Annotated in this window: 60 protein-coding genes, 1 tRNA gene and 1 pseudogene (1 of these 62 only partly in view); 39 read left to right on the forward strand and 23 right to left on the reverse strand. The window is 65.4% G+C overall.

The annotated features are described in order from the left end of the window. Window positions 1-30 precede the first annotated feature (30 nt). The gene (locus ACQCVD_RS01850) at window positions 31-732 is read right to left on the reverse strand and encodes a TVP38/TMEM64 family protein (RefSeq protein WP_426822085.1); all 702 of its coding nucleotides are present in this window, start codon (window positions 730-732) and stop codon (window positions 31-33) included. A gap of 181 nt (window positions 733-913) precedes the next feature. Beyond that, a tRNA-Leu gene (locus ACQCVD_RS01855) sits at window positions 914-999 on the reverse strand. A gap of 295 nt (window positions 1000-1294) precedes the next feature. Between ACQCVD_RS01855 and ACQCVD_RS01860 the strand changes: the two genes are divergently transcribed. Further along, complete coding sequence (locus ACQCVD_RS01860) at window positions 1295-1834, forward strand: YbhB/YbcL family Raf kinase inhibitor-like protein (RefSeq protein WP_426821979.1); 540 nt, start codon at window positions 1295-1297, stop codon at window positions 1832-1834. 13 nt (window positions 1835-1847) lie between these two features. Further along, window positions 1848-2243, forward strand: a complete 396-nt coding sequence (locus ACQCVD_RS01865; protein WP_426821980.1) for a hypothetical protein — start codon at window positions 1848-1850, stop codon at window positions 2241-2243. A 130-nt stretch (window positions 2244-2373) separates the two neighbouring features. Here the strand turns inward: ACQCVD_RS01865 and ACQCVD_RS01870 are convergent, their stop codons facing one another. The 3 genes from ACQCVD_RS01870 to ACQCVD_RS01880 are packed head-to-tail and all read right to left on the reverse strand — an operon-like array spanning window position 2374 to window position 5489. Further along, complete coding sequence (locus ACQCVD_RS01870) at window positions 2374-3486, reverse strand: quinone-dependent dihydroorotate dehydrogenase (protein WP_426821981.1); 1113 nt, start codon at window positions 3484-3486, stop codon at window positions 2374-2376. Window positions 3487-3524: 38 nt separating this feature from the next. Continuing rightward, on the reverse strand, window positions 3525-4544 hold the full coding sequence (locus ACQCVD_RS01875; RefSeq protein WP_426821982.1) for a hypothetical protein: 1020 nt from the start codon (window positions 4542-4544) through the stop codon (window positions 3525-3527). A gap of 24 nt (window positions 4545-4568) precedes the next feature. Continuing rightward, window positions 4569-5489 carry an aldo/keto reductase gene (locus ACQCVD_RS01880; RefSeq protein ID WP_426822086.1) on the reverse strand — a complete coding sequence of 307 codons (921 nt, stop codon included), beginning with the start codon at window positions 5487-5489 and terminating at the stop codon, window positions 4569-4571. A 103-nt stretch (window positions 5490-5592) separates the two neighbouring features. On the opposite strand from ACQCVD_RS01880, the gene ACQCVD_RS01885 reads away from it, so the two are divergent. The 3 genes from ACQCVD_RS01885 (at window position 5593) to ACQCVD_RS01895 (ending at window position 8179) form a co-directional block, all read left to right on the forward strand. Further along, window positions 5593-6423, forward strand: a complete 831-nt coding sequence (locus ACQCVD_RS01885) for an undecaprenyl-diphosphate phosphatase (RefSeq protein ID WP_426822087.1) — start codon at window positions 5593-5595, stop codon at window positions 6421-6423. Window positions 6424-6458: 35 nt separating this feature from the next. Beyond that, a complete protein-coding gene (gene mshC / locus ACQCVD_RS01890) occupies window positions 6459-7703 on the forward strand; it encodes a cysteine--1-D-myo-inosityl 2-amino-2-deoxy-alpha-D-glucopyranoside ligase (protein ID WP_426821983.1) in 1245 nt (414 codons plus the stop codon). A 95-nt stretch (window positions 7704-7798) separates the two neighbouring features. After that, entirely contained in the window at window positions 7799-8179 is a 381-nt protein-coding gene (locus ACQCVD_RS01895; RefSeq protein WP_426821984.1) for a hypothetical protein, read from the forward strand. An 82-nt stretch (window positions 8180-8261) separates the two neighbouring features. On the opposite strand, the gene ACQCVD_RS01900 is transcribed toward ACQCVD_RS01895, so the two are convergent. Continuing rightward, window positions 8262-8681, reverse strand: a complete 420-nt coding sequence (locus tag ACQCVD_RS01900) for a nuclear transport factor 2 family protein (protein ID WP_426821985.1) — start codon at window positions 8679-8681, stop codon at window positions 8262-8264. 125 nt (window positions 8682-8806) lie between these two features. Between ACQCVD_RS01900 and ACQCVD_RS01905 the strand changes: the two genes are divergently transcribed. The 7 genes from ACQCVD_RS01905 (at window position 8807) to aspA (ending at window position 14441) form a co-directional block, all read left to right on the forward strand. After that, on the forward strand, window positions 8807-9490 hold the full coding sequence (locus tag ACQCVD_RS01905; protein WP_426821986.1) for an HAD family hydrolase: 684 nt from the start codon (window positions 8807-8809) through the stop codon (window positions 9488-9490). 15 nt (window positions 9491-9505) lie between these two features. Continuing rightward, entirely contained in the window at window positions 9506-9781 is a 276-nt protein-coding gene (locus ACQCVD_RS01910; RefSeq protein ID WP_426822088.1) for a phosphoribosyl-ATP diphosphatase, read from the forward strand. An 11-nt stretch (window positions 9782-9792) separates the two neighbouring features. Beyond that, window positions 9793-10638, forward strand: coding sequence for an ATP phosphoribosyltransferase (gene hisG / locus ACQCVD_RS01915; RefSeq protein WP_426821987.1), 846 nt, complete (start codon window positions 9793-9795; stop codon window positions 10636-10638). A 281-nt stretch (window positions 10639-10919) separates the two neighbouring features. Beyond that, entirely contained in the window at window positions 10920-11411 is a 492-nt protein-coding gene (locus tag ACQCVD_RS01920) for an RNA polymerase sigma factor (RefSeq protein WP_426821988.1), read from the forward strand. Beyond that, window positions 11408-12088: a methylated-DNA--[protein]-cysteine S-methyltransferase gene (locus ACQCVD_RS01925; RefSeq protein ID WP_426821989.1), complete on the forward strand. Its 681-nt coding sequence runs from the start codon at window positions 11408-11410 to the stop codon at window positions 12086-12088. The genes ACQCVD_RS01920 and ACQCVD_RS01925 overlap by 4 nt, the downstream gene beginning before the upstream one ends. Beyond that, a complete protein-coding gene (locus tag ACQCVD_RS01930; protein ID WP_426821990.1) occupies window positions 12085-12696 on the forward strand; it encodes a DNA-3-methyladenine glycosylase I in 612 nt (203 codons plus the stop codon). The genes ACQCVD_RS01925 and ACQCVD_RS01930 overlap by 4 nt, the downstream gene beginning before the upstream one ends. 116 nt (window positions 12697-12812) lie before the next feature. After that, entirely contained in the window at window positions 12813-14441 is a 1629-nt protein-coding gene (gene aspA / locus ACQCVD_RS01935; protein WP_426821991.1) for an aspartate ammonia-lyase, read from the forward strand. Window positions 14442-14466: 25 nt separating this feature from the next. On the opposite strand, the gene ACQCVD_RS01940 is transcribed toward aspA, so the two are convergent. Together ACQCVD_RS01940 and ACQCVD_RS01945 are read right to left on the reverse strand one after the other, a co-directional pair. Continuing rightward, window positions 14467-14814 carry a DUF202 domain-containing protein gene (locus ACQCVD_RS01940; RefSeq protein ID WP_426821992.1) on the reverse strand — a complete coding sequence of 116 codons (348 nt, stop codon included), beginning with the start codon at window positions 14812-14814 and terminating at the stop codon, window positions 14467-14469. Beyond that, a complete protein-coding gene (locus ACQCVD_RS01945) occupies window positions 14811-15188 on the reverse strand; it encodes a YidH family protein (protein WP_426821993.1) in 378 nt (125 codons plus the stop codon). Before ACQCVD_RS01945 ends, ACQCVD_RS01940 begins: the two co-directional genes overlap by 4 nt. 54 nt (window positions 15189-15242) lie before the next feature. Between ACQCVD_RS01945 and ACQCVD_RS01950 the strand changes: the two genes are divergently transcribed. Next, a complete protein-coding gene (locus tag ACQCVD_RS01950) occupies window positions 15243-16916 on the forward strand; it encodes a formate--tetrahydrofolate ligase (protein ID WP_426821994.1) in 1674 nt (557 codons plus the stop codon). A 60-nt stretch (window positions 16917-16976) separates the two neighbouring features. Here the strand turns inward: ACQCVD_RS01950 and ACQCVD_RS01955 are convergent, their stop codons facing one another. Further along, window positions 16977-17849, reverse strand: a complete 873-nt coding sequence (locus ACQCVD_RS01955) for a RecB family exonuclease (RefSeq protein WP_426821995.1) — start codon at window positions 17847-17849, stop codon at window positions 16977-16979. A 38-nt stretch (window positions 17850-17887) separates the two neighbouring features. Here ACQCVD_RS01955 and ACQCVD_RS01960 point away from each other — a divergent pair, with 38 nt between their 5' ends. The 12 genes from ACQCVD_RS01960 to ACQCVD_RS02015 all read left to right on the forward strand — a co-directional run bounded on the left by ACQCVD_RS01960 (window position 17888) and on the right by ACQCVD_RS02015 (window position 31402). Continuing rightward, the gene (locus tag ACQCVD_RS01960; RefSeq protein ID WP_426821996.1) at window positions 17888-18088 is read left to right on the forward strand and encodes a hypothetical protein; all 201 of its coding nucleotides are present in this window, start codon (window positions 17888-17890) and stop codon (window positions 18086-18088) included. 101 nt (window positions 18089-18189) lie between these two features. Continuing rightward, window positions 18190-19449 carry a M18 family aminopeptidase gene (locus ACQCVD_RS01965; protein WP_426821997.1) on the forward strand — a complete coding sequence of 420 codons (1260 nt, stop codon included), beginning with the start codon at window positions 18190-18192 and terminating at the stop codon, window positions 19447-19449. A gap of 20 nt (window positions 19450-19469) precedes the next feature. Continuing rightward, window positions 19470-20306, forward strand: coding sequence for a tRNA (adenine-N1)-methyltransferase (locus ACQCVD_RS01970; protein ID WP_426821998.1), 837 nt, complete (start codon window positions 19470-19472; stop codon window positions 20304-20306). A 19-nt stretch (window positions 20307-20325) separates the two neighbouring features. Further along, a complete protein-coding gene (gene arc / locus ACQCVD_RS01975) occupies window positions 20326-21849 on the forward strand; it encodes a proteasome ATPase (protein ID WP_426821999.1) in 1524 nt (507 codons plus the stop codon). A gap of 10 nt (window positions 21850-21859) precedes the next feature. After that, window positions 21860-23425 (forward strand): depupylase/deamidase Dop, encoded by a 1566-nt coding sequence (gene dop, locus ACQCVD_RS01980; RefSeq protein WP_426822000.1) that lies wholly within the window; start codon window positions 21860-21862, stop codon window positions 23423-23425. Between the two features lie 56 nt (window positions 23426-23481). Then, complete coding sequence (locus ACQCVD_RS01985; protein ID WP_426822001.1) at window positions 23482-23673, forward strand: ubiquitin-like protein Pup; 192 nt, start codon at window positions 23482-23484, stop codon at window positions 23671-23673. A gap of 5 nt (window positions 23674-23678) precedes the next feature. After that, window positions 23679-25106 (forward strand): Pup--protein ligase, encoded by a 1428-nt coding sequence (pafA, locus tag ACQCVD_RS01990; protein WP_426822002.1) that lies wholly within the window; start codon window positions 23679-23681, stop codon window positions 25104-25106. Window positions 25107-25120: 14 nt separating this feature from the next. After that, window positions 25121-26083, forward strand: a complete 963-nt coding sequence (locus ACQCVD_RS01995) for a helix-turn-helix transcriptional regulator (RefSeq protein WP_426822003.1) — start codon at window positions 25121-25123, stop codon at window positions 26081-26083. Continuing rightward, on the forward strand, window positions 26084-27076 hold the full coding sequence (locus ACQCVD_RS02000) for a WYL domain-containing protein (protein WP_426822004.1): 993 nt from the start codon (window positions 26084-26086) through the stop codon (window positions 27074-27076). It abuts the gene before it with no gap. Between the two features lie 30 nt (window positions 27077-27106). Continuing rightward, window positions 27107-27409, forward strand: coding sequence for a Sec-independent protein translocase subunit TatA (tatA, locus tag ACQCVD_RS02005; protein WP_426822005.1), 303 nt, complete (start codon window positions 27107-27109; stop codon window positions 27407-27409). A gap of 27 nt (window positions 27410-27436) precedes the next feature. Then, window positions 27437-28510, forward strand: a complete 1074-nt coding sequence (tatC, locus tag ACQCVD_RS02010) for a twin-arginine translocase subunit TatC (RefSeq protein WP_426822006.1) — start codon at window positions 27437-27439, stop codon at window positions 28508-28510. 117 nt (window positions 28511-28627) lie between these two features. After that, entirely contained in the window at window positions 28628-31402 is a 2775-nt protein-coding gene (locus ACQCVD_RS02015; RefSeq protein WP_426822007.1) for a DEAD/DEAH box helicase, read from the forward strand. A 48-nt stretch (window positions 31403-31450) separates the two neighbouring features. Here ACQCVD_RS02015 and ACQCVD_RS02020 read toward each other — a convergent pair whose 3' ends face one another. Then, window positions 31451-32050 (reverse strand): trypsin-like serine peptidase, encoded by a 600-nt coding sequence (locus ACQCVD_RS02020; protein ID WP_426822008.1) that lies wholly within the window; start codon window positions 32048-32050, stop codon window positions 31451-31453. Window positions 32051-32100: 50 nt separating this feature from the next. Here ACQCVD_RS02020 and ACQCVD_RS02025 point away from each other — a divergent pair, with 50 nt between their 5' ends. The 4 genes from ACQCVD_RS02025 to ACQCVD_RS02040 are packed head-to-tail and all read left to right on the forward strand — an operon-like array spanning window position 32101 to window position 35523. Then, complete coding sequence (locus ACQCVD_RS02025) at window positions 32101-33216, forward strand: M24 family metallopeptidase (protein ID WP_426822009.1); 1116 nt, start codon at window positions 32101-32103, stop codon at window positions 33214-33216. A 5-nt stretch (window positions 33217-33221) separates the two neighbouring features. Then, the gene (gene ygiD / locus ACQCVD_RS02030) at window positions 33222-34004 is read left to right on the forward strand and encodes a 4,5-DOPA dioxygenase extradiol (protein WP_426822010.1); all 783 of its coding nucleotides are present in this window, start codon (window positions 33222-33224) and stop codon (window positions 34002-34004) included. A gap of 3 nt (window positions 34005-34007) precedes the next feature. Beyond that, window positions 34008-34748: an SDR family oxidoreductase gene (locus ACQCVD_RS02035; RefSeq protein WP_426822011.1), complete on the forward strand. Its 741-nt coding sequence runs from the start codon at window positions 34008-34010 to the stop codon at window positions 34746-34748. 22 nt (window positions 34749-34770) lie between these two features. Then, window positions 34771-35523, forward strand: a complete 753-nt coding sequence (locus ACQCVD_RS02040; RefSeq protein WP_426822012.1) for a precorrin-6A/cobalt-precorrin-6A reductase — start codon at window positions 34771-34773, stop codon at window positions 35521-35523. A 107-nt stretch (window positions 35524-35630) separates the two neighbouring features. On the opposite strand, the gene ACQCVD_RS02045 is transcribed toward ACQCVD_RS02040, so the two are convergent. Further along, window positions 35631-36596 carry a precorrin-3B synthase gene (locus ACQCVD_RS02045; RefSeq protein ID WP_426822013.1) on the reverse strand — a complete coding sequence of 322 codons (966 nt, stop codon included), beginning with the start codon at window positions 36594-36596 and terminating at the stop codon, window positions 35631-35633. A 115-nt stretch (window positions 36597-36711) separates the two neighbouring features. Here ACQCVD_RS02045 and ACQCVD_RS02050 point away from each other — a divergent pair, with 115 nt between their 5' ends. Genes ACQCVD_RS02050 through ACQCVD_RS02060 form a run of 3 tightly spaced genes read left to right on the forward strand, consistent with a single transcriptional unit; the run spans window position 36712 to window position 39631 of the window. Continuing rightward, a complete protein-coding gene (locus tag ACQCVD_RS02050) occupies window positions 36712-37278 on the forward strand; it encodes an FxsA family protein (protein WP_426822014.1) in 567 nt (188 codons plus the stop codon). Then, window positions 37275-38777, forward strand: a complete 1503-nt coding sequence (gene lnt / locus ACQCVD_RS02055) for an apolipoprotein N-acyltransferase (protein ID WP_426822015.1) — start codon at window positions 37275-37277, stop codon at window positions 38775-38777. Before ACQCVD_RS02050 ends, lnt begins: the two co-directional genes overlap by 4 nt. A 50-nt stretch (window positions 38778-38827) precedes the next feature. Continuing rightward, window positions 38828-39631 (forward strand): polyprenol monophosphomannose synthase, encoded by an 804-nt coding sequence (locus ACQCVD_RS02060; RefSeq protein ID WP_426822016.1) that lies wholly within the window; start codon window positions 38828-38830, stop codon window positions 39629-39631. An 86-nt stretch (window positions 39632-39717) separates the two neighbouring features. Here the strand turns inward: ACQCVD_RS02060 and ACQCVD_RS02065 are convergent, their stop codons facing one another. After that, window positions 39718-40104, reverse strand: a complete 387-nt coding sequence (locus ACQCVD_RS02065) for an RNA polymerase-binding protein RbpA (protein ID WP_426822017.1) — start codon at window positions 40102-40104, stop codon at window positions 39718-39720. A 121-nt stretch (window positions 40105-40225) separates the two neighbouring features. On the opposite strand from ACQCVD_RS02065, the gene ACQCVD_RS02070 reads away from it, so the two are divergent. Genes ACQCVD_RS02070 through ACQCVD_RS02080 form a run of 3 tightly spaced genes read left to right on the forward strand, consistent with a single transcriptional unit; the run spans window position 40226 to window position 41445 of the window. Then, on the forward strand, window positions 40226-40561 hold the full coding sequence (locus tag ACQCVD_RS02070) for a hypothetical protein (RefSeq protein ID WP_426822018.1): 336 nt from the start codon (window positions 40226-40228) through the stop codon (window positions 40559-40561). Window positions 40562-40564: 3 nt separating this feature from the next. After that, window positions 40565-41260 (forward strand): YceI family protein, encoded by a 696-nt coding sequence (locus tag ACQCVD_RS02075; RefSeq protein WP_426822019.1) that lies wholly within the window; start codon window positions 40565-40567, stop codon window positions 41258-41260. A gap of 2 nt (window positions 41261-41262) precedes the next feature. Beyond that, window positions 41263-41445, forward strand: coding sequence for a hypothetical protein (locus ACQCVD_RS02080; RefSeq protein WP_426822020.1), 183 nt, complete (start codon window positions 41263-41265; stop codon window positions 41443-41445). Window positions 41446-42526: 1081 nt separating this feature from the next. Here ACQCVD_RS02080 and ACQCVD_RS02085 read toward each other — a convergent pair. The 6 genes from ACQCVD_RS02085 to ACQCVD_RS02110 all read right to left on the reverse strand — a co-directional run bounded on the left by ACQCVD_RS02085 (window position 42527) and on the right by ACQCVD_RS02110 (window position 48353). Then, entirely contained in the window at window positions 42527-43036 is a 510-nt protein-coding gene (locus ACQCVD_RS02085) for an SRPBCC domain-containing protein (RefSeq protein WP_426822021.1), read from the reverse strand. Window positions 43037-43513: 477 nt separating this feature from the next. Next, window positions 43514-44500, reverse strand: coding sequence for a serine hydrolase domain-containing protein (locus ACQCVD_RS02090; protein WP_426822022.1), 987 nt, complete (start codon window positions 44498-44500; stop codon window positions 43514-43516). Between the two features lie 567 nt (window positions 44501-45067). Beyond that, complete coding sequence (locus ACQCVD_RS02095; RefSeq protein ID WP_426822023.1) at window positions 45068-45535, reverse strand: hypothetical protein; 468 nt, start codon at window positions 45533-45535, stop codon at window positions 45068-45070. 273 nt (window positions 45536-45808) lie between these two features. Beyond that, on the reverse strand, window positions 45809-46015 hold the full coding sequence (locus tag ACQCVD_RS02100) for a hypothetical protein (protein WP_426822024.1): 207 nt from the start codon (window positions 46013-46015) through the stop codon (window positions 45809-45811). Between the two features lie 744 nt (window positions 46016-46759). Further along, a complete protein-coding gene (locus ACQCVD_RS02105; RefSeq protein WP_426822025.1) occupies window positions 46760-47011 on the reverse strand; it encodes a type II toxin-antitoxin system prevent-host-death family antitoxin in 252 nt (83 codons plus the stop codon). A gap of 250 nt (window positions 47012-47261) precedes the next feature. Continuing rightward, entirely contained in the window at window positions 47262-48353 is a 1092-nt protein-coding gene (locus ACQCVD_RS02110; RefSeq protein ID WP_426822026.1) for a hypothetical protein, read from the reverse strand. A gap of 350 nt (window positions 48354-48703) precedes the next feature. Between ACQCVD_RS02110 and ACQCVD_RS02115 the strand changes: the two are divergent. Then, window positions 48704-48862, forward strand: a pseudogene (locus tag ACQCVD_RS02115) (Rid family hydrolase); the annotation flags it as partial. Between the two features lie 97 nt (window positions 48863-48959). Here the strand turns inward: ACQCVD_RS02115 and ACQCVD_RS02120 are convergent. The 3 genes from ACQCVD_RS02120 to ACQCVD_RS02130 form a co-directional block, all read right to left on the reverse strand. After that, on the reverse strand, window positions 48960-49352 hold the full coding sequence (locus ACQCVD_RS02120) for a VOC family protein (protein ID WP_426822027.1): 393 nt from the start codon (window positions 49350-49352) through the stop codon (window positions 48960-48962). A 74-nt stretch (window positions 49353-49426) separates the two neighbouring features. After that, window positions 49427-50149, reverse strand: coding sequence for a YqeB family protein (locus ACQCVD_RS02125; RefSeq protein ID WP_426822028.1), 723 nt, complete (start codon window positions 50147-50149; stop codon window positions 49427-49429). Next, window positions 50142-50765 carry a TetR/AcrR family transcriptional regulator gene (locus tag ACQCVD_RS02130; protein WP_426822029.1) on the reverse strand — a complete coding sequence of 208 codons (624 nt, stop codon included), beginning with the start codon at window positions 50763-50765 and terminating at the stop codon, window positions 50142-50144. The genes ACQCVD_RS02125 and ACQCVD_RS02130 overlap by 8 nt, the downstream gene beginning before the upstream one ends. Before the next feature lie 633 nt (window positions 50766-51398). Between ACQCVD_RS02130 and ACQCVD_RS02135 the strand changes: the two genes are divergently transcribed. After that, window positions 51399-52760, forward strand: coding sequence for an MFS transporter (locus tag ACQCVD_RS02135; RefSeq protein ID WP_426822030.1), 1362 nt, complete (start codon window positions 51399-51401; stop codon window positions 52758-52760). A 292-nt stretch (window positions 52761-53052) separates the two neighbouring features. Then, window positions 53053-53442 (forward strand): hypothetical protein, encoded by a 390-nt coding sequence (locus ACQCVD_RS02140; protein WP_426822031.1) that lies wholly within the window; start codon window positions 53053-53055, stop codon window positions 53440-53442. 18 nt (window positions 53443-53460) lie between these two features. Here ACQCVD_RS02140 and ACQCVD_RS02145 read toward each other — a convergent pair whose 3' ends face one another. Next, window positions 53461-53871, reverse strand: coding sequence for a hypothetical protein (locus ACQCVD_RS02145; protein WP_426822032.1), 411 nt, complete (start codon window positions 53869-53871; stop codon window positions 53461-53463). Window positions 53872-53997: 126 nt separating this feature from the next. On the opposite strand from ACQCVD_RS02145, the gene ACQCVD_RS02150 reads away from it, so the two are divergent. Next, a complete protein-coding gene (locus tag ACQCVD_RS02150) occupies window positions 53998-54870 on the forward strand; it encodes a M23 family metallopeptidase (protein WP_426822033.1) in 873 nt (290 codons plus the stop codon). Between the two features lie 17 nt (window positions 54871-54887). On the opposite strand, the gene ACQCVD_RS02155 is transcribed toward ACQCVD_RS02150, so the two are convergent. Continuing rightward, window positions 54888-55367: the end of an NAD(P)/FAD-dependent oxidoreductase gene (locus tag ACQCVD_RS02155; RefSeq protein WP_426822034.1), read on the reverse strand. Its footprint extends 732 nt past the window's final position; the window shows 480 of its 1212 coding nt (coding positions 733-1212); its start codon lies beyond the right edge, outside the window; the stop codon is at window positions 54888-54890.

Consider the following 55367-nt stretch of genomic DNA (forward strand, 5'->3'; position numbering starts at 1 on the left):
ATTCTTCTTTACCCGCTACTTTAGCGCAGTCTATTTTCTGGCCTTGACAGGGATCCGGGAATCAATCACCAGGCCGACCACTCCCAACGCGGCGAGGGCGATCGTGATCCAGATGATCGCCGGGTCCGCCTCTCCGGTCAGGGTGTCTCCCAGCAGCACCGTGACAACTGTTCCGGGTGCCGAGCCCAGGCAGGTCGCGATCGTGAAGGACCACAGCGGTACCGAGGTCAGGGCCGCCACGTAGTTCATCACCGAAAACGGCACGCCGGCGATCATCCGCAACGCCGTCACGGACAGCCAGCCCCGGTGCCGCAGACGCGCATCAATACCGACCACGGCCGGATGGGTGAGCCGGGGTCTCATCCAGTCCCCGAGGAGCTGTCGGACAACCACCAGGGACACGGCGGCGGCGACGGTGGTGGCCGACAGCGCCACGAGAATGCCCACCCAGGGGCCGAAGAGGACACCGGCGGACAAGGTGAGGATCGTCCGGGGCACCGGAAACTGGGTGATGAACACATAGGCGAACCAGAACATCAGCGTGAACCAGGGGCCTGCGGTGTCTGCCCAGGCGCGGAGCGTGGCCAGAGGCGGCACGTCAACCACCAGGGTGACCGCGAGGAAAGCCAGTAGGCCACCGACCACCAGGAGACGTCTGGCCCAGGACCAGTGCAGGAAGGCGGTGACAGCGTCGGCGAACAATCCCGCGAGGAAGTTGCCCAGGCTGCGCAACCAACTGACGGGACGGGAATTTTTCACAGGCGTTGAGCTTAATGGAAGGGCGTCTGCAGGCCGCCACCGGTCCGGTACCCCGGGATCCGTGGCCCTCAACCCCGTCCCCGGGGCAGGGCATGAGAAAAACCCTGATCTGAGTAAAAGGATCAGGGTTTCGCGTTACTGTCTCAACACAGTGTGCCCGGAGGGGGACTTGAACCCCCACGTCCGTTAATAGGACACTAGCACCTCAAGCTAGCGCGTCTGCCATTCCGCCACCCGGGCTGGGTGTTTCAGCCTCTCGGCTGGGCACTTGAAGTACTGTAGCGCGAAGTCATGAAAGTTCACAAATCCGCACGTCACCGAGGGGGTCAGCCATGGCGAATGACACCTGTGTAACCCTGGTGCCCATGAGTGCTGGGGCGGAGCTGACCACGGGGAGCCCGGTGATGCCCCGGCGGGAAATCCCGGACGTCGCTGGCCCCACCGGAGTATGAGGGAATCCGGCACTGAGAGCGGGACGCCACCGAGAACCGGGAAGTGACTGCGGTCGCAGCTGCTTTCAGGTAGAAACGGGGACATGAGCACTTATGCAGATGATCCCCGTTTTCCCGGCCCAGATCCGTATGCCCCGTTGAAGGATCTGCCCTCCTTCTCCCTGAGCTCCACCGATATCAGGGACGGCGAGCAGCTCGCGGAGGAGCAGACCGGTGCCAAGAGCATTTCTCCCCAGCTGAGCTGGTCGGATCTTCCCGAGGGCACGAAATCACTCGCGGTGACCTGTTTCGACCCGGATGCCCCCACGGCATCGGGATTCTGGCACTGGGCCACCTTCAACATCCCTGTCGACGTCACGGAACTTCCGACCGGTGCCGGCAAGGAGGACCTCGAGGGGGTCCCCGGCGCGACCACCCTGGTGGGGGATTCCGGACAGCGCGGTTTCTACGGGGCGGAGCCCCCGGCAGGGCACGGACCGCACCGCTACCTGTTCGCGGTGCACGCGGTCGACGTCGAGAAGCTCGATGTGCCGGCCGATGCCACCCCCACGGTGCTGGGTTTCAACCTCTACTTCCACGCCCTCGGGCGCGCCATTGTGTGGGGCTGGTACGAAAACAAATAGGCTGACTGTCACTATGGCTAAATCTTCGTCGGCCCGTGACGGGCACCCCGTTCCCTTCCCGCTCCGTGTCGGCGGCGCCTTTATGGCCCTGGCACTGGTGCTGTTCATTTTTTTCCTGATGGAGATCGTGAGCAACGGCTTCAACGTGCCGTTCGCGGTCACCCCGCGCTTTCTGGGGATCGTGCTGGCCGCGATCATCCTCGGTGCCTTCGCCACCATGAGCCGCAACCAGGAGTCCAGTCGGACGCAGGTGATAGCGCTCATCATCGCGGTGCTGCTGGTCATCACCAGCCGCTTCCTGCCGAATGGCGCGCTGACTTTTCTGGGGCAGCCCTGGCTGCTGGGTTATGCCGTCCTGGCCCTGATCTGCTCCCTGGTGATCCGTCGTTCCCTGACACCGAAGAACTAGCGCCACCGGCACCGTTGCGGGCGAACGCCGCAGGAACGGACGGGGCCGGGCGGAGACCACAATGGTTTCCGCCCGGCCCCGTCCGGCTTTTCAGTTGCGGCCCGTCCCCGCCGGGAGCACTCCGTCAGTACTACTCGGACACCCAGGGCAGGCCGCAGCCGACCGCCTCGGAGATGTTACGGAAGCCGTGGCGGGACAGCTGGGTGGAGATGCCGCGGTGGATGTCTCGGATCCAGTCCGGGCCGCCGTAGATCAGGCCGGTGTAACCCTGCAGGAGCGTGGCGCCGGCGGCGATGCGCTCCCAGGCCTGCTCCGGGGTCGAGATGCCGCCCACGGAGATCAGAACCAGCTGCTCGCCCACACGGGCGTACAGCCGCTTGAGCACCTCGAGGGAACGCGGCGCCACCGGTGGGCCGGAGATGCCGCCGGCTCCCATCGCCTCGATCTCTGTGGGGTCGGTGCGCAGCCCTTCGCGGGAGATCGTGGTGTTGGTGGCCACGATGCCGGCCAGTCCCAGCTCAACCGCGAGGTCGGCCACGGCGTCGACGTCCGCATCGGAGAGGTCGGGGGCGATCTTGACCAGCACCGGCGTGCCGTCAGTGGCCTCCTGCACCGCCGTCAGGATCGGGCGGAGGGATTCCACGGCCTGGAGATCACGGAGGCCGGGGGTGTTGGGGGAGGAGACGTTGACCACCAGGTAATCAGCGAGGTGGCCGAGCAGGGAGGCGGAGCGGCGGTAGTCGTCCACGGCCTGTTCGGGCGGGACCACTTTGGTCTTGCCGATGTTGATGCCGATGACGTCAGTGGATTTGCGGCGGCGCAGGTTGCCGGCGACCTCGGCGGCGCCGTCATTGTTGAAGCCCATCCGGTTGAGGATTGCCTGGTCCTCCTTGAGCCGGAACAGGCGCGGGGTGGGGTTGCCCGGTTGTGGTGAGGCGGTGACGGTGCCCAGTTCGGCGTAACCGAAGCCGACCGCGGCCCAGGTGTCGGGGGAGGTGGCGTTTTTGTCGAAGCCCGCGGCCAGCCCGAGGGGGCGGGGGAAGGTCACGCCGAAGACCTCCTGATTCAGTGCCGGGTCCCGGACCGGCAGCACCCGGGTCATGGCCCGGTTGACGGGGCCGGCGAACTGGAGCAGGGCGAGTCCGTCGTTGATCATGCCGTGGACCCGTTCGGGCCGGATCCGGAACATGACCTGCAGTGCACGGTCATAGAGGCGGCGGCGAACGGTGGACTGCGAGGTCATGAAGGCTCCCGGGGGTCGGAGGGGTGGTCGGGGTGGGGTCAGGCGAGCGGCTCGTCGATGACCTGGAGACCGTCGCCGGACTCCGAGGCGGCGAGGAGGGTGCCGTCATCGAGGACGAGGATGTTTTTGGCGTCGGCCACGGAATCCAGCTTGGCCTGCTCCACCGGCTCACCCTGGGAGATGTCGTAGCCGGTCAGTGTGTTTTCTGCGGTGGAGGCGGTCCAGGCCAGCTCATTGGCGTTATCCCAGGCCACCGCCCAGGGGCTCTGGTCCACCGGGTAGGTCTGGTGCAGCCGGATCACGTCGTCAGCGGTGTAGACGGCCAACTGCGAGCCAGCGGTGTCCGAGACCAGGACCAGGCCGTCGGGGCCGGGGGCCATCTGGCCCACGCCGATTCCCACGCGCAGGGTCGCGCCCTGGCGGTCATTGGTCCAGTCCACATCCTGGATGATGGTCTCCGGGTTCCAGATCCGGACCACCGCGTCCGGCTGGTCCGTGACCGGGACAGAGACCATCTGGGTGGTGGCGCCCTCGACGTCGAAGTTGGCGGGGTCCTCGTTCCCGCGGTAGACGCTGATGTTCTCCGCGGTGTCGCTGCCCACGATCAGCTCACCGGTCGAGGTCAGCGCCGCCGCGGTGGCGGGTTCCTCGGTGGTCACCGATTCCGCCAGGGAGGGGGCCGCGGCGTCGATCAGGTACACCGTGGTGTCACAGGGCAGCACGAAGGTGTCCCCGGTGGCGGTCAGGTCACCGCAGGCCGCGGCGACGTCGAGCACCTCGGCGTCGCCCGACTCAATCTGGTCGAGTGTGCCGACGGTCAGCGCAGACTCCGAGCGCAGGGCGATGGTGTCCCCGGCGCGCTCCATGTCGGTGATCTGGGAGCGCTCAGCGGGAAGTTCGATGACGCGGCCGGCGGGATCGGGAGCCGCCGGGGAGGGGAGGGCCACGGCGTTGCCCATCTCCGGGCCGGGCTCTGCCACGTTGCCGGAGGAGCACCCCGCCAGGAAGACGGTGGCGGTTGCGGCCAGGGAACCCAGGATCAGTCCACGCTTTTTCACAAGTGTTGAGCCTACCAGCCGGGCTCAGCGGGACACGTCGTCGAGCGCCTTGTTGATGGCCCGGGGCAGCGTCCGGCCGGCGGCGTCGAGCAGCTCCCGGAGCTGGCCGGGGTGGCGGGCCCCGACGACCGCGCTGGACACTCCGGGGCGGTCGCGCACCCAGGCGAGTGCCGCGACGCCGGGGGAGATGCCCAGTCCGTCCGCGGCGGTGTGCAGGGCCTCGACGATGGTCTGGGTGTGGGAGCTCAGGTACCCGCGGACCTCGGCGTCGCGTTCCGGGGTGGTCGCCCGGGACTGGGCGGGGATGCCGCTGCGGTATTTCCCGGTGAGGATGCCCTGCGCGAGGGGGGCGGCCGCGATCATGCCGATGCCCAGATGCCGGGCGGCGGGCACCAGCTCCTCCTCGACCCGGCGGACCAGGAGGGAGTATTCATTCTGGGCGGCGACGATCCGGTGCGAGGCGGCGGCGGTGGTCACCGCCAGCTGCCAGCCCGCGTAGCCGCGGACCCCGGCGTAGCGGACGCGTCCGGTGCGCACGGCGTAGTCGAGGGTGTCGGCGACCTCCTCGGGTGGAGTGCGGTCATCCCAGTGACCGACGCTCCACAGGTCCAGGTGGTCGGTGCCCAGGGCGGCCAGGGTGGCGTCGAGTTGGGCCAGTAGCCGACGCCGGGAACTGTCCACCCGACTGCCGAGCGGGGAGTGCGGGTCCACCCCACCGGCGGAGGAGATCACCAGTTCGGCGCGGGGGACGGTGCCGTCCAGCAGGTCTGCCAGGATTTTCTCAGACACGCCCGAGCCGTAGACGGGTGAGCTGTCGATCAGCGAGCCACCCTGGGCCATGAAGGCGGCCAATATTTCCCCTGCGTCCGCGGCAGAAGTCCCCGCACCCCAGGTGGAGGTGCCCAGACCTATTTCGGAGACCCGGAGGCCGCTGACGCCCAGCAATCGTTGTTCCACCGTCCCCACAGTAGTAGTACCGTTACCCGATGTGAATGAACTGACGACACTCGCTCAATCCGGTGGTGAGGTGGCCACGGCCAGCGCCGAGATGACCTGGATCCAGACCATCGTGCTTTCCATCGTGCAGGGGCTGACGGAATTCCTGCCCGTGTCCTCCTCGGGCCACCTGCGCATCGTCTCCGAATTGTTCTGGGGCGTGGACGCCGGCGCCTCGTTCACCGCCGTGGTGCAGTTGGGCACCGAACTGGCCGTGCTGGTGTTCTTCGCCAAGGACATCTGGCGGATCATCAACGCCTGGTGCCGGGGCCTGTTCAAGCCCGAGCAGCGCAATTTCGACTACCGCATGGGGTGGATGGTCATCGTCGGCTCCATCCCGATCGGTGTCATCGGCCTCCTGTTCCAGGACATGATCCGGGAGGGGCTGCGCAACCTCTGGATCACGGCGACCGTGCTCGTACTGTTCTCCTTCGTCTTCATCATCGCGGAGAAGGTGGGCAAGAAAGAGCGGGACTTCGAGGATCTGACCATGAAGGACGCGGTCATCATGGGCTTCGCGCAGTGTCTGGCCCTGATTCCTGGCGTCTCACGTTCGGGCGGCACCATCTCCGCCGGACTGTTCACCGGGCTCAACCGTGAGGTGGCCACCCGGTTCAGCTTCCTGCTGGCCATCCCCGCGGTGCTGGCCTCCGGCCTGTACTCGCTGCCCGACGCCCTGTCCGGCGAGGCGGGTGGCCAGATGGCCTCCGCCCCGATGCTCATCGTGGGCGTGTTGATCTGCTTCGTGGTCGGCTACGCCTCGATCGCCTGGCTGCTGCGCTTTGTCTCCCACCACTCCTTCTCCTGGTTCGCGGCCTACCGGATCCCGGTGGGCATCGCCGTGATGGTGCTGCTGGCCGCCGGAGTCATCAACCCGCTGTGATCGCGTGGAGGGCACTAACCGTTAGAGTGTGAGGCATGCATTCTTGGCCCACCCCTTCGGTACCTGACGTGGCAGGAACGCCCGTCGCACTTTCCCTCCACGACACGGCGGATCAGCGGATTCGCCCGGTGACGCCGGGCGCGACCGCCGGCATGTACGTCTGTGGCATCACCCCCTATGACTCGACCCATCTCGGGCACGCGGCGACGTATCTGACCTTTGATCTGGTGTACCGCCAGTTGCTGGCCAACGGCACCGCCGTCCACTACGTGCAGAACATCACCGACGTGGATGATCCGTTGTTCGAGCGGGCCGAGCGCGACGGGGTGGACTGGCGCGACCTGGGCACCTCCCAGATCGACCTGTTCCGCTCGGACATGGAGACGCTGCGGGTCCTCCCGCCGCAGGACTACATCGGCGCAATCGAAACCATCGACGAGGTCATCGACCTGGTCCAGCGCCTGCTGGACAACGGGGCCGCCTACGTGGTGGACGACGCGGAACACCCGGACGTCTACGCCTCGGTGAACGCAACCGAGAATTTCGGCTACGAGTCCAACTATGACCGGGAGACGATGGCGGAGTTGTTCGCCGAGCGCGGAGGGGACCCGGACCGCCCGGGCAAGCGGGATCCGCTGGACGCCCTGCTGTGGCGGGCCCGCCGCGACGGCGAACCGAGCTGGGACTCGCCGTTCGGGCCGGGCCGGCCGGGCTGGCACATCGAATGTTCGGCCATCGCCACCAACCGCCTGGGCACCTCCTTCGACATCCAGGGCGGCGGTTCCGACCTGATGTTCCCGCACCACGAGTTCTCCGCCGCCCACGCGGAGGCAGGCCATGGCGTCGACCGGATGGCCGGCCACTATGTCCACGCTGGCATGATCGCCCTGGACGGGGTGAAGATGTCGAAGTCACTGGGCAACCTCGTGTTCGTCTCCAAGCTCACCGCGGCCGGCCACGAACCGGACGCCATCCGCCTGGGAGTGTTCGCCAGCCACTACCGGCAGGACCGGGACTGGTCGGAGGAGATCCTGGCTGCCGCGGAGAAGCGTCTGGCCACCTGGCGCCGCGCCCTGGCTGCCGCGGGCACCACGACGACCGCGACCGACCTGATCCAACAGGTACGGGAGCGGCTGGCCGACGACCTGGACACCCCCGGGGCCCTGCAGGTCGTCGACGAGTGGGCTGCCGCCACCAGCCCGGAAGGTGGCGGTGACCCCACGGCCGCGCAGCTCATCGTCGACGGTCTCGACGGGCTACTGGGCGTCCGACTGCGTTAGGTTTCCCACCTGCCCGCCGGGCCACGGCCGGCAGGACCGGTACGTGGGCAGGGGGTCGACCTGCACGCCGCGACATTTTCGGTAAGAATGAGCGCATGAGCATCCGCGCCTCCTTCCAACCGAACGTCGACGAATTCATCAGCGACCTCGAGTCCTTCGCCACCGGCAGCTACCTCAAGGCCGAGGAACGTGAGTTCTGGGACCAGCCCTTTGACCCCGCGGTCCTTCCCGAAGCCCGGGACATTCTGGAGAAGTTCCTCGACGCCCTGGATCTGCTGACCGGGGAGCCCGCCGGGGAAACCCTGGCCAAGATCGTCCAGACGACCATCGACGACCTGAACTCCTTCAACGGGCGCAACGAGGACGCCGTGCTGGAACCGGAGGAGAAGGCGGAGCTGAACACGTTGTTCCGTGACGCCTGCGCGGCCACCGGTGCAGATGACGCGGCCCTGGCCGAGCTGCCCGAGCTGGACTGACACGTGAGCGGCGACTGACCCGCAGCGAACCGGTGATGGGCCGCCCGCTGCCGCACGGACCTGGGCCGGAGGCCGCCGGCCGTCACCGGTCCCCGGCCGCGGTGATCTGGCTCAGCACGCACAGCCAGTCGCCATCCCGCCGGACGAAGGCACTGGTGGTCCACTCGTCGGCCTCGAAGCGTCCGCCACGCCAGTGGGCGGTGTTGGTCACCCGGGACGTGAGGACGGCCGTGTCGCGGGCTTCCCCGTAGAACCGGACCCGCGCCTCGCTCACGCGTTCCATCGCCGAGTGGGTCAGCTCTCCGGACCTGACCAGCTCGAGGAAACTCTCCTTTGTCCGCAGACCGGACCCGGAGACAATCACCCACTCATCGGCCATGACGCCGCCCATCCGGTCGGTGTCGTTGGTCATGAGCGCGGTCGACCACGCGTCATCGACCGCGATCAGCAGCTCACGGTCGCTGGCAGGGTCTGCGGTGCCTTCTGGGCCGGAGCCGGTCATCATCCACTCCCGGGATCAGTCGCGACGGCTGTTTTCTCCTTCATTGTTCCACGGGCGGCAGGCGTGCGGAACCGTCCCGGTCACCGCGACGGGCATTTCCCGTCCCCGCCGGTACAATGCCCCTCATGCTTAAGGCGATATTCTGGGACATGGACGGCACCATGGTTGATTCCGAACCCCTGTGGGGCCAGGCGACCTATGAACTCAGCGAACACCTGGGGAAGCGTCTGACCCCGCAGCTGCGGGAGAGCACCGTCGGCGGGAGCTTCCCGCACACCCTGCAGGTCTGTGCCCAGCACGCCGGCGTGGACCTGGCCGAGGGGGACTACCCCCACTACCGGCGCCGGATGTTCGATCGGATGGGGGAGCTGTTCGCCGACAATCTGCGCCCGAATCCCGGCGTCCTCGAACTCCTCGACGATCTGCAGCAGACGCAGATCCCGATGCTGGTGACCACCAACACCGAACGGGAACTGGCCGACCCGTCCATCGCCGCCGTCGGGCAGCACTTCTTCCACGACTCGATCGCCGGCGACGAGGTCGTCCACCCTAAACCCGCCCCCGACATGTATCTGGAGGCGGCGCGCCGGGTGGGCGCACGGCCCGAGGAATGCCTGGTCTTTGAGGACTCCTTCGCCGGCATGTCCGGTGCCGTGGCCGCGGGGTGCCGGGTCATCGGCCTGCCGGAAAGCGCTGACCAGCCGGTGCCGGAGGGGGTCACGTTGCTGCGTTCCCTCCACGGGAGCAACTCCTTTCAGGGGGTCACCGCGACCCACGTGCACGGTTGGTTCGACCGTATCCCACACTGATCGCGGCCGCGTGGAATAATGTCCCGGGTGAAGAACTTCGACTCGCTCTACGCTGAACTGACCGAACGCGCCGCCAACCGACCTGAGGGGTCCGCCACCGTCGCCGCCCTGGATGCGGGCGTGCATAGCATCGGGAAAAAGGTCATCGAGGAAGCGGGCGAGGTGTGGATCGCCGCCGAATACCAGTCCGATGAGGAATTGGCCGAGGAAATCTCGCAGCTCATGTACTGGACCCAGGTCATGATGGTCTCCCGCGGCCTCACCCCGGACGACATCTACAAGCACCTCTAGGAGATTCACCCATGATAAAGATTGCCGTCCCCAACAAGGGCTCGCTGTCCGAGGCCGCCCTGGAGATCCTGCGGGAAGCCGGATACGCCGGTCGCGGGGACTCCAAGGAGCTCAACGTCCTGGACAAGAAGAATGACGTGGAGTTTTTCTTCCTGCGTCCCAAGGACATCGCCATCTACGTCGCCAGCGGTCAGCTGGATCTGGGCATCACCGGTCGAGACCTCGCCCGGGACTCCCGCGCGACGGTGGATGAGGTGCTCTCCCTCGGCTTCGGCGGCTCCACCTTCCGCTATGCCGCGCCGATGGACCGTGACTGGACCATCGAAGGACTGGCCGGCAGGCGGATCGCCACCTCCTACCCGAACCTGGTGCGCGATGACCTCGCCGCCCGCGGAATCGACGCCGACGTGATCCGGCTCGACGGTGCCGTCGAGATCTCCATCAAGCTGGGTGTGGCGGACGCGATTGCCGACGTCGTGTCCACCGGCCGCACCCTGCGCAAGCAGGGACTGGTTCCCTTCGGGCCGGTCATCTGCGATTCGGAGGCCGTGGTCGTGGGCCGCAAGGGCATCGAGGTCGACGAGGAACAGCGTCGCCTACTGCGCCGCATCGAGGGCATCCTGCACGCCCAGAACTACCTGATGATCGACTACAACATCAGCCGCGACGACCTCGACGCAGCCATCGCCGTGACCCCCGGGTTGAAGGGGCCGACGGTGTCCCCGCTGGCGCTGGACAACTGGGTCGCCGTGCGCGCCATGGTTCCCAAAGCCACCGCCAATAATGTCATGGACGAAATCGCCGCGATGGGGGGCCAGGCCATCCTGGCCACCGAGCTGCGCATCGCCCGGATCTAGCCTTCCCGCCGCCGGACCCGCTCCGGCTGACGCCGCACTCCTGTCGCACCTGCTGCTGTGGGGAGGGCGGCGTTTTTCGCGGCAGCATCCTCCTCCGGCGCTCCCGGTGTGTCAACTCTGGCCGGCACCGGAACTGCCGGTCACTGCCGGCACCATTCCTGCCCCGCTCCCCGGGGTGGTCCCCCGGGGAGGAGAGGCACCCCCGGAGTGGGGAGCGGGAAAATGTTCTTCCCCCCTGACCTCACATTCCCCGGGGCTGACGCGTCTACGGTGTGATGAAGATGCAGAAACCATTCGACCAGGCCGTCACCTGCCACGGTGCCACCGTGCTACGGGTCTGCCGCACGGTGCTCGGCCCGGGTGCTGATGCCGATGACGCCTGGTCGGAGACCTTTCTCAGCGCCCTACAGCAGTGGCCTGACCTGGCCGCCGACACCAACGTGGAAGCCTGGCTGGTCCGGGTCGCCCACCGCAAAGCCATCGACATCACCCGCCAGCGGGCCCGCCACGCTCTGCCCGTCGCCCGCCTGCCGGAACCGCCCACGGACCGGGGCCTTCCCGGTGACGGGCAGCACGACATCTGGCAAGCCGTGGCCGCTCTGCCCGAACGCCAACGCCTCGCCGTGGCCTACCACTATTTCGGTGGTCTACCGCACACGGAAACCGCCCGGTTGATCGGTGGCAGTCCCGCAGCTGTCCGCCGCGCCGCTGCCGACGGCATCAGGAACTTGCGGCGCACCCATCACTCCGAGACCAAGGACACCACACCATGAGTGACCATCCGACCACCCACACCGGCCCCGACATCATCCACCCGCGAGAAGATCAGATCCCCCGCAGCATTCAAACCGACTACCCGATAGCCGCACAGGACCTGGAGCGCCTGCGCCGCGGACTGACCCGCCGTGCCACGGCCCAGCATCTGATCGATGTCTCCTACCACGTCTCCGAGAGCCCGATCGGCCCGTTGCTCCTGGCCGCGACATCCACCGGCCTTGTCCGCGTCGCCTTCGAGCGGGAGGGATTTGAGACTGTCCTGGAGGATCTGGCGGCCCGGCTCAGCCCCCGGCTGCTGGAATCGGCCGAAGTACTGGATCCGGTGGCCACCGAGCTGGCGGAGTACTTCGCCGGACAGCGCCGTGCTTTCGACATCCCGCTCGACCGGTCGTTGTCCGCCGGCTTCCGTCTACAGGTGCAGCAGCTGCTCCCGGAGATCGGATACGGGCAGACCCGTTCCTACCGGGAGGTTGCCGCCCGGGCAGGAAACCCCAAGGCGGTACGGGCCGTGGGCACCGCCTGCGGCCGGAATCCGCTGCCGGTGGTGGTGCCGTGCCATCGGGTTCTGCGTAACGACGGCAGTCTCGGCGGTTACCTGGGTGGCCTGGACGCCAAGCGGCAGCTCCTGGCACTGGAGAAGCACACTCTGGCTGCTGTAGAAGAGCCCGCATGACACCGCCGGACAAGGACACCGGGGCCGTCATCGGGGAGGACGGGCTGGCGCGCCCGGAGTGGGCGAGCAGGGATCCCCTATTGCGGGAGTACTACGACACGGAATGGGGTCTGCCCGTCGTCGATGAACAAGGCATGTTCGAGCGGCTGAGCCTGGAGGCCTTTCAGTCCGGGCTATCCTGGGCAACCATTCTGCGCAAACGCCCCGCCTTCCGTGCGGCGTTCCGGGACTTCGATCCCGAGGTCGTCGCAGATTTCGATGACCGTGACATGGCGAGGTTGCTCTCGGACGCGTCGATCGTACGCAACCGCCGCAAGATCAACGCCACGATCGCCAATGCCCGGGCCACTCTCGGGCTGCGGGACAGCGGTGGGTTGGCCGAATTCATCTGGTCCTTTCAACCCGAGACCACGCCAGAGCCACGGACCATGGGAGAGGTTCCCTCCCAGTCACCGGAATCGGTGGCGCTGGCAAAGACGCTGCGCAACAGAGGCTTCACCTTCGTCGGTCCAACCACCATGTTCGCTCTGATGGAGGCGACAGGAATCATCGACACCCACCTCGTCGGCTCGCACCGTCGCGGCAGCTCCGGAGTGTGGAGCCGCTAGATCGCCCACATCTTGTTCCCCGTAGACAACCCCGGTTCCCCCCTTGCTCCCCGGAAGACCATTCACATTTTCCACGCCCGCCAGCCCGGGCCCGGAGTCTGGCTACGATGGGCGCCATGACCAAGCAGACGCAGCAGGAATCCGAGGACACCGCCAAGCACGACACCCGTGGGGAGGAAACAGCAGAGACGAAGGACCGCCGCGCGGAAGAACCCGATACCGCCGCGGGAAAAAGCGCGGACAAGAAGGTCAAGGCCGCGGACCATGATGCCAAGGGCAAGGCGGAACTGGACTCGGCGGGGGAGGAAAAGCCCAAGGCACGGTCCGGCTACCGGCTGGAGGAGGATCTTCTGGGATTCAAGGAAATCCCGGAGGACGCCTACTACGGTGTCCACACCGCCCGCGCGATGGAGAACTTCCAGATCTCCCGGACCACGATCAACATGGTCCCGGAGTTCATCCACGGCATGGTCCAGGTCAAGAAGGCAGCCGCCCTGGCCAACCGACGCCTGCACACGCTGCCCCAGCACAAGGCCGAGGCGATCGTGTGGGCCTGCGACCAGATCCTGGAGAACGGCCGCTGCATGGACCAGTTCCCGATCGACGTGTTCCAGGGCGGCGCAGGCACCAGTCTGAACATGAACACCAATGAGGTCGTCGCGAACCTGGCTCTGGAGCACCTGGGGGAGGAGAAGGGCTCCTATGACGTGATCCACCCCAACGACGACGTCAACATGAGCCAGTCGACCAATGACGCCTACCCGACCGGATTCCGGCTGGGGGTCTTCTCCGCGCTGTCGAAGCTGATCGTCCAGTTCGATCTACTCCAGTCCGCCTTCCAGGAGAAGGGCAAGGAATTCATCGACATCCTCAAGATGGGCCGCACCCAACTCCAGGATGCCGTACCGATGACCCTGGGAGACGAGTTCGAGGCCTGGGCCCACAACCTCGCCGAAGAACAGGCGATCCTGCGTGAGGCGGCGGACCGGCTGCTGGAGGTCAACCTCGGGGCGACCGCCATCGGCACCGGGGTCAACACCCCGGCCGGCTACCGCCACCAGGTCACCGCCTCCCTGTCGGAGGCCACCGGCCTGGACATGAAATCCTCGCGTGACCTGATCGAGGCGACCTCGGACACGGGCGCCTACGTGCTCGCACATTCCGCGGTGAAGCGGGCGGCGATGAAGCTGTCCAAGATCTGCAACGACCTCCGGCTGCTGTCCTCCGGCCCGCGCGCCGGGTTCAACGAGATCAACCTGCCCGCGCGGCAGGCCGGCTCCTCCATCATGCCGGCCAAGGTCAACCCCGTGATCCCGGAGGTGGTCAACCAGGTCTGCTTCAAGGTCTTCGGCAACGACCAGACCGTGACCATGGCCGCCGAGGCCGGCCAGCTGCAGCTCAACGTCATGGAGCCGGTGATCGGGGAGTGCATGTTCCAGTCCATCCGGATGCTGGGTAACGCCGTGGAGACGCTGCGCACCAAGTGCGTCACGGGGATCACCGCGAACCCGGAGGTCTGCAAGTCCTATGTAGAGAACTCCATCGGCATCATCACCTACCTCAACCCCTTCATCGGCCACCACAACGGTGACCTGATCGGCAAGGAAGCCGCCGCGACGGGCAAGAAGGTCCGCGATCTGGTGCTGGAGAAGGGACTGATGGACGAGGCCACGCTGGATCAGGTGCTGTCGAAGGAGAACCTGATGCACCCGACCTTCCGGGGCAAGCTCTACCTGGACAACTGACCTCAGCCCCGCCGCGTTGTCCGGCTCATAAGGGGGTGTGCAGCACCAGCACCAGTGCCACCACCCCGTAGCTGATCATGCTCCCGCTCATGATCAACACCCCACGAACATTCGCGGACGCCCGGCCCTCACGCACCCCCTCGACGTGCCGGTGATAGCGGGAACGCTGGGTCAGGTGGATGAGCAGGGCGACGCCGAACAGCATCAGCACCAGGACAAAGACCCCGGTGCCCAGCACCCCGGCCCAACGCAACAACACCGCAGAGGCCAGGGCATAGGCCATCGCGGTCCGGTTCCAGGACAAATCCGTGCGTTCGGGCTGCAGCCCCGGGTCCGCCGGCCCCGGCCAGGCCGCCGATCCGGGGCCACTCATGCCACGAAGACCCAGATCGCCACCACACTGGCCACGACCAGGGAGCCTGCCAGCAGGGGAATGATCGCCGGCGGAGGCAGGGGCCGACCGTGGCGCATGGCACGTTCCACCCGCAGCCAGCGCACCGCCGATCCCAGCGCGATCAGCAGTCCCATGGCAATGACCACCACCGCGAGGCCGGTCCGCCACTGCTCCGGAACATGTTCGATGGGAAAGGCCGCCAACGCGATGCCGCCGGCCATGAACGCCAGCGAGGTCCGGATCCACGCCAGAAATGTCCGCTCATTGGCCAGGGTGAACCGCGGATCCGGCTCCTCCCCGCCAGCCAACAGGCGCTGCTCCCACCCACTGCGGGTATCACGTGCTTCACTCACAGTCGCTGATCCTATCCCGCTCCCGGCCGCTCGGGCACCGCTAGGCTCTAGACCATGACAGATAACTCCGCCGCCCCCCTGACTGACGCCGACATCGCCCAGAACCACACCCTGGAACCGATCACCACCATCGCCGAACGAGCCGGCATCCCGGACACGGCCGTCATCCCCTTCGGCAGCACCAAAGCCAAGGTGGATCTGACCAGGGTCGGGGACAATGACCACGGCAAGCTGGTCCTGATCACCGGGATCTCGCCGACACCCGCCGGCGAGGGCAAGTCCACGGTCCTGATCGGGCTGGCGGACGCCCTCCGCAACGCCGGGCACCGCGCCGCCGCCGCGATCCGGGAACCTTCCCAGGGACCCGTCATGGGCATCAAGGGCGGGGCGGCCGGCGGCGGCTACTCCCAGATCGTGCCGATGGAGGACATCAACCTCCACTTCACCGGTGACTTCCACGCGATCACCGCCGCGACCAACACCCTGGCCGCGATCATCGACAACCACATCCACCAGGGCAACCAGCTGGGCATCGACCCCCGCAGGGTGACCTGGCAGCGCTGCATGGACGTCAATGACCGCTCCCTGCGCGGAGTGATCACCGGACTGGGCGGCCCGGCGCACGGCACGCCCCGGGAGACCGGATTCACCATCACGGCGGCCAGCGAGATCATGGCGATCCTCGGGCTGGTGGACAACCTGGCGGAGCTGAAGGAACGCATCGGCAAGATCACCATCGGCACCACCTATGACCACCGGCCGGTCACGGTCAACGACCTCCACGCCGCCGGCGCGCTGACCGCGCTGATGAAGGACGCGATCAACCCGAACCTGGTGCAGACCCTCGGCGGCACCCCCGCCTTCGTCCACGGCGGTCCCTTCGCCAACATCGCCCACGGCTGCAACACCCTGATCGCCACCCGCACCGCCCTGCAGCACGCCGACGTGGTGGTCACGGAGGCCGGCTTCGGTTCAGACCTGGGCGCGGAGAAGTTCTTCGACATCAAGGCCCGGGCCGGCGGACTCAACGTCGACGGCGCAGTGGTCGTCGCCACGATCCGTTCCCTGAAGTACAACGGCGGCGTCGCCCGCGAAGACCTGACGACGGAGAACCTGGACGCCCTGCGCACCGGGGTGGTCAACCTGGAGCGCCACGTGGCCAACATCCGCAAGTTCGGGGTAGAGCCAGTCGTGGCACTGAACCTGTTCACCTCGGACACCGCGGCAGAGCGGGAAGCCATGGCCACCTGGGCGAAGGACTTCGGGGTCAACCTGGCCGAGGTCGAGGTGTGGGCCAGGGGAGGAGAAGGCGCCGCAGCCCTCGCGGAGCAGCTGACCGCCCACCTCGACGCCACCTCCCGTCAGCTCTATGACCCGGCCGACGGGGTGGAAGCATCCATCCGCACCATCGCCACCGAGATCTACCGCGCCGACGGCGTGGAGTTCAGCCCGAAGGCGCTCGAGGACCTGGCCACCATCAAGGACAACGGCTGGGACCAGCTGCCGGTGTGCATCTCCAAGACGCAGTACTCCTTCAGCGACGACCCGAAGGCACTCGGTGCCGCCACCGGACACACCCTGCACGTGCGGGAACTCCTCCCACGCACCGGAGCCGGCTTCATCGTCGCACTGACCGGAGACGTGATGACCATGCCGGGCCTGCCCAAGAAGCCCGCCGCCGAAACCATCGACATCGACGACCGGGCACGAGTGACCGGATTGTTCTGACCGCGCCCCCGTGACGCGCCGGAGCGCGGGTGTGGCGCGGCGTCGATAAGCGGCTAAACGCTACTTCTTGTCCGCAGTGGACCCCGGCCACCCCGGATACTCCGGGGGCGTGCCGTCAAAGGCGGGACAGATCGCCTGGAAGGAACACCAACCGCACAGCTTCGAGGTCTTCGGCCGGAAATCCCCGGACTTCCCGTCCGCCTCGATCTTCCCCCACAACTCACCCAGATCCCGCTCGAAGTACTCCAGCTCCTCCCGGGAAGGAGCCAGGTACATCGAATCCATCACCTTCAGATACATCAACCGCAGCTGCGCCGGAATCTGCTGGAACAACCGCCAGTACACCAGCGCGTAGAACTTCATCTGGAACTTCGCCGAAGCACTGTACCGCGGGATCGGCTTCTTACCCGTCTTGTAGTCCACCACGCGCACCTCACCGGTCGGAGCCACATCCACCCGGTCGATGAAACCCCGCACCGGCACCCCATTGGGCAGCACCGTATCCACGTACATCTCCACCTCGTGGGCATCAAAACCCTGCGGATTCTCCATCTCGAAGTAACCGCGCAACAACGCCCGGCACTCCACCAGGAACTCATGGAGCTCCGCCTCCGGCACCAGCTCCAGCAACTCCGGATCCTTGGCGCACATCTGCGCCCAGATCGGCTTCAGGCGCTTGACCGCGCCGGGATACTCCCGCTCCGTACGCGGCTTCTCATGCATCTCCTCCAGCACCGCATGCACCAGATTGCCCTTGACCTGCGGAACCGTCTTCGGCTCCGGCAACCGGTCAATCGAGCGCAACCGGTAGAGCAACGGGCACTGCTGATAGTCATTCGCCCGGGAAGGCGAGAGCGCCAGCGGACGCGGCTTCCTCGGCTTGGCCACGGGCTGGGGAGAAGGGGTATTGGCAGCTTCGAACAGGTCGGTCATGATGCAATAGACCTTATCCGATAGCGAAAGGTTCCCCCATGCCCGCACACCGGCCAGACCCACCCTCCCCGATGGACGGCCAGAACTTCCCGCACTCCTCCGGCTCTCCTACAGCGCGTATACCCGATCCCACCCCACAGGAAGCCGACCAGAGCCGGGAATCCCTCAACACCCGGATCATCACCGCCGCAGTCGCCATCGTGATCCTGGTGGCCATCCTCGCCGTCATCGTGTTCTGACCGGGAACGCACCGATTGTCCCCGGCACCAGGGCGCGCCGGGCCAGCGCGTCGGCGTCCCGGCAGCCCCACGGTGCGGTCGAATTCTGCTTAGCTGGGGACATGAACGATACTCAGGACTTCCTCGACTTCCTCGCCGCCGCCCCCAGTTCCCACCACGCCGCCGCTGAGGTCTCGGCGCGGCTGCAGGCCGCCGGGTTCACCCCCCAGGACCCCGCGCGTGCCTGGGACGCCTCACCCGGGGGACACGTCATGGTCCGCGGCGGGGCCGTGATGGCCTGGTGGGTGCCGGAGGACGCCTCCCCGGACTCCGGTTTCCGGATCATCGGCTCGCACACGGATTCCCCGGGCTTCACGCTCAAGCCGGAACCGGAGTTGCACTCCGCGGGCTGGCAGCAGGCGGCCGTGGAGGTCTACGGCGGCCCCATCCTGGCCTCCTGGCTGGACCGCGAGCTGACCCTGGCCGGCCGGGTGGTGCTCGCCGACGGTTCCGACCGTCTGGTGGACACCGGCCCGCTGCTGCGGATCCCGCATCTTGCCGTGCACCTGGACCGCAGCTCCGAACTCAAGCTCGACCGCCAGGTGCATCTGCAGCCGGTCTACGCCGCCGGGGCACCCGAGCTGTCGGTCATGGACTGCATCGCCGAGCAGATCGGGGTGGCCCGCGAAGACATCATCGCCCACAACCTGATCACCGCGGACACCCAGCCGGGCGCGGTGTTCGGCGGTGCCGGTGACTTCCTGGCGGCTGGGCGCCTGGACAACCTGACTTCAGTGTTCACCTCGCTCAAGGCGATGCTGGGTGCGGTGGCCTCCGGTGACACCGGCTCCGACATCCTCGTGCTGGCGGCCTTCGACCACGAGGAAGTCGGCTCCAACTCCACCACGGGTGCCGCCGGCCCGATCCTGGAGGACGTTCTGGCGCGCACCGCCGGTGCCCTCGGGGCGGATGAGGAGCACCGCCGGCAGATGTTCGCCCGCTCCAGCTGCGTCTCAGCCGACGCCGCCCACTCCGTTCACCCCAACTACGCGGGCAAGCACGATCCGACCCACCACCCGCTGCTCGGGTCAGGGCCGGTGCTCAAGGTCAACGGCAACCAGCGCTACGCCTCCGATGCGGTGACCTCCGGGATGTGGCAGCGCGCCTGCGCCTCCGCCGGCGTACCCAGCCAGACGTTCGTGGGCCGCAACGACGTCCCCTGCGGCTCCACCATCGGACCGATCACCGCCACCCGGCTCGGCATCGACACCGTCGACGTCGGCGTTCCCCTGTTGTCCATGCACTCCGCCCGGGAGCTGGCCGGGGTGCAGGACCTGCTGTGGTTCACTCAGGCCCTTGAGGCATACTTGATAAATCACTGATCACCTCCCGAAAGGATCCCATGGCATACTCCGGCCCCTTCCAACCCGGCGACCGGGTCCAGCTGACCGACGCCAAACGCCGACACTTCACGATCGTGCTGGAGGAGGGCGGGCAGTACCACACCCACAAGGGCGGCATCTCCCACGACGACATCATCGGCCAGCACGAGGGCACCGTCGTCCGCTCCAGCGGAGCCGGGGACTACCTCTGCTTCCGCCACCTCATGGTCGACCACATCCTGTCCATGCCCCGGGGCGCCGCGGTGATCTATCCGAAGGACACCGCTCAGATCCTGATCGAGGGCGACATCTTCCCCGGGGCCCGGGTACTGGAGGCCGGTGCCGGCTCCGGGGCGTTGTCCATGGCCCTGCTGCGCGCGGTCGGTGAACACGGCCAGGTGATCTCCTATGAGATCCGGGAGGACCACCTGGCGTACGCCGAAGCCAACGTCGACGAGTACTTCGGTGCCCGGCCGACCACCTGGACCCCCCGATTAGGTGACCTCAAGGAGGTGACCCCCGCCGATATCGGTGGCCCCGTGGACCGGGTCATCCTCGACATGCTCGAGCCCTGGGAGTGCCTGGAACAGGTCCGCGACCTGTTGATTCCCGGCGGGGTATTCATGACCTACGTGGCCACGGTTCCACAGCTGATGAAGGTCATGGAAGGCATTCGTGAGCTGCAGAGCTTCACCGAACCCCGCGCGTGGGAGTCCCTGGTCCGGGAATGGAAGGTGGAGGGGCTGGCCACCCGCCCCGAGCACCGCATGAACGCCCACACCGCCTTCCTCATCTGGGCCCGGCGCCTGGCCGACGGCGTCACCCCGCCGCGGCCGCAGCGCCGCGCGCGGAAATAGGGGGGACTAGATTGGGTTCATGGAGCAGAACAACACGCACACGGTAGAACCCACGCCAGCTGATCTGAAACGGGAGAACAAGACTCTCTCGGCGCGCAACGCCAAGCTGGCCCAGCTGCTGACAGCCTCAAAGCGGAAACTCCAGGACCTGCAGTCCCAGATTGATTCGCTCGCGGAACCGGCCTCCACCTACGGGGTCTTCCTGGCCTTCGACCGCCGCGGGCATGACGCCGAGGTGTTCACCTCCGGCCGCCGCATGCGGCTGAAGGTTTCGCCGAACCTGGACCGCTCCCAACTGCAGACCGGTGCGCTGGTTCGACTGGGGGACGGCAGCCTGGTGGTCGAGGCCTGCGGTTACCCGGAGACCGGAAACACCGCCACCCTCACCGAACGGATCGGCACGGACCGCGCGCTGGTCTCCGACCACAACGGCGAGGAGAAGGTGGTGCAGCTGGCCACGCCGATCGCAGCCACCGCCCGGGCCGGGGACACACTGCTCATCGATCCGCGGGCGGGCGTGGCCCTGGAGAAGATCCCGAAGACGGAGATCTCCAGCCTGTCCCTGGAGGAGGTCCCGGACATCACCTACGCCGACATCGGTGGTCTGGACACGCAGATCGAGCAGATCCACGACGCGGTGGAGCTGCCCTTCGCCCACCCGGACCTGTACAAGACCTATGAGCTGCAGCCTCCCAAGGGTGTGCTGCTCTATGGTCCACCCGGCTGCGGCAAGACGCTGATCGCGAAGGCCGTGGCCAATTCCCTGGCCTCGCGGGTGGGCGACGGTGCCGCCCCCTCCTGGTTCCTCAACGTCAAGGGTCCGGAGCTGCTGAACAAGTTCGTCGGTGAAACCGAGCGCCGGATCCGGCTGATCTTCGAACGCGCCCGCGAGCTGGCCTCCGCCGGCCGCCCGGTGATCATCTTCTTCGATGAGATGGAGTCGATCTTCCGCACCCGGGGCTCCGGAGTCAGCTCAGACATGGAGACCACCGTGGTGCCGCAGCTGCTGACCGAGATGGACGGCGTGGAATCACTGTCCAACGTGATCATCATCGGCGCCACCAACCGCGAGGAGCTGATCGATCCGGCGCTGCTGCGCCCCGGCCGGCTGGACGTCAAGGTTCGGGTGGAGCGGCCGAACCGCAATGGGGCCCGGGATATCTTCACCCGTTATCTGCGGGAGACGGTGCCGCTGGCGGCCCCGGCCGGGGAACTGATCGACGCCGCCGTCGAGAAGCTTTTTACCCCCCGCCCGTATGTCGAACTGGAGTTGTCCGACGGCAGTCGGGAGGTGCTGCACTACTCGGACTTCATCTCCGGGGCAATGATCTCCAACGTGGTGGACCGGGCGAAGAAGCTCGCCATCAAAGACCAGCTCGCAGGCGTTTCCGACGCCGGGGTGACCGCCACCCACCTGCATGAGGCCATCGAGGCGGAGCAGGATGAGAGCGAGGATCTGCCCAACACGGCCAACCCCGACGAGTGGTCGCGGATCTCCGGCCGGCAGGGGGAGGTCGTGATCTCCGCCCGGGTCCTCCGATAAGGTGTGCTGCATGGCACGTTTCATGGGTACTGAGACTGAGTACGGGATTTCCACGCCGAGCGACCCGGAACTCAGCCCGATCATCACTTCCACTCACGCCGTGGTGGCGTATGCCGCGATGAACACCGGGGCACGCACCCGGTGGGATTTTGAGGACGAGGCGCCGCTGAAGGACACCCGGGGCTTTGACCTGCGGCGCTACCACACCGTTCCGGTGGTGGATCCGAACGCCGTGGGCGTGGCCAACGTGGTCATTGACAACGGTGCCCGGTTCTACGTCGACCACGCCCACCCGGAGTACGCCTCCCCGGAGGTCTCCAACGCCTGGGACGGCATGATCTGGGACGCCGCCGGCGACGTCGTCCTGAACAAGGCCGTGGCCGACGTCGCTGACCTGACCTCCCAGGGCATTTCCATCCTGGACAAGCACGACCCCTGCCCGCCGCTGAAGATCTACAAGAACAACGTCGACGGCAAGGGGGCCTCCTACGGATCCCACGAGAACTACCAGTACAGCCGGAAGATCGACTTCGACGTGGTCACCCAGGCGCTGATCCCGTTCTTCGTCACCCGGCAGGTGATCATCGGTGCCGGCCGCGTGGGCATCGGGGAAGAGGGGGAGACCCCCGGGTTCCAGATATCCCAGCGGGCGGACTACTTCAAGCAGGAGGTTTCGCTGGAGACCACCCTCAACCGGGGCATCATCAACACCCGCGACGAACCGCACGCCAATGCGGTGCACTTCCGCCGGATGCACACCATCATCGGTGACGCCAACATGTCCCAGACCTCGAATTTCCTGAAGCTCGGCATGACCAAGCTCGTACTGGACGCCATCGAGGCTGGGGTGGATTTCACCGATCTGAAACTGGTGGATCCCGTGGAGGACCTGAAACGGATCTCCCATGACCTCACCCTGCAGACCACCGCCCGGCTCGCCGACGGCCGAGAGCTGACGGCCCTGGACGTCCTGCGGATCTACCGGGGGAGGGTGACTCCGGTGGACGAGGTTGACCAGCGGGTCATCGGCCTCTGGGATGAGGTGATGGACCTGCTGGCAGAGGATCCGTTGAAGACCGCACACCTGCTGGACTGGACCGCCAAGTGGTCGCTCATCAAGTCCTACGTCGACCGCGGCATCGATATCGGCGACGCGAAGATCAAGCTGATCGACCTGCAGTACACCGACATCGACCCGGCCAAGAGCCTCTACCACGCCCTGGTCCGCAAGGGCCGCATGAAGACCCTGGTCAGCGATGAGGAGATCACCGCGGCCGCCACGAACCCGCCGGAGAACTCCCGGGCCTGGTTCCGCGGCCAGGTGGTGAGCAAATTCGGCGAGGCCGTGACGGCTGCCAGCTGGCAGACCATGGTGTTCAACCTCGGCTCCGAGTCGGCGAAGCTGACCCTGGACAAGGTCGACGAGGCGGACCGCAACACGGTGGGGCGGTTGATCGACGAGGCGGAGACCATCCAGGAACTGGTGGTCGGCCTCCGGGAGCAGGGCATGCTGTTGGAGACCATCCGCACCCAGCACAACCTGGATCGCCCCGCCAACAAGCCCCACCAGCACTGACCAGCGATCCACCTGCGTTTTTAAATTGTTTAAACAAGACGAGGAGAGGTAATCACATGTCCACTAACCAGTCACAGGTCAGTTCCGGCGGCGGTTCCAACGAGGACGACAACCTGGATGCCACCAGCGCCGGTCAGGCTCAGATCGACACCTCCGGCACCGATGACCTCCTGGCCGAGATCGACGGCCTGTTGGAGACCAACGCCGAAGAATTCGTGCGTTCCTACGTGCAGAAGGGCGGTCAGTAAGCCTGATGCCCGCAACCGAGGCGTTCACCCGGCGCATCGTCGGCCTGGAAACTGAGTACGGCATCACCTGTACCAGCCAGGACGGCAGTCGCCGACTCGGACCGGACGAGATCGCCCGGTACCTGTTCCGGCCCGTGGTCGAACGACACAGCAGTTCCAATGTTTTCCTGCCGAATGCGTCCCGCCTGTACCTGGACGTCGGCGCCCATCCGGAGTATGCCACCGCAGAATGCGACAACCTGATGCAGCTGCTCGAGGCGGACCGGGCCGGAGACATGATCTTCGACGACCTGGCGCAGCGGGCCGAGCGGGCACTGCTCGAGGACCGCATCGGCGGCAAGGTTTATCTGTTCCGAAACAACATCGACTCGGCGGGCAACTCCTACGGTTGCCACGAAAACTATCTCGTCGGGCGTAATGTGGTGCTGAAGAACCTGGGCAACAAGATTCTGCCCTTCCTGATCACCCGGCAGCTGATCTGCGGCGCCGGCACGATCGCCCGTTCCGGCCAGGGTTACCGCGGGGGCTGGGTGGTCTCCCAGCGGGCCGACCATGTCTGGGAGGGGGTCTCCTCAGCGACGACCCGGGCCCGCCCGATGATCAACACCCGGGATGAGCCGCACGCCGACTCCGAGCGCTTCCGGCGGATGCATGTCATCGTCGGTGACTCCAACATGGCCGAACCGACCACCGCCCTGAAGGTCGGGTCGATGATGCTGGTGCTCGAGATGGTCGAGGCCGGTTTCGACTACCCGGACCTGCAGCTGCGCAATCCCAGCGCACATGTCCGGGACATCGCCCGGGACCAGACCGGCCAGACGCTGCTCGAGCGCACGGACGGATCGACCATCACCGCGCTCGAGGTACAGCAGCAGTTCTGTGGGGCAGCACAGCGGTGGCTGGCAGAGCGCCCGGAGGCCGGTACGCCGAACAAGCTGTTGGAACAGGTGCTGGATCTGTGGCAGCGCATGCTGACCGCGATCGAGACCCAGGATTTCTCCGCGGTGGACCGCGAGATCGACTGGGTGATCAAGCGCAACCTGCTGCAGCGCTACCAGGACAAACTCGGCGTTGAGTTGACGGACCCGAAACTCGCCCAGATCGATCTGACCTACCATGACATCCGCCCCGGCCGGGGGCTGTTCCCCGTCTTAGAGTCCAAGGGGCTGATCCACCGGTGGACGGATCCCGCGGACGTGACGGCCGCCCGCACCACCGCCCCGCAGAGCACGCGGGCGAAGCTGCGGGGCCGGTTCCTGACGCGGGCCGGGGAAGTGGGTGCCCCGGTCACCGTGGACTGGGTCAACCTCAAGGTGGACCGCCCGGAGCCCACGACCGTCGCACTGGAGGACCCTTTCGCCACCGCCGACGAGCGAGTGGAGCAATTGCTTGCTTATATGGAAGACAACCGGGAATCGTACGTAGCGGAGTAAGTTAGGCGGCTGTGGTGACCAAGGAAGATGTCCCGATAGAACGGCTGATCAACCTGACGTTCGCGTTATTGGACGCGGAACGGGCGGGACGGCAGTTCCTCACCGGACAATGGCTCCGGACCCACGTCAAAGGCTACCGGGATAAAACCGGCGGCACCGAGTCAGCCGCCGCCCACCGAAAGCTCAAACGGGACATCGCGCTCCTGATCCGGGCCGGGGTGCCGATCGAATCGGTCGCCGGCCGGCAGGGCCCCGGTTACCGGCTCCAAGCCGAGGATTACCCCCTCCCGGAGGTCCAGTTCACCCCTGAGGAAGCCGCCATGCTGGGGTTGGCCGGGGAGATCGGGCAAACGGGGGAACTTGCGGCCTTCACCCGTTCTGGTTGGACCAAGCTGGCGGCTTCCGGAGCGACCCGGGATCTGGCCGCCACCCCCGTCTTCAATGCCGTCAACGACCTCGCCCGACTCGACCCCGCGCAGCTGGATCTACTGCTGAAAGCCTGCCGCGAGGACCGGCGCATCAGTTTCAGCTACCGGCCGGACCGGGTCAGCGAACCGATGACCCGGACGATGGACCCATGGGGGATCGTCAACCATCGCGACCTGCTCTACCTGGTCGGTCATGACATCGACCGGGACGCGCCCCGTAGTTTCCGGATCTTCCGGGTGGCCGACATCGAAGTCATCGGGCAGGCGAGCCACCGGCACGGCGACGACGATCTGCAGCAACTGGTGGAAACCAGCCTGCGACGCCAGAAGACCCTCGTGGATGCCGTCGTGTGGGTGGATCCCGGCCACGCCCTGGAACTCGTAGACCGGGCCGAAGCCCTGGGAGAGGAGCGGTGGCGGCTGGTCGACGCCGACGCCGACTGGCTGGTCCGCACGGCCGCCGGCTACGCGCCCGCTGTGGTACTGGAGAAGCCGGTCGAGTTACGCGAGCAGATCCGGGCGCTGATCGCCCAGGCAGGAGACATCTAGATGACGCGGAAGTCAGAACGTCTGTCGGACCTGGTCCGCATGCTCAACCTCATCCCTTACTTCGAGTCCCACCCAGACCACTCCCTGATGGAGGCCGCCCGCGATCTCGGTCGGCAACCACAGGAGATCCGGGATGACCTCAACCGGCTCTGGTGCTGCGGCCTGCCCGGCCACATGCCGCATGAACTGGTGGACATGGAGGTCGATTTCCGCCGGGTGCAGATCACCAACAGCCAGGGGCTGGACCAACCACTGCGGCTCACCCGCACCGAGGCCGGAGCCCTGCTGCTGACCCTGGAGTCCCTGGAGAATGTGCCGGGGCTGATCAACCGGGGCGCGGTGGTCTCCGCCGCTTCCAAGATCCGCGGGATCATGGGGGAGGAGACAGCGGCGGTCTACGACTCGATCGGCACGGACCTCCCCGCAGAGTCCGACACCGTGGAAGACCTGCGGGAGGCACTGGAATCGGGAAGGAAGCTGGCCTTTGACTACCGTTCCGTCTCCAGCGATTCCTGTCGCCGTCGAGCCGTCAGTCCGGCCCGCGTATTCACCAATGAGGGTGCGATCTACCTTACTGCCTGGGACGAGTCCGTGGACCCGGCGCCGGAGCACCGCACCTTTCGGGTGGACCGGATGAGCGGCACGGAGATCCTGCCGGAAGAAGCCCATCCCCACGCCGCGGAACTGGACTTCGACGCCCGGGACCCCTTCGGGTATTCCGGTGTGGATCTACAGGCTGACCTGCTCATTCGCCCCGACGCCACCTGGTTGGCGGACTATTACCCGATCGAGCTGGGGGAGACGACGCCCAGCGGCATGGTCCGGGCGATGATGCCCGTGGGGTCCATCGACTGGTTTCTGCGCTTCGCCCTGGGACAATCCGACCGGATAGCTGTGAATGGCCCGTCAACTCTACTCGAAGCGCTTCGTCGCCGCGCGGAATTAGCAGCAAGGGCGTATGATGAACCCTCAAGCCACCCAGCCGGGGGCTGAATCTGCAAGTTTGAACATTGAAAGGTGACCATGCCTACTCCCGGATTTTGGGAAATTCTCATCATCGCGCTCGTTGTCATCCTCCTCTTCGGCGCGAAGAAGCTCCCCGATGCCGCCCGCTCCATCGGTCGTTCCATGCGGATCTTCAAGTCCGAGGTCAAGGAGATGGGCAGCGACGGGAACCAGGAGCAGCCGGATCCCCAGGGTCAGCTCCCGCAGGGGCAGGACAACCAGGGGTCCACCGCTCAGGACAGTTTCTGGGAGCAGCCGCAGAACCAGCCGATTCAGCACCCGGAGAACCCGCGGCAGAACCCCACCCAGCAGAACAACTAATTCAGGTGGAGTAACGCAGGTTCATTCATGTCTGATTCTGTCTCGCCCCTGAACGCGAGCACGCCCGCAGCGGGAAAGAAGCGCCGGTTGCGCCGTCGTCCGAAACGTTCGCCAGACGGCTCGATGACGCTGGTCGCCCACTTGAAGGAGTTGCGCCGCCGCGTCATCTACTCGGCGCTCGCCTTGGTCATCGGCACCCTCGTGGGTTTCGCCTGGTACCAACTCACGATCTCTACGCCGTGGTTCACCATCTCCTCCCTGGGGGACATCCTCCGCGGCCCTTATTGTGCGCTGCCGGCGGAGAGCCGGGCCGACTTCTCCCATGACGGGGAATGCCGGCTCCTCGCGACCGGCCCCTTCGAGATGTTCCTGCTGCGCATGAAGGTCGGCGCACTGGCAGGTGTGGTCTTCTCCTCGCCGGTCTGGCTGTATCAGATCTGGGCGTTCGTCACCCCCGGCCTGCACAAAACGGAACGGCGCTGGACCTTCAGCTTCGTCAGCGTCGCGGTGCTCCTCTTCGTCGCCGGTGCGGTGCTGGCCTACTTCGTCGTGGAGTACGGACTCGCCTTCCTGATGACCATGGGTGATGAATTCCAGGCCGCGGCCCTGACCGGTGAGAAGTACTTCAACTTCGTGCTGGCCCTGCTGCTGATCTTCGGGGTCAGTTTCGAGGTGCCGCTCATCATCGGCATGCTCAACGTCGTCGGCATCCTGGCTTATGACGACATCAAGGACAAGCGGCGGATGATCATCCTGATCCTGTTCATCTTCGCCGCAGTGATGACCCCCGGGCAGGATCCCTTCTCCATGATGATTCTGGCGTTCGCGCTGACGATCCTGGTGGAGATAGCCATCCAGTTCTGCCGCATCAATGACAAACGCCGGAAGAAACAGCGGCCGGAGTGGATGGATCTGGACGATGAGGCCGCCTCACCGCTGGACTACATCCCGGCCCCGGTGGCACCGGCTGCCCCTGAACCGGGTGCGCAGGTGCGCACCCAGGCACCGCCGACCCAGCGTCCCGGTGGGGGGCAGCCACCGAAGCCCCAGCGTCCCACCCAGAGCTATGGTGGCGGTTCGGACTTCGACGACGTGCTCTGAGCACCCACCCCGGGCGCGGTGACGGCCCTCCTGCGGATTACCCGCCGCGGGAGGGCCGCTCCTGTTTTGACACCAGCCGTGGAATCCGCCGGGGTGACAAACGGTAGCGTGGGGAGCATGAATGACTCGCACCTGGAATGGTTTCGCGCGCAACTTGGCTTTCCTCTCGATGACTTCCAGATCGACGGATGCCGCGCCGTCGAGGAGGATCACGGCGTGCTGGTGTGTGCGCCCACCGGTGCCGGTAAGACGATCGTGGGGGAGTTCGCCGTGTCCCTGGCGCTCTGGCGCGGCACCAAATGCTTCTACACCACACCGATCAAGGCGCTGAGCAACCAGAAGTACCACGACCTCGTTAAGCTGCACGGTGCGGACGCGGTCGGCCTGCTGACCGGAGACGTCTCCATCAACGGCAACGCCGAGATCGTGGTGATGACCACTGAGGTTCTGCGCAACATGATCTATGCGCAGTCATCGGCCCTGGACCGGCTCAGCCACGTCGTCATGGATGAGATCCACTTCCTGGCGGACCTGTCCCGCGGCGCCGTCTGGGAGGAGGTCATCCTCAATCTCGATGAGTCCGTCAACATCGTCGGCTTATCCGCCACGGTGTCGAACTCGGAGGAGTTCGGCGAATGGTTGTCCACGGTCCGCGGGGACACCGAGGTGATCGTCTCTGAGCACCGACCCGTCCCGCTCGACCAGTGGATGATGGTGGGGAAGAAGACCTACCCGTTGTTCGAACCCGGCTCCGATGAGGTCAACCACGATCTGCAACGGGTCATTGAGCGCCTGGAGGCCGGTGACCGGGAGGAGGGCCGGGCCGACTATGAGGCAGGTAGAGGATTCCGGGCCCGGGCCCGGGGCGACCGTCCGGGGCGGTCCGGCAGGCCACGCGCCGAGGACCGTTACCGTCCGTTGGGACGCCCTGAGGTGCTCCGCGCCCTCCAGGGCCGCAACATGCTCCCGGCGATCGTCTTCATCTTCTCCCGGGCGGGTTGTGACGGAGCGCTCTACCAGTGTCTGCGTTCCCAGCTGATCCTCACCGACCAAAATGAAGCGGATGAGATCGGTCGCATCATCGACGCCGGTGTGGAAGGCATCCCGGAGGAGGATCTGGAGGTCCTGAATTTCCGCCAGTGGAAGGCCGCCCTGAAGCGCGGTTTCGCCGCCCACCACGCGGGCATGCTGCCGGCCTTCCGCCACATCGTGGAGGAACTGTTCGTCAAGGGACTGGTCCGGGCCGTCTTCGCCACGGAGACCCTGGCACTGGGCATCAACATGCCGGCCCGTTCCGTGGTGCTGGAGAAGCTGATCAAGTTCAACGGTGAGGCCCACGTGGAGCTCACTCCCGGCCAGTACACCCAGTTGACCGGTCGCGCGGGACGCCGCGGCATCGACACCCTCGGCAATGCCGTCGTGCAGTGGGCCCCGGCCATGGATCCCCGCGCGGTGGCAGGTCTGGCGTCCACGCGCACCTACCCGTTGATCTCCACCTTTCAGCCCGGCTACAACATGTCCGTCAACCTGCTGGGGACGATCGGCTACGAGCCCTCGCTGCGTCTGCTGGAGAAGTCCTTCGCCCAGTTCCAGGCGGACGGCTCAGTGGTCGACGAAGTCCGGGAGATCGAACGCGCGGAGCACCGGGTGGCCGAATTGCGCTCCCAGCTCGACCAGGCTGTCGCGGCGGTCAACCCACCCACGCGTGACGACGCCCCCGACGCCGCCGAGCAGCTGGTCAGCTACATGCGGCTGCGCCGGGCGCTGAGCGACGAGGAGAAGCAGGCCCGTCGCCACAATCTCGAACAGCGGGAAAGGGAGACCCTGACGATCCTGTCCCGGTTGCAGGTGGGCGAGGTCATCGCGATGCCGGGACGGAAACGTTCGGTGCTGGCGGTGATCGTCACCCCGGCCAACCAGTCGCGGGATCCGCGCCCGATGGTGATCACGGAGACCGGGTGGAGCGGTCGGGTGGACGCCTCCGGCTTCGCCAATCCACCGATCGTGCTCGGACGGATGAAGCTCCCGCGCAACATCACGCACCACCCCCGCAAGAACTCGAAGTTCGTCGTCGACGCCTTCCGGCGCAACAACTTCGGGCGGCCGAAGAAGATGAAGGATCAGGCGCGGGTGCGGGACACCCCGGAAGCGAAGCGGTTGCGCCGTGAGCTGAAGGAGCACCCGGTGCACCACTGGCCGGCCACGGACCGGGAGCAGCTGGCCCGGATCGCCGAGAAGCTGACCCGCCGGGAGCGTGACCTGGCGAAGCTGGAGGGCAAGGTCTCCACCGCCACCGACACCCTCGGGCGCACCTTCGAGAGAATCATCAACCTGCTCACCGAGCTGGATTACGTGGACCAGTCCGAAGGCGAACCCCGTATCACCGAGGAGGGCGAGCGGCTGGCCCGGATCCACAATGAGTCGGATCTGTTTGTCGCGCAGTGCCTCAAACGCGGGATCTGGGATGAACTGGATCCGGCGGAGCTCAGCGGTGTGGTCAGCATGTGCACCTTCGAGAACCGGAAGGAGACCCGCGGCGAGCCGGATGCGGCGACTGACCGGATGGCGGAGGCCATGAACGCCACGGTCCGGATCTGGCAGGAACTCAGCTCCGATGAGCAACGCCACCGCCTGCCGGTCACGCGTTATCCGGAGGCCGGCTTCGCCCTGGCTGTGCACCAGTGGGCCGCCGGCGCCCCCCTGGGCTACTGCATGGCGGCGGCCGCCGAATCCGGTGCCGAGCTGACCCCGGGTGATTTCGTGCGCTGGTGCCGTCAGGTGATCGACCTGCTGGAGCAGGTGGCCAAGACCGGGTACACGAAGCAGCTGCAACGTTCCGCCCGCCAGGCCATCGACGCCATCCAGCGCGGCGTGGTGGCCATCGGCGCCTGATGTCCCAACCTGGCGGGTCCGTTGCCCGGGGTGTGCAACCACACTGATTTAGGACAGTTCGGCCAGCACCCGGACGATGGCCCTCCGGTGCGGGGCAAGCTGGGAGACGGTGGCGATCCGGAGGTTCTTCCCGAAGGGATCCAGGATCAGCGACTGGAGGGCGACCAGACGGCCGTCCACCAGGACAGGCCCACCGGAATCGCCGTGGATCGCCGGCGGATTGTTGTAGAGGACCGCCCCCGACCGGACGAAGGTCCGCAGCTCCCGCGACAGCGCCAGGGGAACGGGCAGGAGCACCCGGCCGGGTTTGCCCCGGCCCTTCCGCTGGTGTCCGCCATAGCCGTGGGTCACGGACCGGCGGAACAACGGGGCCCGGGTGTCCGATACGGCGGGCAGATCCTGCACCGGACTCTCCTTGGCCAACCGGACCACCGCCAGATCGGTCCAGGGCACGCGGCGGACGTCCGCCAGCGTCGTGTGGAAGGCACTGCCGCTGACACCGACACCGGTCCGGTCGGTGTGGAAGTAGTGGGCGCAGGTCAGTGCGAAACGGGTGCGGGTGGCGGGGGAGTACCGCAAATCAGGGGAGATCAACACGCCCGAGCAGTAGCCACCGCGACCGCCGATCTTGATGGTTGCCTCAGTCACGCCCACCCAGCCTACTTAAACCGCGACCGGACCCTTCTACACTTGAGGTCATGACAGAACTTTTTGATTCCTCCGTCTACGCCCGGCGCATCTCACAGGCGGCCCTGGCCGCCGCCAGCGCGGGACTGTCCGGTCTCGTCATCGGCACGGGCCCCGAACTGGCCTATCTCACCGGTTCCTGGATCAGCTCGCATGAGCGACTGACTGCGCTGGTCATTCCGGCGGCGGCACAGCCGGTGATCGTCGCCCCGGCCGTGGACCGTTCCGATCTCGCACACTCGGCTCTGCCCGAACTGGACGTCGACCTCAGCGGTTGGGTGGACGGCGACGACCCGCACCAGCTGGTCGTCGATGCCCTCGGGGAGGACGGTCCGGTGGCCCTCGGCAGCTCCCTGACTGCGGATCACGTGCTGAAAATCCAGGAGAAGCTGGGGGAGCGGAAGACCGTCCTGGCCACCTCCGCGCTGAAGGAGCTGTTCATGCGCAAGGACGCGGACGAGATCGAGCAGCTGCGCCTGGCGGGCCGCGCCATCGACGCCGTGCACGCCGAGGTCCCGGGTCTACTCCGGGCGGGCCGCACCGAGGCGGAGGTCGCCGCTGATCTGGAGAAGCTGATCCTGGCTGAACACGACGTCGTGGACTTCATCATCGTCGGTTCCGGGCCCAACGGGGCTGATCCGCACCATTCCTTCTCGGACCGGGAGCTCAACGAGCACGAACCTGTCGTCATCGACATCGGCGGCACCTACGGGGTGGGCTACCACTCGGACTGCACCCGCACTTATGTGGTCGGCGGCACCGAGGGCGTGGCCGAGGAATTCACCGGTCTCTACCAGGTCCTCTTTGACGCGCAGGAGGCGGCCTGTGCCGCGGTGCGCCCCGGCGTCACGGCGGAATCGATCGATCAGATCGCCCGGGACCACATCGCCGCCGCAGGTTACGGCGAGTACTACATCCACCGCACGGGTCACGGTATCGGCTTGTCCACCCATGAGGAGCCCTTCATCATGGCCGGCAATGACCTGGTGCTGGAGGAGGGGATGGCCTTCTCCGTCGAACCGGGCATCTACCTGCCGGGTAAATTCGGCGCCCGCATCGAGGACATCCTGACGGTCACCGCCGAGGGGGCTGAATACTTGACACGTCAACCAAGAGTGCTACAGTAAGGGCCATGACAACGAACGCACTCTTCGTCGGCCACGGCACCCCGATGAACGCCATCGAGGACAACGAGTTCACCGACACCTGGAAGACCCTCGGCGCCTCGATCACCGAGACCGCGCCGCGGGCGATCCTCTCGGTCTCCGCTCACTGGTACACCCGCGGCACCGGCGTGACCGCCATGACCAACCCCAAGACCATCCATGATTTCTGGGGCTTCCCGCCGGAGCTGAACGCGGTGCAGTACGAGGCCCCCGGTGACCCCGAGATCGCCGAGCTGGTCAAGGACGTCGCCAGGCCGACCCTGGTCCAGCCCGACATGAACTGGGGCCTGGACCACGGCACCTGGTCGGTGCTCAAGCACATGTTCCCCGAAGCGAAGATCCCGGTGGTGCAGCTCTCGATCGACGGCACCAAGACCTTCGCCGAACACGTCGCGCTGGGAAACAGTTTGGCGCGCCTCGCCAAGGAGCACAACGTCCTGCTCGTCGGCTCCGGCAATGTCGTCCACAACCTGTCCATGACGCAGTGGCACGCCGGCAACACCGGCTTCGACTGGGCCGACCGCTTCGACGCCGACGCCAAGGAGATCATGCTGGACAGCCCGGACCGCGCGGAGTCCCTGCTGCACCACGGCGACTTCCGCCGCGCCGTACCCACCCCGGACCACTTCCTGCCGCTGGCCTATATCGCCGGCGCCGCCGCGGCCCTGGGCAATCACTCGGTCGACGTGTTCAACGACCAGCGCACCATGGGATCGCTGTCGATGACGGGTTACCAGGTATCGTCCTAGTGCATGAACGGATCGGTGCTCATTCTCGGTGGAACCAGCGACATCGGCGGGGAGATACTCACCCGCACCTGCGCCGGTCGGCGGGTGTTCCTCGCCGCCCGACGACCAGATTCGCTTGACGACGCCGCGGAGCGCGCGAGGCAGGCCGGCGCCACCGAGGTCCACCGCCTGGCCTTCGAGGCCGCTGACATCTCCTCGCACCGCGCCCTGATCGAGCAGGTCCGCGAAGCCGGGGAGGTCGCGTTGGCGGTGGTCGCCTTCGGCATCCTCGGTGAACAGGAACGCGCAGAGCACGACGAGGCGCACGCGGCCGAGATCGCCACCGTGGACTACACGGCCCAGATGTCGGTGCTGACGATTCTCGCGGACGTCCTCCGCACCCAGGAGACGCCCTCGACCATCGTCGCGTTCTCCTCGATCGCTGGGTGGCGGGCCAGGCGGGCCAACTACGTCTACGGTTCGACCAAGGCCGGCCTCGACGCCTTCTGCCAGGGACTGACAGATGCCCTGCACGGCAGCGGCGTCGCGCTCATCACCGCCCGTCCGGGTTTCGTCATCGGTTCGATGACCGAGGGAATGAAACCGGCTCCACTGTCGGTGACTCCGGCGGACGTGGCCGAGGCCGTGGTGGAGCAGGCGGCGAAACGCCGCAGCGCCACCCTCTGGATCCCGGGCACTCTGCGGCTGTTGGCGTACGTGATGAAAATGGTGCCGCGTCCGCTGTGGCGGCGAATGCCGCGCTAAGATCTCCGGTGAAGGAGGATTGATGCGCGCACTGATTCTGGGTGGGACCGGTCCCGCCCGCGAGCTGGCGGGGAGACTCGATGAGCTCGGCTGGCATGTGACCACCACGCAGCCCGCCGACAAGCCGTACCCCGCCGGTGTGGTCCGCATCGACGGTTTCGGCGGGGCCGCCGGCATGGCCGCGCACCTGATCCAGAATCAGGTCCAGATCATCGTCGACGCCTCCCACCCCTACAATGAGGAGATCACCGAGGACGCCACCGAGGCCTCCCGCGCCACCGGCGTGCCGATCCTGGCGTTGACGACACCGGAATGGCAGGAGCACCCCGGCGACCAGTGGACCCGGGTCCCCACGCCCCGTGCCGCCGCCGACCACGCCGCCCGTCACTTCCGGCACATCCTGCTGGACATCGCCACCGACACCTACACGGATTTTACGTTTGACCCCCGCAATCTCTACATCGTCCGCGGCACACGCCGTGGCCGGATGCCGCACCGCTTCCGGATGCTGCCCGACGTCCCCGCGGAGAGCGTCGGTGCGGAGAAGAAGCTGCTGCAGGACAACCAGATCGACGGTGTGGTCCTGCGCCAGGTCGGCGATGAACCAGGGCAGTTCACCCTCACCGCGGCCCGCGAGCTACGTATTCCGGTGGTGCTGATCGACCGTCCGGCTCCGACGAAGGTTTGGGGGAGGGTCCGCGACGTCGACGACGCCCTCGCCGTCCTGATCGCGCGGCGCCGCCCCGACCCGGAACCCGGCGAGGACTACAGCTGATTCGGTTTCGGTGTCCGGGGCGGCAGAGAGGATGGGTAGGACTGCACCAAGTCTGCTCCGGACCGACTACCCGGCAATGGTCCGGGTCTGACCCCCGGCTGTCTGTTTCACGGCTCCAGCACCTCGTACTCACCGTCACCGGTCGCCTGGTAGAGGGTGTGCTCCTGGCGGGGCCGGCCACAGTTGCGGGCGCAGCCGACGAAGTGGAGCCTGCCCGGAGCACCGGACACCGCGGCCTGCAGGGCGTCGGCCCGGACATCCGAGAGCGCGTGCCGGCAGGAGGGGAGGCCGATACACGCGCTGACCCGCAGCAGGGGAGAGTTCGCGTCGAAGATCAGCCCGAGCGGGGCAAGCACCCGCACCACCTGTTCCGCCACGGACTCGGACAGATCATGGATCAGCAGCGAACGCCAGGGGGTGGCCGTGGTCTCCACGTCGATGACCCCGAGCATCCGCGCGACCTTTGCGTCCAGCATTCCCAGCGGTAGACCGGCCCCCAACGTCACGCTCCCATCGGCGGCTGGAAGCCACCCCACGGGCGGCAGAGGTGACCCGGAGCCGGAACGGGCGGGCCGGGATTGCGGAGTGCAGTCGGACGCGGCCGCGGCGATCTGATCCAGCAGGAGCGCCGTCTCCTGTGGCTCGCCCACCAGCTGCCCGTGCTCGATCAGGCGGGCACCTGATTCCACCACCTGCAGTCCCAGATCCGGACGCTCAGCGAGAATGTCACCGCTGCCGTCGTCGACGCCGAGCAGCAGGCGTGACGACGCCGCGGTGCGTGCCAGGCGGATTTCCAGGGCGTCGACAAGCGGATCAAGCCGTGCAAGGGGAGAGGCGATGATGCTCGGCCCCGGAGAGAACCCGGTGCCGGCCAGGTTTCCCGGCGGTGTTCCCGCGGTGTCCACGCCCCGCACCTGCAGGTTGCCTCGGCTGGTCAGCTGCACTTGTCCGTCGCCGGACTCGGCGAGGTCAGCGAGCTGTTCCCAGCCGCCGACGGGGATTCGGCCACCGGGTAGCCGCAGGCGGAGCACCGAGCCATCGGCGACCGGGAAAAACAGGGGGAAAGCGTGCATGTGGGAGATGTTAATACCAGGGGTGGACAATGCCCGAAACGGTGGATTCAGCCCACAGCGAACGCGGCCATTTCGGGTTCGTGGTAACGGCACATCCGCCGGTAGGGTGAAAAGCGTGCCACTTTTGATTGCGCTTCCGTACTTCCTGCTCGAGGTCCTGACCTTCTGGGCGCTGGCCTCCTGGCTCGGCTTGGGTTGGGCGCTGCTGGTTCTGGTCCTCTGTTTCTTCGGTGGCCTCTGGATCGCCGCCGCCGAAATGCGCCGCATCAGCCGGGCAGCCGCCACCCACAACATCGACCCGGGCCGGGCCGCCGGAGATTACGGTCTGCTCGCCGCCGGCGCGGTGCTGGTCGCCCTACCGGGCATCGCCACTTCCGTGCTCGGCCTGCTGCTGATCATCCCGCCCACCCGAGCCGTGGTCCGGGGGATCCTCGCACGCCGGTTCCGCAGAGCCATCGAGGACATGGGCGTGCGCAGCTTCGAGATGACCAACGCCTACCGCCAGCGGGCCAGCTACGGATCCTTCTCCGACCCGAACGCCCCGCAGGGCCCCGAAACGCCGGAACACCCGGTGATTGATGAAACGGAGATCCAGGAATGGACCTCCCAGCTTGACCCGGATGACTTCCACGACGATCAGGATCCGCGCCAGGACGGTTCAAATGGGCGGGACGATCGGTGACCTTATTGCTCAGGCTCCTGGGCGCTGCCGCCTCGGGCCTGCTGGTCTTCGCCAGCCATGAACCACTGGGCTGGTGGATCGCCGGTATCGCCGGCATGGCGCTGCTCTACATCACGCTGAGCCCCGTGCGGGGGCAGGGGGTCAGCTTACGGGCGGGCGCCGGGTATGCCTTCGTCTACGCCTTGACGCAGTATCTGCTGCTGCTGCCGTGGATCGGGGAGTTCGTGGGCAATCTTCCCTATGTCGCCCTGTCGATCGTGCTCGCGGTCTACGCCCTGCTGACGGGTGTGGCTGGGACGGCGCTCGCCCGGTGGCGCTACGGTTTTCTCGCGTTTCCCTTCCTGCTCACCGCCGTCGAATTCGTCCGCAGCTCCTGGCCCTTCGGCGGCTTCGCCTGGGTCCGTGTCGCCTGGGGGCAGATCAACGGCCCACTGGCGGATCTGGCGCACCTGGGAGGCCCCGCCCTGGTCACCTTCGCCACCGCCTTGGCCGGTGCTGCGCTGGCGGCGGTGATCCTCGGGTCCGGCCGGGCACTGCGCATCCAGGCCGCGGTACCCGTCGTGCTGGTGCTTGTTACCGGTCTGCTCGCCGGTCTCACGGTCAACAGTCCCGAACACACCACGGGCACGGTCAACGTCGCCGCGATCCAGGGCAACGTGCCGCGCATGGGGCTGGACTTCAACGCCCAGCGCCGTGCTGTGCTGGCCAACCACGTCCGGGAGACCGAGAAGCTGGCGGAATCCGGCGAGGACGTGGATCTGGTGTTCTGGCCGGAGAACTCCTCCGACGTCAATCCCTTCACCGATGCCAGGGCCGGACAACTGGTCAACCGGGCCGTGGAGGCGGTGGATGTCCCCGTCCTGGTGGGCACCATCACCACCGATGAGGTGGGGGACCGCAACACGATGGTGGTCATCGACCCCGAGACGGGGACGGGCGACCACCACCACAAGAAGTACCTGCAGCCCTTCGGCGAGTACATGCCGTTCCGGGATTTCTTCCGGTTGTTCTCGCCCTATGTGGATGCCGCCGGTGACTTCAAACCTGGCGACGGTACCGGCGTGGTGGACATGGCCGGGGTCACCGTCGGCATCGCCACCTGCTACGAAGTCATCTTCGACAACGCTGCCCGGGACGCCGTGCACCACGGCGCCCAGCTGCTGACCACCCCGACCAATAACGCCACCTTCGGCTTCACCGACATGACCTATCAGCAGCTGGCCATGAGCCGTCTGCGGGCGATCGAGTTGGACCGCGCGGTGGTCGTGCCGGCCACCTCCGGGGTCTCGGCCATCGTGCACCCCGATGGTTCGGTGTCCCAGTCAACGGGGATCTTCACTGCGGATACCCTGGTGGAAGAGCTGCCGCTGCGGGACTCGATTACCTTCGCCGCCCGTTTTGGTTCGGCCGTGCAATTGATCTTGGTTATGATCGGTGTCATCTGCGCGATCGCGGCGCTGTGGCCGATCGTCCGATCCACCAGGCGCGAACGCCGGTGACCAGGTGGCCGCAGCCCCGCCACAACGATCAACAACAAGGAGAACATTTGATGGATAAGCCCAGCGACAGAACCCTGGTCATCATCCCCACGTTCAATGAACTGGAGAACCTGCCGTTGATCGTCGGTCGGGTCAGGAAGGCCGCGCCGGACGTCGACATCCTCATCGTCGACGACAACAGCCCGGACGGTACAGGGGAGAAGGCCGATGCGCTGGCGTCCGAGGACGAGCACATCCACGTCCTCCACCGCGAGGGCAAGGGTGGTCTCTGTGGCGCCTACGTCGCCGGCTTCCGCTGGGGTTTGGAACGCGCCTACGGCGTCCTGTGCGAGATGGACGCCGACGGCTCCCATGCTCCGGAACAGCTGCACCTGCTGCTCGACGAGATCGACCAGGGCGCCGACGTCGTGATCGGTTCGCGGTACATCGACGGCGGCAAGGTGGTCAACTGGCCGAAGAACCGGTGGGTGTTGTCCCGCGGCGGCAACCTCTACATCTCCCTGGCCCTGGGCACCGGGTTGACGGACATGACCGCCGGTTACCGCGCCTACCGCCGTAACTTCCTCAAGGAGATCGACCTGACCGAGCTATCGAACGCCGGTTATATCTTCCAGGTGGACCTGGCCTGGCGTGCGGTCTCCGGAAATTATGATGTCCGCGAGGTTCCGATCACCTTCACCGAACGTGAGATCGGGGAGTCCAAGTTGGACGGCAGCTTCGTCAAGGATTCTCTGGGGGTGGTCACCCAGTGGGGCCTCAAGCACCGCGGGGCCCAGGTAAAGGACCTGAGCGTCGAGATGGGCAAGTTGATCCGCTACGAGGCGAACAAGTTCCGCCGCAAGCACAACCTCTGATGGGTCGCTGAGCCCGAGACGCTGACGGCCACCGCCCCGTTACCGGGGAGGTGGCCGTCAGTCCGTGCAAGGGGTGGCACACGCGGCTACGCCTGCGCGTCCGCCTCTTCCTCACGCTGTTGCTTGAGCAGTTTGGCGGCATTGCGGCGCCGCTTGCGCAACTGCTCGACGCGCTCCTCCAGGAGCACATCCAGTTCCTCGATGGAACGCCGCTCACGCAGCATGTCCCAGTGGGTACGAGCCGGCTTGACCGGCTTCGACTCGGTGCCCTCACCCTCGATGAGGGTGCCCAGCTGCCCGTTCTTACACATCCAGGTTCCAGGGATCTCGGCGTCATCTGCGAAGGGAACCTCGTAGATTTCGCCGGTCTCAGTCCGGTACTTGACCATCTGGCGCGGGGCCAGGTCATGGTCGCGGTCGGTTTCATAGCTGACAGCACCCATGCGGCTGCCGCGGAGAACGCGATCTGCCATTGCCTCAATCAGTCCTTTCCCTGGTTGGTACCACCGCGGGAAGGTGGTGCCATAGTCGACATACCAGTATAACGAACGTAGGCATTACTTTGTTCCCGGAGCATGCACTAAGGTGGACGGGGTGACCCAGACACGTACCGCATCTTCGCACACCTGCGCCTGGTGCGGGTGGGAATTCACGGTCAATCGGCGGGGTCGGCCGAAGAAATACTGCAGCCAGTCCTGCAAGCAACGCGCCTATGAACAGCGCAACAGGGTCTCAGGTACCGACATTCCAGCCCAAGCGGTTATCATTCAGCCAGAGCGTGCCGCGGCACTGAGGGATTCCCTTTTCGAACTGAGGTGCGCCGCGGAGGACGTGGCAATCGCCTCCGCAGAAGGCGCCGAGTCCACCGAGATCCAGGAGCTCTGCCGGGAACTCGTCGACCTGGCGCGAACGATTGAAAAGTTAAGGTAGTTCATGCTGAAGCGTAGAAAGACCGTCATCACGGTCCTGGTGGTACTCATTGTGGGCCTTGGCCTGGTGAGTGTGGGTCCCATGTTGTACTCCCTGATCATGGGTCCCGGCGTCACGGCGGGGGAGTTGAATGCCGATAGTGCCGAGCCGCCCAGCACAGAGATGGACGGGGAGTGGGTGGTCACCGCCGGGGATGGCGTGAACCCCACCGCCGTGGGATTCACCTTCAATGAGATTCTCCCCGCGGAGAAAAAGGTGACCTCGGGCGCGACGACAGATGTCAGCGGCCAGGCCAGCGTCAGTGACTCCACTTTGACTGACGGCGAAATCGTGGTGGAGATGGATAATCTGACCACCGATAATGACCGTCGGGACGTCAACGTCCGGATGAAGATTCTGCACACCGACGAATTTCCGACGGCGACCTTCACGCTGAGCGATCCCGTCGACCTTTCCGGAATCCCGGAGGATGGCACACCGGGCGAGGTGGACCTGACCGGCGACCTGACCATCCACGGCGTCACCAATGAAGTGTCCGCTCCGTTCCAGGTCCTGCGTGACGGCGAGAAGGTGATCCTCGCGGGGGACATCCTCTTCAACCGGCTCGACTTTAACGTGGAGTCACCGGACTTTGTCGCCGCAAAGATTGCGGAAGAGGGCGAAGTCAACATCCTGCTGTCCCTGGAGAAGGAGAACTAGGAATGCTCGCGTCGCGGATGATCCCGATGATCTGGCTCCGTCTGATCGTCCTGCTTGGTTTCGCGGTTTTCGTGGCCTATCAGGGCATGTGGATTGTAGCTCTGATTGCGTTGGCATTGGTTGCCGTCAGTGGCTGGCAGTTGACGGCGGCGTACCGCGAGAAGCGGGAATCCGCCCAAGACTAGATGTCCCGACACCGCAGGGCCGTCCGGAGCTGGCGCCGCCCTGCAGGTGAAGCAACAGGCCGGGCCGGAGTTATTTCCGGCCCGGCTTTCATGTTGCTGGTTGCATGACGGGTGGCCAGAGGTCCGGTTTTCGCCGCAGCCGCTGTGGCAGTGCATTTTTCGTTTTTTGGGTCCAAGGTCAGGCCGATCCACCCAGGGGGAAACCAGGGCCAATAACGTAACGTGACGTTAATTGGGCCGTATTTCCGGACGTTTCAGAAAGGCGTCAAAGGGCGGTGAAACCCTTCCTGGCCCGCATCCGCCACCGATGATCACGTCAGGGTGCCGGCGGCGAATGTCTCGGGAACTATCCCGGCGGGCACAGATTCACGCACCCGTGACTCGACCGGCAGACGCGAGCGGCGCGACACTGGTGACGACGGCACGTGAAATCCAGAAAGCAGGGAGATGCGCAAGGGCTGCACGCCGTGCAGTGCGGGTGCCGACCGTCTGAAGTGGCGGTGCCGGGAGGATGCGGGCCGAGGAAGTACACGCCGTAGGCGTGCTGCGACCGTGGATCCCGACACGGCGGGAACAGGTGGCCAGCCGCAGGGTGTTAGGCACGGCGGTAGGAGCGATAATCCGTACAGGTCAATAATTGACCGATAATGTACATTATGTCATTTCAGATGGACGGGGTTATCCCCTACGGTGCCTGGAAACCTCGCGCCGCAGGTCTGGGCCGCAGATCCTGGACCTGCACCGCCACCCACTACCGCGGCCAACTCCGGCAAGCCTGTGCACTCGTTGACTGGGTCCTCCTGCTCCGCGGACTCGTCCATCCTCAGAGTCTTGATCGTTGGCAGAATTGCCTTGTTCAGCGCGGGTGCCACTTCTGAATTCCCGTGGAGCATGCTCTGCTTTCTGCCACGGCCCATCATCCTGCGAATGACTGTTTCCATTCGGGGCGTCCAGAGATACGGGACGGCGTGCAGCAACCGCCGCCCCTGACCGCCGTTGAGTTGTGACATAACGTTATCCGGTCCAAGTGAACACGTTGACGGATAGAATTTGACCGTCTGCTCCCCATGATGATTTTCCGCTAGTTTTCTTCCGGCGCTCTCTGGTAATGCTGAACTTGGCGCGGGTGGTAGCAGCTGAAGTCAATGTCACTAATGGAGCGCCCGTGCACTGCGGCGGTGAGGCGGTCGAGGTAATACTCCCACCCTGGCCCGATATCACCTGCATCAGCGGCGACACCCTCGAGTGGCTGCCGGAACATCAGATGTGTCTGGTCCCCCGCTCTATCCAGCACGACTTCTAAGTTCCAGGCTTCGTCTTCTGGATTTGTGATGATCAGATCGAGAATCCGGGGGCGCTCGCAGCGCTTGATCTGGCACTCTCCCGGGATGTCTGGTGCTTCCACCATGAAGAGTTGGATGACCCCCTCAGCGGGGTCGCCGCTCCAGGTTCCGTACCATCTGGCAAGGAGCTCGGATTCAGTGAGGAAGGACCAGACCTCTTCAATCGGCCTGTCGATGACCCGGTTGATGGCAATCTCGGGCCCGCCAGGACCGATCCTCACCGCGCCGGTCGGTTCTGGTTGGTTCATGTCAGAACCTCTCATCCATTAGATGGTTGCGATGGTAATCGCATCCGACCGGCACCACCTGAGCTTTTCCCACGGATCACCACCTGAGCTTTTCCCACGGATCTCGATAGTCCGACCTGTTATCCAGGGTCCGCGGTTCTTCGAGATTCCGATGGGCCAGGACTGCGGCGAGATTGTCGACGAGCCGGTGTAAATCTGTGGCCCCGATTGGCGTCCCCTGCGGTGCGTCGGAGGTAAAAACCAGGGATAAGGTCGGAGGGCTCACCGCATTTGACGTTCCTCATGTGCACGTCGCACACCGGGGTCCGCGGTCGGAAAGAGCTAAGGCCAACTGCCTTGATGCAGATGGCTGCAGGTACGAGGACGAAAAGCACAGGAGTCACTGTCGCTGTGGGAGAGATTTTCGTTCTTGCGTCTCACAGCAGGATCGAACCGGCACCTACAAGAAACGTTTCGCGAGTAAGGAAACACATGGTCTTAACCCCGGACGATCTTGCCATGTTCTGCCAGGAGCGAGAATCCGTGCCGGTCTATCGATGCCGAGGTCGCAGAGAGAAGAACGACGCCGGTACCAGCCTCTCGGTCGACGCCGAGCCAGGAGCTGAAACCGCCGGTTCTGCCGTTGTGCCATGTGATAGCACGTCCGCCAAATTCAAGGGTGATCCATGCCGCGCCGATGCGGGCACCCCTCCCCAACTCTGCGACAGGATCGAGTGCTGTGACTCCGGGTGCGGATTCATCAAGGAGGGCCGCAGTGAGTCTTGCCATATCTCCGATGGTGGACCGGATACCACCCGTTGGGCCGAAGGCTTCGCCCGTCCACGGTTGCTGCGTTCTCCCTCCCCTACTCCGCCCCACGAGGACATCGTCGCGCAGTTGTTCCGCCCTTGCGGGGACGTAGGTGTGAGGAAGACCGAGCAAACTTGTGAGGCGGCGGTTCAGGAGCTCGGCGTACGTTGTGCTGGCGGCGGTAGCGATGGCGTGGCCGAGAAGCTCATACCCCAAGTTGGAATAGCTTCCGCGGGATGCGCGTGTATTAACGGTGCGCGCCTGCGTGAGCAACTCGCTCACGCGCTCGCCATAGGGATTTGTTCCATGCCGCCAGAGGGCGATGGTGCGTCGCAGCGGATGGGCGGCTCTTGGCAAGCTGGGTAGGCCGGAATGGTGCGTGCTGAGCGAGGCCAGGGTCAACTTCGCCACGGGTGAGTCGCCGAGGGGAAGAATATCCCCGAGAGTCGTGTTCGACTCGACTTCGCCGCGACTGAGTGAATCCGCGTAGAGCAACCCCGTGACGCCCTTCGAGATCGAACCGATCTCGAAGTCCGCAGCAAGATGCGCGCCACGACTAGCCACAAGACATTCCCCTGCCCGTACGACGGCCACGGCTGCGACTCGGTGGCGCTTCCCCAACAGCTCGCTCAACCGGGTGGCGAGCTGTGCATCTCCGTAGAATGCGGTTGTCATGATCGCCCTCGGAACCGACGATCGCCATATTTCTTATAGGCGTCCTGCTTCGTCACACCCAGGGCTGCCGCGATTTCGACATTGGTCGCGCCACCGGTGCGAGCTTGGCGCACGAGCACTGCCTCGGCCTGTTCGGTCTCGCTACGCAACTCCCGTACGGAGCGCAAAGCCGCCAGTGGATGTCCATCAGCCACAGTTTCCACTAGTGCCACAACAGCCTCTTTTCATTGGAGTCAACCATAGTTGACCCGCAAAAGTTCACGGTATGTCTCGCCCACCGCAACGGCGGCTTGTAATGATGGCGGAGGCTGAAGGAGTCTTCCTCAACGCGCTGGTCAATCAGAAGCTGGCCGGGGCATGAATCCGTGCCGTGCCAAGCGCCGAGCAGTGAACTCAAGGCCTCGAAAACGAGCTTCCACCAGTACTTCCCATTTCATCCCTAATGGTACTTTGTTCGGTAGGGGCGCGCCTGCAGTACGGACATGATCTGCGCCGTTGCTGCCAGTTGATACGGGTGAGCTCGTCAACCAGCTGATGCCGGCAAGCCAGCTTCCGCACTGCTTTGACCTAAATCAGGGAATTGGGTCGATTACTGCGTAGCGCTGGGATTCTTGAATTCTTGTCGATCCACAGAGCTGCATCGCTGTCGATCCGTCGCGCCACCTGGGACAATGCAGAATCGAACGTATCGAGCTGAGCCGTTTCGGCCAGCGGGTCAGATTTCACCGACGGCTCATGGTGGGCACATCGGTTGCGCAGGCCGTAGATCACGGCCACCTGCCCTTCGAAGTCTTCTTGTCCACGTCCTTCTGCGGCAAGGTCGGGAAGACCTCGGAACACTATCGGCCACAGCGTGGTTTTGTACCTCCGGGCAAGGAGAAAGCGCCAGGTATCAAACGTGAGCTCTGCGATGACTTTCCCCGGAGAATAGCGGGATCCTGCTCTTCGTTTCGCCGTGGCCACCGCTTTTTGAACTGTCCAGTAAAACTGGAGGTAGTCGTCGTCGAACCAGTGCGAGCCTCGAGCAGCACTCAACTGAGTATCTATTCGAAGGCTTCCGAGTCTGCGAAGCTCCCGTAGGTCCTCATCCGCGGTTTTGAGAACCACTGCTCGAGCTGCGTGAAGCGTGTCGGAGGGTGCTGACCATAGGTCAAGTATTACACTTACCTGTTGTAAGCCTCGGAGTGATCCCTACCTGCGGGTACATCACCGGGGCTATTGTATTTGGCTATCCCCGTGTCGGTGGCAGCGTAAAGGCCCCGCTACTTCCGTGGTGGTGGGGCCTTTACGCTGCCACCGAATTTGGTTCTAGTCAGCGGTAGCTAACGTGCTGGGTGAGTCTTTCTTCCTCAGCTTGCCGCCGGTTACCTCACTGTCCAGGCGCTTGTTTACTTTCACGACAAGAGCATCGGCCTGCTCCAAGAAAGCTCGGTCGCGCGGCTCGATCACATGAACTTTCTGATTGCCGCGAGAACGCAGCCTTAGGGTCTTCTCGCTCTGCTTCTTGAGACGCATGATGCTACCTCCTGCCTACTCGTCGCACTCTTAGTATACCCCGTATCCGGGGCAGCCACCTGTAGGAGGGAGTCGCTTCGTTTTCTACTTCCTCGGTACTACGAGTTTTTTCTTCCAGTAGGACTTCGTCCATTAACGCCTCGGCCACATCTCGAATCAGTTCGAGGTCACGAGAGGTAATGTCTGGGTCTTCCGACAAATGCGACAGCAGCGTCAAACCAGTTTTGCGTCCAATTTGATCGGCATCAGTTGTTGCCAGGTCAATTGCGGACTGCACACGGCGCCACCATTCAGCGCGGTTATCAATCTTCCTCCGATGCACGTAAGTTCGCCATGCGATCACTCCAGCGACAGCAGCTACGAACGCCGTACTGAAAGGGGCGAATGGCGCCATCCACATGAAGAGCTCTCGGAACCACCCCTCGGCCACTCCCCAGATGACTAACCCCGAAAACAGCAGAAAGGCAAGAATGCTCGTGATAAGACCTCTCCGGCTCATGACCTGAGAGTACCTTGGCCGGTTCAAGGAATAACGACCTCATTAAGAAGGGTGCCCCAGTTCCTTGAAAATGATGCCAGAGTCAGAAGGCGTTTGTGCTGCCAATGCCCTAGTGACCAGGCATGTGAATCCGACTGATGATGCTATCTGGCCACTACTGCCGTGAACCTTTTGCTACCTACGCTCCCGCCTGGCCCTTGTGTCTACTTTCCAGGGGTCGGGCCCATCTGCGAACGTATAGCGGCTCAAGCGAGGCCGAGCTCTGTTTTTAGCTCATCATGAGAAATACTGCCCTCTTCCTCGCGGGCAGAGGCTGCCGCACGGACATCCTCAATGTCCTCAAGAGACTGAATTGCGCGGTCATAGAAGTGTGGGGAGACGACCACTGCGCGCCGGCGGGTGCCACGACTGAGAATTGACACCGGCTCCCGCTGAGCGGCGTCGAGGTAGTGGTTTTGCTCGTTTCGGAACTGACTGGGAGTGACGGAGACGCCCATGACAGTCAACGTACATCTTGTACAAGCCTTCCGCCAAGGCCACTGCCGGAAGAACCTTCCATTAACTGCACTGCTGGAGAGGACCGCACGTGAGACGAGACCGATCTGACCACTGAGTGTTCGGGACCAAGCGAGACATTCTCCTCGCTGATGGAGGCTGAGCAGGAAGCTAATGGTACCGCCGAGAATGCAGCAACAGCAGGAAACACTGCCGCCGTTCGGCAGGATGCGCTCCCCTACTCTCCATTTTTCACCCTCCGCTTTCCTCGCGCCACACTAACTCACCACCGGAAGCATATTCTCCCACCCACCGTGACCTCCGGTCACTTAAATGCGCGCAGTTGCGCAACCAGTACGTGTCCCCCGGCGCCCAGCCAGCGATCATGCTCGCAGTCCTGTCCTCAATCTTGACCACACGTCCGGCCGTACCGAGATATCCGCGCACGGTCAGATACACGGCGTCAAAGTCGTGAGACACCCGACGCCAGTCCGGCATCACCCACCGGCCGTTGCGCGCGGTAGCCGGACCCCAGGACGAATGCTTATCCTCGGTCACGTCCAAGGGATAGTCCCGGCACAGCCGCACCCAACCGGATTCACCGTGGATGGTGAAGATCCGAGCTCCGAAATCAACGTCAATCTCGACGAGTTCCGCGCACTCACAACCGAAGGAGTCTTCCTGCCACCATAGGCCGGTTGCCCCGTACTCCCCCAGTTTCGTGCTGGTGTGTCGGCCCAGCTGCAGGGGCGCAGACCACCACGTACCTGTGAAGAAGCGCGTGTCATAACCTTTACCGACGTCCCCACCCCGGCCAGCATCGTAGGTGACAAAGGCTTCCCGCCAACGGGACAACCGTCCTAGATCCGCACCCAGCTGCGCGGCGTACGGCGCCGGGTCCTCCCAGTTGTGCCCCAGCCGCACCCACACCTGCTGCTCGTGATCGAAACCGTCGTTCCATCGCGCGGCCGCGGCACTGTCTGCGACGAGCACGGCGACGTCGTGAAGCGCTTCGCGTACGATCTCCCGGCGCAGCAGACGGTCAATCCCGTCGGGCAGCTGCCAGTACATGGCCGCATCGACTGCGCGTCCCACCGCCTGGAGAAGCACCTGCTCATCGACGGTGCCGGGCAAGGGAGAAGACTTGATTTCGGTCGCGAGGATCTCCGGCGCCAGACGCTCAGCCACCCCGATCTCATCCGACTTGGTGTCGACCCGGGTCTGCCACAGCAGCTGTCCCAGCCGGCCCATGTCCGAGGGGGCAGGTTTCGGCTCGGTGGCCAGCAACAGCTCAAACAGCACGCGCCTACCGCGCGGTCCAGCGAGCAGCTGATGATGATGCATCGTGCACCTTCCTCCTCTGAAGTCGGCAGACAGAGCCGTCTTTGTGTCCCGAAAAGCACATTCCGTCTGGCTTTCATCCGGTGGCCGCTACCTTCCTGCACAGGCTAGACTTCATCGGATCGGTGCTCCCACTATGGCGGTCGATATGATCTTCAACCGCCGCGCACTGTTCAGCAGCGAACTGCAGTAGTTCGCTGCACCGTTCTCCCACCAGGTCAGGGTGGGAGTCCTGGACTTCGTCTCCGACGATCATCGGTCAGGATCGCCGAACCCGGGAGTTGGTCTCCGCCGATGCCATGCTGCAGGGCGAGGCGATGTTCGACAATCCGTAGACCCCGCTAGGCGAGGCCGGGCTCGATGTGAACCACGTGGTGCGCTCTACCTTGTACTTGAGCGATTATGCCTACTTCAGTGCGGCCAACGACATCTACGAACAACGGTTGAACCACCACTGCCCCGCCCGCACCACCCTACAGGTGGCCGGACTCCCGCTTGTGGCGAAGATGTAGATCGGCGCTGTCGTCGCCTTCGGGTGAGACAGCCAGGCGAAGCCTCCGGGACGCAGCCGAGCCGCCCACCTCTTTCCCTGCCCCCAACTACAACCACCTACACATACGGCTGCGTGAGCATCTCCAGGAAATGACCGGAAGGGTCCCGGAAGTAGACCCGCAGTCCCGCTTCCTCGGAGACCTCGCCCGGCCGCTCCATGCGGGGGTCGGCCCAGTACTGCACCTCGAGCTGCTGTAGCATGCGCAGGCCCCGGTGGAACTCCGCCTCCGACATCAGGAAGGCCATGTGGACGGAGTCATTGACGGGCGCGGCCGCGAACTGCAGCAATGTTTGGTCGTCAAGGATGAGGTTGGTGAACACTCCCCAGCCCGGAGCGTCGCGGGCGCCGATGACCACGCGGTAGAACTCCGCGGAGACGGCGGGATCGTGCGCGCCGATGATGGTGTGGTTGAAGCTGACAGCCACGGCTTGTCCAATCGTTTCAGCCACCTCCATGCCTGACGCTGCCCGCCAGCGGCACGCGGTAACTGTGCACTGAGCCTATCGCGTCACCATGGTTCCCTTCAATGCTTTTCCGGCGGCCCAGTCACCCGGTACTGTTGCCCGTCCTTCCGGTCACGGACCACAATGTCCCGCTCCGAGAGCTGATCTGCCAGCTGCTGCATCCGACCCGTCTGGTTATCGAGCTGCGCCCGGTGGCGGTCACGCAGCAGTCCCTCGCTTTCTGCGTCCAGCGCGTCCTCGCCGTCGGCCCAGGCCACGAAGTGCTCCTCGCGGGGATCACGGGTGCCCACGTACGGATAGGAATACCGCTCAAGAACCCTACCCAGCTGCGCGGCCAGCTCATCGTCGGTTCTGTTGCGGAGCAACTCGCGTCCGGCCTCATCGACGATGACCAGATCCACGCCGTCCGTGAACACTTCTCCGACTCTTTCGCGGGCCACCCGCTGCCTACCAGCCTTGTGCTCCACGGTGATCCCGCGAGCGTCGACCCGCACCGTTCCGGCCTCCTCGTGCCACTGCGCAAGGAGGACAACGCCCACCACGGCACCGATGATCATCAGCGCCGGGATCGCCCACGCCAACGGCAGCAGGGCGGCCAGGCGCAGTGGCCCCGGGGCGTCGCCGATCTGGTTGAGCAGCCAGGCGACGACGGGACCGACGATGAAAGCGGTGGCCAGGCCGATGAGGGCTCCTGCGAGCGGGAAAATCACCGTCCATCGGCGCCGGATGTCCACCGTGGCAACATCGGACGAGGTGGGAGGGTGGGGATGTTCTTCAGTCATCGCGGTTCTTTCCTTTCGGAGTGTCAGGCATGGGTTGCGGCAACAGGTAGCCGCGGGCCGTACGGCGGAGTTCGGCCTCGGGATTCCGACCGGGAACTGCGTTGAGATAGGCACCGTCAATCACCGCCTGGAGCCACGAGGCTGTTGCCCCGGGATCCAACGTGGCGTCGATGGTTCCCTCCCTGATGCCCCGGGCGATGAGCCCGGCCAGTGCCTCGCGCAGGATCGCGGCAGTCTGCGCAACCAGCGCCACCAGCTCCGGGTCCTGCCCGGCGCGGCGGACGATCTCCGCCACCATGCCGTCTGCCCCGGGTTCTGCTGCATCCGTTCCGAGTTCCGCGACAATGTCCAGGATCGCGGCGAAGGCATCCTCTGCCCTGCGGGCACGTTCCGCGATCTCCTCGGCCACCGCGAGGTCCTGCTCGAAGGCGGCACGGAACAGTGCGGCCTTGTCCCTGAAGTAGTAGAACACGCTCGCCGAGCTGATCCCCACTTCACGGGCGATGGTGGCCACGCTGGTGTTCTCGTAGCCGCGGGTGGCGAAGAGGCGTGCGGCGGTGTCGGCGATCTCGCGTCGCTTCTGCTTGGCCTTCTCCTGGTCGATGGTTCGTGCCATGGGCTCCCCGAATTCTTTAACTGATTAGTCAGTTAAAGAATAAACCCAGTGCGAGCTACAGGCAAGAGAATCAGTCCAATGACGGGCGCGGCACGGCGATCTGGTTTTTCCGGCAGCCCGGCGCGATCTCCTCGCGCCGTCAGGGCACTGGGTGGGGATACCCCTCCCCGACGAACTAACGGCCGACGATGGTGCGTGGAGGAATGGCTGGGCACTGCCACTCGCCCACTCAGGCCGCTTGGCGACGCCCTCCCCTTCCGCAGTGACCATCTCCGGCACGGGGGTGCCTGGTACCCCGGCGGTACCCTCTCCCGCCTCGGCGAGGGGCAAGCCACCAGGGGAATCGGGTTCAGGACCATAGGGTGCTTGAGGAACCGGCGGTGCACGCGCCGTGATCCGGGGCAGCATTCTGGCGCTTGCCCGGTCTGCTGTCTGAAGAGTTCCTACCTGTGGAACCCCCTATTATCCCACTTGATGGGATGAGGTCTCCGAAATCTCGGGGGTTAGACCGAAAACGGAACAACACTTTTCCTACCTTGTGGGAAAGTCTCAAATAGTGGGATTTGTTTTCTCATAGCACGGGATATTAGTCTCATGGGAGTACTTTTATTGACCATGTGAAAGGTGGGACCCATGTCGACCACAGTCGATCAACCACAGTCGGCACCGCCGGAACTGAGTGCGAAGGACCGCCGCCGCGTCGCCTTCGCCTCAACCATCGGCACGACGATCGAGTTCTACGACTTCTACGTCTATGCCACGGCAGCTGTTGCTGTCTTCCCGTTCCTGTTTTTCCCGGAATCGGACAACCCCACGGTCGGCCTGCTGGCCTCCTTCGCCACCTTCGGCCTGGCCTTCGTGGCCCGACCGCTCGGCTCCATTCTCTTCGGACACTTCGGTGACCGGGTTGGACGCAAGGCCACCCTGGTGGGCGCTCTACTGACCATGGGAATCGCCACCTTCCTCATCGGACTGTTGCCCACCTACGGCCAGATCGGCATCATCGCCCCTGCCCTGCTGGCGCTCATGCGTTTCTGCCAGGGCCTGGGGCTCGGCGGCGAATGGTCCGGCGCCGCGCTACTGGCCAGCGAGACCGCCGCTGAGGGCAAGCGCGCCCGAGCGGCCATGTGGCCCCAGTTCGGCGCCCCCTTCGGCTTCTTCCTCGCCAACGGCTTCTTCCTGGTCCTGGTGACCCTGCTCGGCCACAACAGCGGCGACGCGCACGGCGCCTTCATGTCCTGGGGCTGGCGCATCCCGTTCCTGGCGTCGGCGATCATGGTCATCGTCGGTCTGTACGTCCGGTTGCGCCTGCAGGAGACCCCGGTCTTCCAGCAGGCGGTGGACACCGGCAAAAAGGTCGATTCCCCGCTCGGGGAAGTCTTCCGCACCGCTTGGCGCCCGCTGATCTCCGGCACCTTCATCATGGTCGGCTGCTACACCATCTTCTACCTGGTCACCACCTGGATCCTGTCCTACGGCATCACGGATAAAGAATCCGGCACCGGTCTGGGAATCCCCTACAACGATTTCCTGGTCATCCAGCTGGTCTCGATCTTCGCCTTCATCATCGGCATCCCGATCGCCGGACGTCTGGCCGACACCAAGGGCCGCAAGCCCACGCTGTTCTGGACCACCATCGCGATCATCGCCTTCGGCTTCAGTTTCGAGTTCTTCCTGGACCCCGCCACCGCCACCGAAGGCTCCGTGCTGGCCTTCCTGACCATCGGCATGTTCCTGATGGGCCTGATCTTCGGCCCCATGTCAGCGGTCCTGCCGGAGCTGTTCCCCACCAACGTCCGCTACACCGGTTCGGGAATCTCCTACAACGTCTCCTCGATCCTGGGTGCCGCCATCGCACCATTCATCGCCACCGCCCTCAACGCCGAGTTCGGGGTGCAGTCCGTGGGTTGGTACCTGGTCGTAGTCGCCGTGATCTCCCTGATCGCCATCATCATGATGCGCGAGACCCGTGAGAAGGATCTGTCCGAGATCTAGATTCTCTGCGCTCCATCCCCGGTGCCTGCCTCCGTGCAGGTGCCGGGTCTTTCTTTGCCCGGCGCGCCAGTGGACTGACCGAACCACCTGCACCAGCCGGCCTGCGCTCCGCCCCTGCAGAGGCTGGTCCAGATGGCAGGGAGGCCGCTAACATGCGGAGGAGTCCCGGCCCGGAGACGGGACCGGCGGCTCCTCCGCCGAGTTGGTCGGAGGTCTGCACACGATCGCTCAGGTCCTAACTTCGGTCCGCTGCAGGGCGGAAGCTGGATGGGCAGAAAAGCGAAGGGATCTCATGACCACAGTCCGCTGCACCATGTTGTCCCGGCTCGCCGCCGGTTTTCTCGGCGGCGGCGTGGCGCTGGTTGTCCTCGCTGCGCTTCAGGCGGGGCCCGGGGCGAATGAGGCAACAGCTGCCGTCTGGCTGACCTACGCTGTGGGAATCCTGGCGCTGCTTGTGTCGTTGGTGCTCTGCAACATCGAAGTTTCGCTCCGGGAGACGTCCTGGTCAGAAGCCGGCGTTCTTGCCCTCATCGGCGCCAGCCTGTTCGGCGCTTCAGTGATCTGGCTGATTCCCGTCACCGGACAGCCGGTCATCTTCCATCCGGCAGTGGCAACCGAGCTCATTGGGCTGCTGTGGTTTCTCTCCGCCGTCGTCTGTGCGTTCCGGGCCGCCAACAGATAACTGTTCCAGGACTCCGGGTCAGCTGACGGACTGCTCAGCCAGACGCGCGAGCTGCCTGAGGTCTGCCGCCACCATCTCGCAGTCGCGGTCGAACTCCTCCGACGGGGAAGCCCCCCGACGCACTGTGAAGATGAGCTCCGCGCCGTGCGGGTGAGCGACCACCCGCAGCGGGTTGTCCGTCACACTGCCATCCGGCAGCGTCACCGTGTGGTCGAGCACGCCCAGCTCGTTGCGGACGGAGAACTCGACGCGGACCCGTCCCATCAGGGAGTCGAGTTCCACGGTCGCATCGTCGATGATCCTCAGTTCCCTTGCCGCCAGTCCGGCCGCCCACTCCGGTAAGCGCGCCAGGTCGCGCGCCGTGGCGTAAACGGTTGCCGGGGCCGCAGCGACCACCACAGACAGGTGTCGGGAGTCACTCTCATGCATGCGCCCGAGAATAGCCCGACTCCCCGGGGCAGTGGGCGACCGTCACCCGTGGCCAGCGCTGCCGCCGGCCCCCGATGAGCGTGCGGGGACGGTAGGCTGCCTCCCAGGGAAGATGAGGAGACTGACGTGATACGGACACTGGCCCGACTTCGCCCCCTGTGGTCAGTTGTTCTCGTGGTGTCACTGTTGCTGATCCCGCTCATGCTGGTCGGCCTCGTCCCGCCGGGATGGGCGTCGGGCGCCGCTGCCGTCATCGTGGTTACCGCCCTGCTGCTCGGGGTGGCGCCCCGGTCGCCGCAGCACCGGCCGCTCACCATGGTCGCCCCGGTGCACGGCTCCTGGTTGGCGGTGAACAGTCCCGGCCAGCGCCTACCCAGCCACGGCACCCGGGCACTCGGGCAGTACGCGGCCATCGATCTCATCCGCGCCGGAACCTCCGATACCGCCCGGATGCTGCGTCCGGGCTGGCGCGGCACTCCGCCGGAGGAGTTCTCCACCTTCGGCGCCGGCATCCACGCGATGGCGGCCGGCAGGGTCATCCGGGCCCACTCCCGCGCACCTGACCACCGGGCCCGCAACACCCGCCCGGCATTGCTCTTCATGACCACCGTGGAGGCTTTCCTCCGCTCCCTCGGGGGAGCCCGGGCACTCTACGGCAACCACGTGATCGTGGCGCAGGAGGGCGGGAGCTTCGCCGTCTACGCCCACCTGCGGCAGGACTCGGTCACGGTGGAGTGTGGTGACCGGGTCGTGGTCGGGCAGCAGCTCGCGGAGGCCGGCAACAGCGGAAACTCCTCCCTGCCGCACCTGCACGTCCACCTGATGGACCGTGCGGACCCCAATGCCGCGGCCGGGCTGACCATGGTCTGGGACAATGTGGCCTGCAGCGGTGAGATTGACGGCCACCTTGCCGGGATCGCGAAGCCGCCCAGCGGCAACGCCCTTGCCGCCATGCCCCGCAACGGCGAGGTCTTCCTCGTCCGGGGAGCCGACGGCTGACTCCCGGACAGGAAGGGTCATCCCCCGGGCGTGATCTCCGCTTCCAGGTCGGCTACCGCCAGCTCTCCGCTCCGGGACCTGCGCACCGCCTCCCGGGCAGCGGGGACGGCGTCCCAGGTGTTCCACAGCAGCACGCCCGCCACCTCCTCACCGTCCAGGTACCAGACGACTGCTGCCGTGCGGTCGTCATTCCAGAACTCCCGGATCTCGTGGCGCGTGGACAGATGCCCGATGGCCTCGTAACCGTCATCGAAAAGGTCCGAGTAGAACAGCGGTGTGTAGTCGTAGAGCACCGCATCGCCGACCATGTTCTTGCCGGCCCGGGTCCCCGAGCGCCAGGCGTTGTCGACGTGCTCGATGTGCCGGGGGCCGAAGATCGGGTCGCGGAAGTGGATGATGTCACCCGCAGCCCAGATGTCCGCCGCGCTGGTGCGCAGGTGTTCATCGACCACCACCGCACCCTGGGCCATCTCCAGACCGGTCTCCTCCGCGAGTCC

This window comes from Corynebacterium halotolerans (assembly GCF_050107895.1).
GTDB lineage: Bacteria > Actinomycetota > Actinomycetes > Mycobacteriales > Mycobacteriaceae > Corynebacterium > Corynebacterium halotolerans_B.

Excerpts from the sequence above, each read along its gene's own strand:
- ACQCVD_RS01895 (WP_426821984.1), top strand. The coding sequence starts at position 7,799 with ATGAGCATCCGCGCCTCCTTCCAACCGAACGTCGACGAATTCATCAGC.
- ACQCVD_RS02105 (WP_426822025.1), bottom strand. The coding sequence starts at position 47,011 with ATGGGCGTCTCCGTCACTCCCAGTCAGTTCCGAAACGAGCAAAACCAC.
- ACQCVD_RS02100 (WP_426822024.1), bottom strand. The coding sequence starts at position 46,015 with ATGCGTCTCAAGAAGCAGAGCGAGAAGACCCTAAGGCTGCGTTCTCGC.
- ACQCVD_RS02145 (WP_426822032.1), bottom strand. The coding sequence starts at position 53,871 with ATGCATGAGAGTGACTCCCGACACCTGTCTGTGGTGGTCGCTGCGGCC.
- ACQCVD_RS01960 (WP_426821996.1), top strand. The coding sequence starts at position 17,888 with ATGCCCGCACACCGGCCAGACCCACCCTCCCCGATGGACGGCCAGAAC.
- ACQCVD_RS01965 (WP_426821997.1), top strand. The coding sequence starts at position 18,190 with ATGAACGATACTCAGGACTTCCTCGACTTCCTCGCCGCCGCCCCCAGT.
- arc (WP_426821999.1), top strand. The coding sequence starts at position 20,326 with ATGGAGCAGAACAACACGCACACGGTAGAACCCACGCCAGCTGATCTG.
- ACQCVD_RS01940 (WP_426821992.1), bottom strand. The coding sequence starts at position 14,814 with ATGAGTGGCCCCGGATCGGCGGCCTGGCCGGGGCCGGCGGACCCGGGG.
- ACQCVD_RS02110 (WP_426822026.1), bottom strand. The coding sequence starts at position 48,353 with ATGCATCATCATCAGCTGCTCGCTGGACCGCGCGGTAGGCGCGTGCTG.
- ACQCVD_RS01925 (WP_426821989.1), top strand. The coding sequence starts at position 11,408 with ATGAGTGACCATCCGACCACCCACACCGGCCCCGACATCATCCACCCG.
- ACQCVD_RS01905 (WP_426821986.1), top strand. The coding sequence starts at position 8,807 with ATGCTTAAGGCGATATTCTGGGACATGGACGGCACCATGGTTGATTCC.
- ACQCVD_RS02000 (WP_426822004.1), top strand. The coding sequence starts at position 26,084 with ATGACGCGGAAGTCAGAACGTCTGTCGGACCTGGTCCGCATGCTCAAC.
- ACQCVD_RS02075 (WP_426822019.1), top strand. The coding sequence starts at position 40,565 with ATGCTGAAGCGTAGAAAGACCGTCATCACGGTCCTGGTGGTACTCATT.
- ACQCVD_RS02065 (WP_426822017.1), bottom strand. The coding sequence starts at position 40,104 with ATGGCAGATCGCGTTCTCCGCGGCAGCCGCATGGGTGCTGTCAGCTAT.
- ACQCVD_RS01970 (WP_426821998.1), top strand. The coding sequence starts at position 19,470 with ATGGCATACTCCGGCCCCTTCCAACCCGGCGACCGGGTCCAGCTGACC.
- ACQCVD_RS01860 (WP_426821979.1), top strand. The coding sequence starts at position 1,295 with ATGAGCACTTATGCAGATGATCCCCGTTTTCCCGGCCCAGATCCGTAT.
- ACQCVD_RS02090 (WP_426822022.1), bottom strand. The coding sequence starts at position 44,500 with ATGACAACCGCATTCTACGGAGATGCACAGCTCGCCACCCGGTTGAGC.
- pafA (WP_426822002.1), top strand. The coding sequence starts at position 23,679 with ATGCCCGCAACCGAGGCGTTCACCCGGCGCATCGTCGGCCTGGAAACT.
- ACQCVD_RS02130 (WP_426822029.1), bottom strand. The coding sequence starts at position 50,765 with ATGGCACGAACCATCGACCAGGAGAAGGCCAAGCAGAAGCGACGCGAG.
- ACQCVD_RS02025 (WP_426822009.1), top strand. The coding sequence starts at position 32,101 with ATGACAGAACTTTTTGATTCCTCCGTCTACGCCCGGCGCATCTCACAG.
- ACQCVD_RS01930 (WP_426821990.1), top strand. The coding sequence starts at position 12,085 with ATGACACCGCCGGACAAGGACACCGGGGCCGTCATCGGGGAGGACGGG.
- ACQCVD_RS02060 (WP_426822016.1), top strand. The coding sequence starts at position 38,828 with ATGGATAAGCCCAGCGACAGAACCCTGGTCATCATCCCCACGTTCAAT.
- aspA (WP_426821991.1), top strand. The coding sequence starts at position 12,813 with ATGACCAAGCAGACGCAGCAGGAATCCGAGGACACCGCCAAGCACGAC.
- dop (WP_426822000.1), top strand. The coding sequence starts at position 21,860 with ATGGCACGTTTCATGGGTACTGAGACTGAGTACGGGATTTCCACGCCG.
- ACQCVD_RS01900 (WP_426821985.1), bottom strand. The coding sequence starts at position 8,681 with ATGACCGGCTCCGGCCCAGAAGGCACCGCAGACCCTGCCAGCGACCGT.
- ACQCVD_RS02035 (WP_426822011.1), top strand. The coding sequence starts at position 34,008 with ATGAACGGATCGGTGCTCATTCTCGGTGGAACCAGCGACATCGGCGGG.
- ygiD (WP_426822010.1), top strand. The coding sequence starts at position 33,222 with ATGACAACGAACGCACTCTTCGTCGGCCACGGCACCCCGATGAACGCC.
- ACQCVD_RS02015 (WP_426822007.1), top strand. The coding sequence starts at position 28,628 with ATGAATGACTCGCACCTGGAATGGTTTCGCGCGCAACTTGGCTTTCCT.
- ACQCVD_RS01865 (WP_426821980.1), top strand. The coding sequence starts at position 1,848 with ATGGCTAAATCTTCGTCGGCCCGTGACGGGCACCCCGTTCCCTTCCCG.
- ACQCVD_RS01885 (WP_426822087.1), top strand. The coding sequence starts at position 5,593 with ATGACCTGGATCCAGACCATCGTGCTTTCCATCGTGCAGGGGCTGACG.
- ACQCVD_RS01985 (WP_426822001.1), top strand. The coding sequence starts at position 23,482 with ATGTCCACTAACCAGTCACAGGTCAGTTCCGGCGGCGGTTCCAACGAG.
- ACQCVD_RS01920 (WP_426821988.1), top strand. The coding sequence starts at position 10,920 with ATGCAGAAACCATTCGACCAGGCCGTCACCTGCCACGGTGCCACCGTG.
- ACQCVD_RS01950 (WP_426821994.1), top strand. The coding sequence starts at position 15,243 with ATGACAGATAACTCCGCCGCCCCCCTGACTGACGCCGACATCGCCCAG.
- ACQCVD_RS02140 (WP_426822031.1), top strand. The coding sequence starts at position 53,053 with ATGACCACAGTCCGCTGCACCATGTTGTCCCGGCTCGCCGCCGGTTTT.
- tatC (WP_426822006.1), top strand. The coding sequence starts at position 27,437 with ATGTCTGATTCTGTCTCGCCCCTGAACGCGAGCACGCCCGCAGCGGGA.
- hisG (WP_426821987.1), top strand. The coding sequence starts at position 9,793 with ATGATAAAGATTGCCGTCCCCAACAAGGGCTCGCTGTCCGAGGCCGCC.
- ACQCVD_RS02045 (WP_426822013.1), bottom strand. The coding sequence starts at position 36,596 with ATGCACGCTTTCCCCCTGTTTTTCCCGGTCGCCGATGGCTCGGTGCTC.
- ACQCVD_RS02080 (WP_426822020.1), top strand. The coding sequence starts at position 41,263 with ATGCTCGCGTCGCGGATGATCCCGATGATCTGGCTCCGTCTGATCGTC.
- ACQCVD_RS02125 (WP_426822028.1), bottom strand. The coding sequence starts at position 50,149 with ATGACTGAAGAACATCCCCACCCTCCCACCTCGTCCGATGTTGCCACG.
- mshC (WP_426821983.1), top strand. The coding sequence starts at position 6,459 with ATGCATTCTTGGCCCACCCCTTCGGTACCTGACGTGGCAGGAACGCCC.
- ACQCVD_RS01955 (WP_426821995.1), bottom strand. The coding sequence starts at position 17,849 with ATGACCGACCTGTTCGAAGCTGCCAATACCCCTTCTCCCCAGCCCGTG.
- ACQCVD_RS02040 (WP_426822012.1), top strand. The coding sequence starts at position 34,771 with ATGCGCGCACTGATTCTGGGTGGGACCGGTCCCGCCCGCGAGCTGGCG.
- ACQCVD_RS02085 (WP_426822021.1), bottom strand. The coding sequence starts at position 43,036 with ATGAACCAACCAGAACCGACCGGCGCGGTGAGGATCGGTCCTGGCGGG.
- ACQCVD_RS01870 (WP_426821981.1), bottom strand. The coding sequence starts at position 3,486 with ATGACCTCGCAGTCCACCGTTCGCCGCCGCCTCTATGACCGTGCACTG.
- ACQCVD_RS02135 (WP_426822030.1), top strand. The coding sequence starts at position 51,399 with ATGTCGACCACAGTCGATCAACCACAGTCGGCACCGCCGGAACTGAGT.
- tatA (WP_426822005.1), top strand. The coding sequence starts at position 27,107 with ATGCCTACTCCCGGATTTTGGGAAATTCTCATCATCGCGCTCGTTGTC.